Annotated in this window: 49 protein-coding genes and 1 tRNA gene (1 of these 50 running past the window's edge); 10 read left to right on the top strand and 40 right to left on the bottom strand. The window is 65.5% G+C overall.

The genetic code is table 11. From position 1 onward, the window contains the following. From AC07PQ_RS12400 to AC07PQ_RS12375, 6 genes are all read right to left on the bottom strand, one after another. Nucleotides 1–111, bottom strand: partial view of a hypothetical protein gene (locus AC07PQ_RS12400; protein WP_493185601.1) — the 5' end (the start) only. 372 nt of this gene lie to the left of the window's left edge; 111 of the gene's 483 nt are visible here — the first part of the coding sequence; it begins with the start codon at nt 109–111; its stop codon lies beyond the left edge, outside the window. A gap of 36 nt (nt 112–147) precedes the next feature. Further along, a complete protein-coding gene (locus AC07PQ_RS12395; protein ID WP_007930332.1) occupies nt 148–780 on the bottom strand; it encodes a hypothetical protein in 633 nt (210 codons plus the stop codon). Nucleotides 781–866: 86 nt separating this feature from the next. Beyond that, the gene (locus AC07PQ_RS12390; RefSeq protein ID WP_007930330.1) at nt 867–1,526 is read right to left on the bottom strand and encodes a hypothetical protein; all 660 of its coding nucleotides are present in this window, start codon (nt 1,524–1,526) and stop codon (nt 867–869) included. An 18-nt stretch (nt 1,527–1,544) separates the two neighbouring features. Further along, nucleotides 1,545–1,772: a RebB family R body protein gene (locus AC07PQ_RS12385; RefSeq protein WP_007930328.1), complete on the bottom strand. Its 228-nt coding sequence runs from the start codon at nt 1,770–1,772 to the stop codon at nt 1,545–1,547. Between the two features lie 119 nt (nt 1,773–1,891). Then, complete coding sequence (locus AC07PQ_RS12380; RefSeq protein WP_007930325.1) at nt 1,892–2,422, bottom strand: RNA polymerase sigma factor; 531 nt, start codon at nt 2,420–2,422, stop codon at nt 1,892–1,894. A gap of 89 nt (nt 2,423–2,511) precedes the next feature. Then, the gene (locus AC07PQ_RS12375; protein WP_007930323.1) at nt 2,512–3,225 is read right to left on the bottom strand and encodes a Crp/Fnr family transcriptional regulator; all 714 of its coding nucleotides are present in this window, start codon (nt 3,223–3,225) and stop codon (nt 2,512–2,514) included. A gap of 232 nt (nt 3,226–3,457) precedes the next feature. Here AC07PQ_RS12375 and AC07PQ_RS12370 point away from each other — a divergent pair. Then, nucleotides 3,458–3,534: transfer RNA gene (locus tag AC07PQ_RS12370), tRNA-Arg, on the top strand. A gap of 107 nt (nt 3,535–3,641) precedes the next feature. Here AC07PQ_RS12370 and AC07PQ_RS12365 read toward each other — a convergent pair. Beyond that, nucleotides 3,642–3,899, bottom strand: a complete 258-nt coding sequence (locus AC07PQ_RS12365) for a hypothetical protein (RefSeq protein ID WP_493185600.1) — start codon at nt 3,897–3,899, stop codon at nt 3,642–3,644. A gap of 462 nt (nt 3,900–4,361) precedes the next feature. Between AC07PQ_RS12365 and AC07PQ_RS12360 the strand changes: the two genes are divergently transcribed. Continuing rightward, complete coding sequence (locus AC07PQ_RS12360) at nt 4,362–4,913, top strand: hypothetical protein (RefSeq protein WP_007930318.1); 552 nt, start codon at nt 4,362–4,364, stop codon at nt 4,911–4,913. A gap of 12 nt (nt 4,914–4,925) precedes the next feature. Here the strand turns inward: AC07PQ_RS12360 and AC07PQ_RS12355 are convergent, their stop codons facing one another. From AC07PQ_RS12355 to AC07PQ_RS12280, 16 genes are all read right to left on the bottom strand, one after another. Further along, entirely contained in the window at nt 4,926–5,117 is a 192-nt protein-coding gene (locus AC07PQ_RS12355; RefSeq protein ID WP_007930316.1) for a hypothetical protein, read from the bottom strand. A gap of 82 nt (nt 5,118–5,199) precedes the next feature. Further along, a complete protein-coding gene (locus tag AC07PQ_RS12350) occupies nt 5,200–5,934 on the bottom strand; it encodes a hypothetical protein (RefSeq protein WP_493185599.1) in 735 nt (244 codons plus the stop codon). Next, a complete protein-coding gene (locus tag AC07PQ_RS12345; RefSeq protein WP_493185598.1) occupies nt 5,931–6,512 on the bottom strand; it encodes an RNA polymerase sigma factor in 582 nt (193 codons plus the stop codon). Before AC07PQ_RS12345 ends, AC07PQ_RS12350 begins: the two co-directional genes overlap by 4 nt. Nucleotides 6,513–6,549: 37 nt before the next feature. Continuing rightward, nucleotides 6,550–8,301: a vWA domain-containing protein gene (locus AC07PQ_RS12340; RefSeq protein ID WP_493185597.1), complete on the bottom strand. Its 1,752-nt coding sequence runs from the start codon at nt 8,299–8,301 to the stop codon at nt 6,550–6,552. Nucleotides 8,302–8,389: 88 nt separating this feature from the next. Beyond that, entirely contained in the window at nt 8,390–8,950 is a 561-nt protein-coding gene (locus AC07PQ_RS12335) for a YbhB/YbcL family Raf kinase inhibitor-like protein (protein WP_007930309.1), read from the bottom strand. 233 nt (nt 8,951–9,183) lie between these two features. Beyond that, a complete protein-coding gene (gene pgaD, locus AC07PQ_RS12330) occupies nt 9,184–9,660 on the bottom strand; it encodes a poly-beta-1,6-N-acetyl-D-glucosamine biosynthesis protein PgaD (RefSeq protein WP_007930308.1) in 477 nt (158 codons plus the stop codon). Next, entirely contained in the window at nt 9,660–11,009 is a 1,350-nt protein-coding gene (gene pgaC / locus AC07PQ_RS12325; RefSeq protein WP_007930306.1) for a poly-beta-1,6-N-acetyl-D-glucosamine synthase, read from the bottom strand. Before pgaC ends, pgaD begins: the two co-directional genes overlap by 1 nt. A gap of 3 nt (nt 11,010–11,012) precedes the next feature. After that, nucleotides 11,013–13,010, bottom strand: a complete 1,998-nt coding sequence (gene pgaB, locus AC07PQ_RS12320) for a poly-beta-1,6-N-acetyl-D-glucosamine N-deacetylase PgaB (RefSeq protein WP_493185596.1) — start codon at nt 13,008–13,010, stop codon at nt 11,013–11,015. A gap of 12 nt (nt 13,011–13,022) precedes the next feature. Further along, nucleotides 13,023–15,500, bottom strand: coding sequence for a poly-beta-1,6 N-acetyl-D-glucosamine export porin PgaA (gene pgaA / locus AC07PQ_RS12315; protein ID WP_493185595.1), 2,478 nt, complete (start codon nt 15,498–15,500; stop codon nt 13,023–13,025). 314 nt (nt 15,501–15,814) lie between these two features. Continuing rightward, nucleotides 15,815–17,323 carry a YdgA family protein gene (locus AC07PQ_RS12310; protein WP_493185594.1) on the bottom strand — a complete coding sequence of 503 codons (1,509 nt, stop codon included), beginning with the start codon at nt 17,321–17,323 and terminating at the stop codon, nt 15,815–15,817. A 327-nt stretch (nt 17,324–17,650) separates the two neighbouring features. Continuing rightward, the gene (locus AC07PQ_RS12305) at nt 17,651–18,295 is read right to left on the bottom strand and encodes an NADH:ubiquinone oxidoreductase subunit N (RefSeq protein WP_037004411.1); all 645 of its coding nucleotides are present in this window, start codon (nt 18,293–18,295) and stop codon (nt 17,651–17,653) included. Nucleotides 18,296–18,387: 92 nt separating this feature from the next. Further along, nucleotides 18,388–19,839, bottom strand: coding sequence for an efflux transporter outer membrane subunit (locus AC07PQ_RS12300; protein WP_493185593.1), 1,452 nt, complete (start codon nt 19,837–19,839; stop codon nt 18,388–18,390). Next, the gene (locus AC07PQ_RS12295) at nt 19,836–20,732 is read right to left on the bottom strand and encodes an efflux RND transporter periplasmic adaptor subunit (RefSeq protein WP_493185592.1); all 897 of its coding nucleotides are present in this window, start codon (nt 20,730–20,732) and stop codon (nt 19,836–19,838) included. Before AC07PQ_RS12295 ends, AC07PQ_RS12300 begins: the two co-directional genes overlap by 4 nt. Further along, nucleotides 20,729–20,938, bottom strand: coding sequence for a DUF1656 domain-containing protein (locus tag AC07PQ_RS12290; RefSeq protein WP_007932080.1), 210 nt, complete (start codon nt 20,936–20,938; stop codon nt 20,729–20,731). The genes AC07PQ_RS12295 and AC07PQ_RS12290 overlap by 4 nt, the downstream gene beginning before the upstream one ends. Next, nucleotides 20,935–23,019 carry an FUSC family protein gene (locus tag AC07PQ_RS12285; RefSeq protein ID WP_493185591.1) on the bottom strand — a complete coding sequence of 695 codons (2,085 nt, stop codon included), beginning with the start codon at nt 23,017–23,019 and terminating at the stop codon, nt 20,935–20,937. Before AC07PQ_RS12285 ends, AC07PQ_RS12290 begins: the two co-directional genes overlap by 4 nt. After that, on the bottom strand, nt 23,016–23,444 hold the full coding sequence (locus AC07PQ_RS12280) for a MarR family winged helix-turn-helix transcriptional regulator (protein WP_053259193.1): 429 nt from the start codon (nt 23,442–23,444) through the stop codon (nt 23,016–23,018). Before AC07PQ_RS12280 ends, AC07PQ_RS12285 begins: the two co-directional genes overlap by 4 nt. A gap of 199 nt (nt 23,445–23,643) precedes the next feature. Here AC07PQ_RS12280 and AC07PQ_RS12275 point away from each other — a divergent pair, with 199 nt between their 5' ends. Together AC07PQ_RS12275 and AC07PQ_RS12270 are read left to right on the top strand one after the other, a co-directional pair. After that, nucleotides 23,644–23,922 (top strand): antitoxin of toxin-antitoxin stability system, encoded by a 279-nt coding sequence (locus AC07PQ_RS12275; protein WP_493185590.1) that lies wholly within the window; start codon nt 23,644–23,646, stop codon nt 23,920–23,922. After that, a complete protein-coding gene (locus tag AC07PQ_RS12270; RefSeq protein ID WP_493185589.1) occupies nt 23,919–24,203 on the top strand; it encodes a type II toxin-antitoxin system RelE/ParE family toxin in 285 nt (94 codons plus the stop codon). The genes AC07PQ_RS12275 and AC07PQ_RS12270 overlap by 4 nt, the downstream gene beginning before the upstream one ends. A 4-nt stretch (nt 24,204–24,207) precedes the next feature. Here AC07PQ_RS12270 and AC07PQ_RS12265 read toward each other — a convergent pair whose 3' ends face one another. Both AC07PQ_RS12265 and AC07PQ_RS12260 read right to left on the bottom strand, forming a co-directional pair. After that, nucleotides 24,208–24,453, bottom strand: coding sequence for a DUF2789 domain-containing protein (locus tag AC07PQ_RS12265; protein ID WP_007932069.1), 246 nt, complete (start codon nt 24,451–24,453; stop codon nt 24,208–24,210). A 137-nt stretch (nt 24,454–24,590) separates the two neighbouring features. Beyond that, on the bottom strand, nt 24,591–25,052 hold the full coding sequence (locus AC07PQ_RS12260) for an aminoacyl-tRNA deacylase (protein ID WP_007932067.1): 462 nt from the start codon (nt 25,050–25,052) through the stop codon (nt 24,591–24,593). A 223-nt stretch (nt 25,053–25,275) separates the two neighbouring features. Between AC07PQ_RS12260 and AC07PQ_RS12255 the strand changes: the two genes are divergently transcribed. Both AC07PQ_RS12255 and AC07PQ_RS12250 read left to right on the top strand, forming a co-directional pair. Next, the gene (locus AC07PQ_RS12255; RefSeq protein ID WP_493185588.1) at nt 25,276–26,661 is read left to right on the top strand and encodes an NfeD family protein; all 1,386 of its coding nucleotides are present in this window, start codon (nt 25,276–25,278) and stop codon (nt 26,659–26,661) included. A 1-nt stretch (nt 26,662) separates the two neighbouring features. Continuing rightward, nucleotides 26,663–27,421 (top strand): slipin family protein, encoded by a 759-nt coding sequence (locus AC07PQ_RS12250; protein ID WP_007932057.1) that lies wholly within the window; start codon nt 26,663–26,665, stop codon nt 27,419–27,421. Here the strand turns inward: AC07PQ_RS12250 and AC07PQ_RS12245 are convergent. From AC07PQ_RS12245 to AC07PQ_RS12215, 7 genes are all read right to left on the bottom strand, one after another. Next, complete coding sequence (locus AC07PQ_RS12245) at nt 27,387–28,391, bottom strand: sulfotransferase family protein (protein WP_493185587.1); 1,005 nt, start codon at nt 28,389–28,391, stop codon at nt 27,387–27,389. The two genes, AC07PQ_RS12250 and AC07PQ_RS12245, sit on opposite strands and share 35 nt — an antisense overlap. Then, nucleotides 28,379–29,170 carry an aspartyl/asparaginyl beta-hydroxylase domain-containing protein gene (locus tag AC07PQ_RS12240; RefSeq protein WP_493185586.1) on the bottom strand — a complete coding sequence of 264 codons (792 nt, stop codon included), beginning with the start codon at nt 29,168–29,170 and terminating at the stop codon, nt 28,379–28,381. The genes AC07PQ_RS12245 and AC07PQ_RS12240 overlap by 13 nt, the downstream gene beginning before the upstream one ends. Further along, on the bottom strand, nt 29,167–29,769 hold the full coding sequence (gene cysC, locus AC07PQ_RS12235) for an adenylyl-sulfate kinase (protein WP_493185585.1): 603 nt from the start codon (nt 29,767–29,769) through the stop codon (nt 29,167–29,169). The genes AC07PQ_RS12240 and cysC overlap by 4 nt, the downstream gene beginning before the upstream one ends. Continuing rightward, nucleotides 29,753–31,267: a TolC family protein gene (locus AC07PQ_RS12230; RefSeq protein ID WP_053259186.1), complete on the bottom strand. Its 1,515-nt coding sequence runs from the start codon at nt 31,265–31,267 to the stop codon at nt 29,753–29,755. The genes cysC and AC07PQ_RS12230 overlap by 17 nt, the downstream gene beginning before the upstream one ends. Before the next feature lie 43 nt (nt 31,268–31,310). After that, nucleotides 31,311–38,909, bottom strand: a complete 7,599-nt coding sequence (locus AC07PQ_RS12225) for an Ig-like domain-containing protein (protein ID WP_493185584.1) — start codon at nt 38,907–38,909, stop codon at nt 31,311–31,313. A 50-nt stretch (nt 38,910–38,959) separates the two neighbouring features. Next, entirely contained in the window at nt 38,960–39,805 is an 846-nt protein-coding gene (locus AC07PQ_RS12220; RefSeq protein WP_493185583.1) for a sulfotransferase family protein, read from the bottom strand. Between the two features lie 229 nt (nt 39,806–40,034). Next, nucleotides 40,035–41,690: a glycosyltransferase family 39 protein gene (locus AC07PQ_RS12215; protein ID WP_493185582.1), complete on the bottom strand. Its 1,656-nt coding sequence runs from the start codon at nt 41,688–41,690 to the stop codon at nt 40,035–40,037. 221 nt (nt 41,691–41,911) lie between these two features. Here AC07PQ_RS12215 and AC07PQ_RS12210 point away from each other — a divergent pair, with 221 nt between their 5' ends. Next, entirely contained in the window at nt 41,912–42,499 is a 588-nt protein-coding gene (locus tag AC07PQ_RS12210) for a phage tail protein (protein ID WP_007928628.1), read from the top strand. 53 nt (nt 42,500–42,552) lie between these two features. Beyond that, nucleotides 42,553–42,864 (top strand): DUF6916 family protein, encoded by a 312-nt coding sequence (locus AC07PQ_RS12205; RefSeq protein WP_007928630.1) that lies wholly within the window; start codon nt 42,553–42,555, stop codon nt 42,862–42,864. A gap of 60 nt (nt 42,865–42,924) precedes the next feature. On the opposite strand, the gene AC07PQ_RS12200 is transcribed toward AC07PQ_RS12205, so the two are convergent. Genes AC07PQ_RS12200 through AC07PQ_RS12185 form a run of 4 tightly spaced genes read right to left on the bottom strand, consistent with a single transcriptional unit; the run spans nt 42,925 to nt 47,656 of the window. Continuing rightward, complete coding sequence (locus AC07PQ_RS12200; protein WP_007928631.1) at nt 42,925–43,428, bottom strand: GNAT family N-acetyltransferase; 504 nt, start codon at nt 43,426–43,428, stop codon at nt 42,925–42,927. A 27-nt stretch (nt 43,429–43,455) separates the two neighbouring features. Continuing rightward, a complete protein-coding gene (locus AC07PQ_RS12195) occupies nt 43,456–45,552 on the bottom strand; it encodes an efflux RND transporter periplasmic adaptor subunit (protein WP_493185581.1) in 2,097 nt (698 codons plus the stop codon). Next, on the bottom strand, nt 45,552–46,871 hold the full coding sequence (locus AC07PQ_RS12190; RefSeq protein ID WP_493185580.1) for an efflux RND transporter periplasmic adaptor subunit: 1,320 nt from the start codon (nt 46,869–46,871) through the stop codon (nt 45,552–45,554). Before AC07PQ_RS12190 ends, AC07PQ_RS12195 begins: the two co-directional genes overlap by 1 nt. Continuing rightward, a complete protein-coding gene (locus tag AC07PQ_RS12185) occupies nt 46,868–47,656 on the bottom strand; it encodes an efflux RND transporter periplasmic adaptor subunit (RefSeq protein WP_007928634.1) in 789 nt (262 codons plus the stop codon). The genes AC07PQ_RS12190 and AC07PQ_RS12185 overlap by 4 nt, the downstream gene beginning before the upstream one ends. Nucleotides 47,657–47,897: 241 nt before the next feature. On the opposite strand from AC07PQ_RS12185, the gene AC07PQ_RS12180 reads away from it, so the two are divergent. After that, a complete protein-coding gene (locus AC07PQ_RS12180; protein WP_493185579.1) occupies nt 47,898–50,069 on the top strand; it encodes a PA5441 family protein in 2,172 nt (723 codons plus the stop codon). Nucleotides 50,070–50,071: 2 nt separating this feature from the next. Continuing rightward, a complete protein-coding gene (locus AC07PQ_RS12175; RefSeq protein WP_493185578.1) occupies nt 50,072–50,791 on the top strand; it encodes a DUF3142 domain-containing protein in 720 nt (239 codons plus the stop codon). On the opposite strand, the gene AC07PQ_RS12170 is transcribed toward AC07PQ_RS12175, so the two are convergent. From AC07PQ_RS12170 to AC07PQ_RS12155, 4 genes are all read right to left on the bottom strand, one after another. Beyond that, complete coding sequence (locus AC07PQ_RS12170) at nt 50,754–52,223, bottom strand: efflux transporter outer membrane subunit (protein WP_493185577.1); 1,470 nt, start codon at nt 52,221–52,223, stop codon at nt 50,754–50,756. The genes AC07PQ_RS12175 and AC07PQ_RS12170 overlap by 38 nt on opposite strands. Further along, nucleotides 52,220–53,278, bottom strand: coding sequence for an HlyD family secretion protein (locus AC07PQ_RS12165; RefSeq protein ID WP_492571769.1), 1,059 nt, complete (start codon nt 53,276–53,278; stop codon nt 52,220–52,222). The genes AC07PQ_RS12170 and AC07PQ_RS12165 overlap by 4 nt, the downstream gene beginning before the upstream one ends. Before the next feature lie 25 nt (nt 53,279–53,303). Then, nucleotides 53,304–54,848: an MFS transporter gene (locus AC07PQ_RS12160; protein WP_493185576.1), complete on the bottom strand. Its 1,545-nt coding sequence runs from the start codon at nt 54,846–54,848 to the stop codon at nt 53,304–53,306. 222 nt (nt 54,849–55,070) lie between these two features. Beyond that, nucleotides 55,071–55,988 (bottom strand): LysR family transcriptional regulator, encoded by a 918-nt coding sequence (locus AC07PQ_RS12155; protein ID WP_007928652.1) that lies wholly within the window; start codon nt 55,986–55,988, stop codon nt 55,071–55,073. Nucleotides 55,989–56,499 lie beyond the last annotated feature (511 nt).

The raw sequence follows: 56,499 nt of genomic DNA, 5'->3' as shown, positions 1-56,499 counted from the left end.
GCTACGAACCAACGCCTCGAGAATATGCTTTTCTCCTGACGACAACTTCAGATCGAGCACCTCGGCCAACCGATAGATGCCGGCCATTGGAGACGGGTCTTCCTTGTCCATCTGGAGTTCCTTGGCAAGAGGCTGAAGGAGGGGCTGTTAAAACGTCACCTCTTCGCCCTGTTCCCAGAACCCGGTGCAACTGAAGCGCTGGTTGCTCTCGCAGAAGTCTGCCAACTGCCATGGATTGAGCGTCTTGGGATGGGCGAAAAACACCACCGGGGGCGGCGGTATGATGATGGCGCTGGTATACAGGTTGCCCACTTCGTACGCATTGGCGACAAACTCCGAACAGAACGAAGCCGCACCGATATCGACCGAAGCGTTGATCCTTGCCTCAAGTCCCGGGTCGTAGGAAGAGCTCTCGGATGTCGAACGCATCGCTTTCAAAAGGCTGTACTCGCCGTTGATCTCTCCGGTGCTCGCATCGACAAAAAACTGCTTGGCCACATACGCAGCCGCGTCAGCGAGGGATCGGTCCTTGCACGTGAACACCATGGCGTTGCGTTTATCTTCGACCAGGTTAGTGAGCGCCACCCCACCCCCGACACTTTCCACAACATGATTATTGTTGATGGCGAGCGCCACATGGACTATCGGCGCTCCCGGTTTGTCTTCAGACAGAAAGGCGGCTTTCAAGCGCTGCCCGAGCCCAATGAGCTTACGCGGAACACTTGTGGCCAGAGGGTCATCGTCTCTGGCTACGGTAAAAACAAGATCTCCAGGCTGCATGATGTCGCTCCTCAATAAAGAAAAGTTACTTGCACGTTGCTATTGCACAGTTCCAGAGGGGTTCTGGAACTCGATGCTCGGTAGAGTCAGGCCGTAGGCGCGGCGCGGTTGGCCAGGGTGCTGCTGTACTTGGCAATGCTCTGGTCGATCTTGTCGATGGCCATGCCCGCCGCTTCCGCTTCCATGGCGCCGGCGGCAGCGGCGACGGCGGCGGCGGCCCCCACCAGCAGATCGGTGGCCAGGGCGCCCAAGGCATCCTCGGCAGCTTTTTCGGGCTGGTTTTCGACGATATTTTTCGTCATCTGCTCGAGCAATACCGCCTGGGCCGCCAGCGCCAGCTTGCTGACCCCGTCGAAATAGCCCGCCGCCGACTGCGCCACCAGGCCGGCGGCCTGGCCGATCATCATGTCCGGGGCGATGGCGATCTGCGCCGGGGCATAGGCGAAGGTCTGGGCATTGGTGAACTGCACCGCCTCGACGATCTGGCTGTTCAGCGCATCGGTACTGCCGGTCGGCGGTGCCGCGACCTGGGCCAGCATATAGTCGTTCATGCGGTCCATCACCGTGCGCGAGGGCTTGGCCGGGGTGGGCGGTGGCGGGGGATGGTGTTCTACCTTGAGATCGGCAGCCGTTACATCAGCGGCCTTGGGATCGGCCGTATCGGGGTCGACCGCCGCAGGGTCAGTCGCCGTTATGGCGTCAGTCTCCGGTTCGGCGGCGGCAGGTTTTTTCTTGAACCAGAACATGAGGTATCTCCCCAGGCGTCAAGGCTTCTCGCCGATCTGCATGATCAGCGAGACAGCCTTGGAGATCACCGCGTTGGAGATCTGATTCAACGCCTGCTGGCTGTTGACCGCGTTCTGCAGGGACAGCCCCGCCGAATGGCTGGCCACCTGGTACAGCGAGGCAATGGCCTGGGCCGGCGCCTCGGCCACCACCTTAACGTTGGTTTGGGTTACCGCGTCGGTAATCTGGCTGTTGACCTCTGGCATACATCTCTCCTTGATGGAAGGCGCCAGCGCAGGCGCGCTGGCGGTGAACTCGTCGACGGTTTCAGGTGCTCATGACACAAGAACGCCATGCATCCGCGGCTGTGAACGCAAAAGCGCTGTCAACGCAGCGCCGCCCGCAGCAACTGCACGCGCTTGCGCGCCAGGGGCTGGGCGATCCCCAACTCAGCGGCGATCTGCGGATACGGCAGTTCTTCGACAAAACGCATTTCGAACAGCCGCCGTTGGGGCAACGGCAACTGCTCCACGCGGCGGCCCAACTGCATCAGCCGCTCGAACTGTTCGGTGTGCTCGAACACCGATACGCAGGGCGCGGCGAGCAGGGCCTGGTGATCGTGGGCAAGGTCGATCGAGCGGTCGAACAACTGCTCTTCGCGCTTGCTAGTGCGCAGGCTGTCAAGAAACACGTGGTCCAGCACCAGGAACAGAAAGCCCTGCGGCTCTCGTATGCGTTCGGGGGAACGCCTGAAGAACAGCAAGGCTTTGATCGCCGTATTGGATATCCACTCCTGGGCCAGGGCCAGGTTGCCCCTGGCTCGCCGATTGGCCCGGCGCATCAGCTCGGGGTACACCGCCTGCCAGCTCGCTTCGAACAACTGGTCGGCCACTGCCACTTCACGAAAAGATCCCATCGTCAGCACTCCCTGTGCATTCCTTGATGAGCCGACAGTCTGTGATCGCGCAGCAGGCGTTCGCTGTTACCTGGGGAACAGTTGGCAAATTAATTGAGCGGACAGGCCTTGCGCCGTAGATGCTCGACATCGTTGATCACCAGCTGGCCGCTCTGGCAACTGATCACCCCCGAGCGCCGCCACAGCTGCAACTGGACATTCAGCTTCGGCCGGCTGGTATTGAGCATGGAAGCCAGGATGCCCTGGTTGCGGGGAACCGACGCGCAGGTCGCGGGGGCCAGCTCGAAGTCATCGATATTGGCTAGCAGAAACCGCGCCAGACGCGACTCCAGGCGATGCAGGCAGACCAGCTCGAGCAACTCGAGGATCTTCATCAGGCGCGTCATCAGCAGCATCAGGACCCGCTGCCAGAACAGCGGCTCCTCGTACAACACCCTGAAATGCCGCGGCCCCAACAGCAGCACCCGGGTCGGGCCGCAGGCGAAGGCCGAGTTTTCCCGGGCGTGGCCCTCGATCAGCGCCGACTCGCCCACCACCTGGCCGACACCGGCGCTGCCGACAATCTGCTCGCGCCCGTCGGGGCCATGAATCACCGAATACACCTGGCCCTCGACAACCAGCGCGATGAAGTCCAGCGCCTCGCTCTTGAGGTAGAGCACCTCCCGGTCACTCAAGGTGCGCTCCACCGCATGGGTGGCGACATAACGAATCAGATTGTCCGGCAGCCCCCTGAACAGATCGGAGCGTGCCAGCAGGGTTTGACGCAACGAGAGATCGAGCATTACCACGCCTTTTGAATGCATGTGTTCGCCTTGACTGGCAGGAAATCGCTGTGCAGACACAGCGGGTTAGAGCGCTTGAAGCCATAGAGCAAAGCAAACAAAGGGACGTCCGAGGGGAGGACTTGTGAATGGAGCGAGGGGGCTTGCGGGTATCGCGAAGGACAAGATAAACAACGAGGCGACGACCAATCATCACGCGAAAAAAAACCGCATGGACGCCCCAAGCCGACATGGGTATGATGTCGCCCGCACTGCACTCGTAGCTCAGCTGGATAGAGTACTGCCCTCCGAAGGCAGGGGTCGTGGGTTCGAATCCCGCCGAGTGCGCCAGCTAGAAACGCAAAAGCCCCAGGTCGCATGGCCTGGGGCTTTTTCGTTTCTGGCATTTGAGTGGGTCAAAGAACCTTGGGCAGTTTGTCGATATCGGCGCGCCTAAACTAATCAACCCCTCGCCGCGCAACCTCCAATAAATCCACCCCCTCCCTGAGCAGCAGATAAGCCGCGTTGGTCAGCCGATAAAGATCAGCATCCTCGATGCCCTTGATCGTCACCGAAGTGAGGCTTTCCAGAAGATCTGTCCCGGCCTTGATCCGCTGATGAGCACAATCCAGCACATGCGCTACCGGCTCATCACTATCGATCAGCAGAACAGGACAATCAGGAAAATTGGTTTGCAGCGGTATGTACTTCGACATGACATGTCATCCCTAACTTGGTTAAGAAGACTGCCGATCTCGTCGCCAAACGAGTGGGTGGCAGCCGTACGCGGGTTGGCGAACCGGTAAGTTAGTAAACCCGGCAGACCCGAAGGTCTCCCGCGCACAGCCGCCATTGATCGCCATCACCCGTACAGAAATGCACGCGCAAAGAGTCGATGACACGACTGCGCCTAACTTTAAACGGATCGCCAAATCCGGTCGCTGATTTTTCAGCGACAGGGGGAACTATAGGGATGGAGGTTTGGGAGGAACAAGGCGGATTGGCTGCATTCGTTGTGAGGTATTTCGCTTCTTGCTGAAGCCTTTTCACTCCGAAAGCCCTTTAGGTGTCTCCAATCTTTTTTGCGATGATGCCTCCCCTGATGCCATTCACGCGCCCGGCCCACTGCCGAGCGCATACACAGCGTTTCTCGCCAGACTCATGGAAGACCCCACACGATGAATATCTCGAACCTTTCCGGCAACACCGCGCCCTCTCACCAGGCACGTTACTACTACGGGCCCAACTACAAGAAAATGACCCTGGCGGGCCTGGTCTTCGGTGGGTTTTCGCTGTTCGCGGTGTTCGGCACACCCAGCGAGAACAACAGCGTGATCCGGCTGATAGAGGCCCTGGGGCTCAATGGGCATCTGGTCATGCAACTGCTCGGCGTCCTGGGCGTGGCCATGACCGTCGCCGCCGCGGGGGCGCTGATCTTCCTACGCGGTGCCGGCAATCGTTATGTGGTGCTGACGGACAAGAAGCTGGTCGCCCCGGTCAGCAATTTCAGTTCGAAGATCCGCGAGATTCGCCTGATCAATATCTCGGACGTCGAACTGGTGGAAGTCTTCAACCAGCGCTTCATCCGCGTCCAGCACAGCGACGGCAAGATGGAACTGGTGGAGAACATGTTCAAGAACCAGGAACTGTTCTACGACTGCTACAAGGCGATTGCCCTGGCCATCGAGGCCAAGGGCCAGAACGTGAAACGCGCGCCCGCCCGCAAGTAACCGCGCCGGGTTTCAGTCTGGCGTCTGCCGCTGCGGCGCCGCTTCATCCTGATCCGCGGCAGGTTGGGCCTGTTGCGGGTCTTCATCTTCTTCACCGGCCTCGAGCAGAAAGTCCTTGCGACTCTCCTTGATGGCCTGGCGGATATCCGCGCCCTTGGTCGGGCAATTCAGCAGTGCAGCGATACGGTCGATGCGTGGCGCCATGGCCAGCCTCTCACTTTCAGGAAACTGGCTCGATAGTGCGCGTTTTCGTGGTGCCAGGCCATTACTTGCGCGCGTTTTGCCCTCAGGGTTGCTGCAAGGCCTCCAGGCGTTCGGCAATTTCCTCGTCGGGGAAGCGCTGCTTCAGGGCGATGATGTACTGGTCGGCGACCTTGTCCTGGCCGGTCTTGCGCAGCCGCAATACCTCGCGCAGGGCGTCGTCGAGGATCGACGCCGGCGCCTCGCGCTCAACCGGCTCCTTGCCCTGCTCCTTACCCGGGAATGACGCCAGGTGCCCCAGAGACTCATAAGGCTTGGCGGTGAAGGCTTGCGTGTCATGGATCAGCGGCAGGCCCACCCCGGGTGCCGCGGGAGCGGGTGCCGATAAGGCGCCAGCGGCCGCGTCCGGCGTCGCGGCCAGTTCGAAGCGGTTCGACTCCTCCATGGTTGATTCCGCAGGGGCAGCGTCGGCGGGCGCGGACTCGGCCTGGCGCCGTGCAAGCTGCGGGGCAGCGGCCTTTGCCACGGGTGCCGGCGCGGGAGCGAATGCCTGGCTCGGTGCCGGCTCTGGAGAGCGCTGCAACACGCCCAGCAGCAGGGTCACGCCGAACAGACCGGCGAACGCCACTTGCCAGCGCGGCTGGCGGCACAGATCGAACCAGCGTTGCCACAGGGACGGCCGGGGCGCCGGGGCTTCGCGGCGGGCCGTGGCCATGATCAGGGCGTCGAGGCTGGCCGGCGGCTCGCCATGGCTGTGCTGGCGAATGTGCTCGAGCATGCGCTCTTCTTCGGTAGGGGGAAGCTGTCGGGCGTCAGTCATGTCAGTACCTCCTCGGCCAGGAGCCGACGCAATTTTTTCAGCGCATAACGGAAACGGCTTTTCACCGTTTCCAGCGGCGTATCGGTAAGGCTGGCGATCTGCGGCAATTCCAGTTCGCCGTGGGCGCGCAGCAGGAACACCTCGCGCTGGTCGGCGGGCAGATCCTGCAAGGCGGCATCGATGCGTTGCCGTTCACGGCTCAGGCTCAGATGTTGTTCCGGGCCGCTGGCGTCATCGGCCAGATCGTGCAGCTGCTCGTCGTAGCTGTCGTGCAGCAGGTTGCGCATGCCGTGCTTGCGCCAGTGGTCGATCAAGCGGTTGCGGGCGATCTGGTACAGCCAGGTGCGAAAACTGGCCCGGCCCTGTGGCGCACTGGTGGTGCGGATCAGGCTGAGCCAGGTGTCCTGATAGACCTCGTCGGCCAGCTCGGCCTTGTCGCACAGACTCAGCAGGAACCGGTACAACCCCTGGCGATGCCGCTGGTAGAGGACCTCGAAGGCAGCGCTGTCGCCCGCGCGATAACGCGCCAGCAGCGTTTCGTCGCTGCTGGCGGGCTCTGGTCGATTCGCCGCAGGCATAGTCGTACTGAACTCCTTCTGGTGGCTCGTCATGACGTTACTCACGGCGGCTCAACGCCTCCCCGGAACGGCCCGGCTGATTCGCCGGAGCGGCAGTCTGCAGGCTCTGCGCCAGTTCCACCAGTTGCACGAACTCGCCGCGCAGGCCGAAACGGTCTTCGCCCTTGGCCCCGCGGGCCAGGGCAACGGTGTCCTTGAGGCCGAAGTCGCCGGTGTAACGAGCGTCCTTGAGCTGCTGGGCGAACGCCGCCACGGCTGCGGCAAATCTTAGATCATCGCTGGCCTGGACGAGTTTGCCGTGCTGTTGCGACGCCAGGATCGGCCGCTCGATCAGCCGGCTGCTGCCGCCTTGCGGCGCCTGGTAGCGCACCCGCAGCATGGCCAGCTCGTCGTCCTTGATGTTCGATTCCGACGACGCCTGGGCCTGGCCATAACGCAGCGGCTCCAGCCAGCCCTGCTCGCCCTTGGGCACGATTTCATACAGCGCGGTGACCGTATGCCCAGCGCCGATCTCGCCGGCATCGACCTTGTCGTTGTTGAAGTCCTCGCGTTTCAGCGCGCGGTTCTCATAACCCAGCAGGCGGTATTCGCTGACCTGGGCCGGGTTGAATTCCACCTGCAGCTTCACGTCCTTGGCTACCACCGCCAGGGTCGAGCCGAGCTGGTCCACCAGGACCTTGCGCGCCTCGCGCAGGTTGTCGATGTAGGCATAGTTGCCATCGCCGGCGTCAGCCAGTTGCTCCATCAGGTGCTCGTTGTAGTTGTCCACGCCAAAGCCGAGGGTGGTCAGCGACACGCCGCTTTTACGCTGCTCGACGGCCATCTGCTTGAGGCGGTCGAAGTCGCTGATGCCGACGTTGAAGTCGCCATCGGTGGCCAGCAGGATGCGGTTGATGCCGTTCTTGATGAAGCCTTGCCGGGCCATCTGGTACGCCTGCTGGATGCCCGAGGCGCCGGCGGTGGAGCCGCCCGCCGTCAGTTGCTCGATGGCGTTGCGGATCTTCGCCTTGTCGCGCCCGGAAGTGGGCTCCAGCACCACCCGCGATTCACCGGCATACACCACCAGCGACACCCGGTCCTGTTCGCGCAACTGGTCCACCAGCAGCTTGAGGGTGCTTTGCACCAGCGGCAGGCCCTCGCGGCGGTCCATGGAGCCGGACACATCCACCAGGAACACCAGGTTGGCCGGCGCCAGCTCGGCGACGGCGCGATCCGAAGCCTTGATGCCGATGCGCAGCAGGCGGGTGTGGGGGTTCCAGGGCGACGGCGCGATCTCGGTGGTCACGCCAAACGGCGAGCCGTCGCCGGGCAGGGCGTAATCGTAGGGGAAGTAATTGACCAGTTCTTCCAGGCGCACCGCACCTTGCGGCGGCAGGCTGCCCTGGTTGAGCAGGCGCCGGACATTGGCGTAGGCACCGGTATCGACATCGACGCTGAAGGTCGAGACCGGAGCTTGCGCCACGCTGTGGATCGGGTTGTCCGGCAGGTTCTGGTACTGCTCCCGCGGTTCGGCGCGATAGCCGGCGGGCAGCGATTCGCGCGTCATCATCGAGGCTTGCATGGGTGCCGGGGCGAGCGCCTTGGCGTTGTTGTATCCGGCCAGGATCACATCGGCGCGCGGGGCCTCGCTCGACGAGGGCGCGGCGACCTGCGGTGCCAGCGTTTCCTGGACGGGCAAGGCAGCGCCCCGGGTCTCAGGCGAGGACGGGCCGCAACCGGCCATGGTCAACAGCAACCCGGCGGCGCACCCCTGAACGGCGGGGCGAAGGAAATACGGAGGAAGGAACATGGGGGCTGACCTCGGGGAAATTGATCCATTCCCCCCTTCAGACGAAGCCCCTTGGCGATTCGGGTTAAGCCCCCGGAAAAAAATCTGCTTAGCGCAGATAGCGCCGCACCACGCTACTGTTGCGCAGCACGTGGCCGTTGATCTTTTCCAGCAGCTGGGCGCGGGTCAGGCCGGCCGGCAAGGCGTCGGGCGCCAGCTCCAGGGCGTAGATCTGGATGATGTAGTGATGCGCGCTGTCGCCCACCGGCGGGCAAGGACCGACGTAGCCGGTGGTGCCTTTGCTGTTGGTGCCGCCCAGCCCTTCCAGGGTGCCCTTGGCCCCCGCGCCCGCGGCGATCTGCCGGGTCGTGGGCTTGATCCCGTAATGCACCCAGTGGTCGATACCCTGGCCTTTGGCGCCGTCCGGGTCGTGCATCACGATGGCGTAGCTGCGGGTGCCTTCCGGGCCGGCGGTCCAGGCCAGGGCCGGCGACAGGTTATGCCCGCCGCAGCCCTTGGCATCGCTGGCGCTGGCCGGGGTAAACAGGCGGTTGTCCGAGACACCGGGCACATTCAGGGTGAAACGCTCCTGGGCCTGGGCCGGCAACTGCAGGCACAGCAGGACGGCGCCGGCGGCCAGCCAGGTATTGAGAGAGGCAAAACGGGACATACGCGAGCACCTTCTGCGAATGGGTTTATCGGAGCCTGGAAACAGGAGCCTGGAGACTATAGCTGCGCGGCGTAGCGTTGCGCTTGAGCAATATTGGCGCTGATTGAGCTTGAGCCGCAGCCGCTTGTAAACGAAAAAACCCCGGTTTTTTTTCAGCTCCGGGGCTTTTTTCGACGAGCACCGGGATTTTTACCCGGCCGCCCTGATCCCGCGACCTTCAACCAGCAGCCGAATCAGCGCTCCACGGAATCCGCCAGCAACGGCGGATGCGGCTGGCGCTCGGGGTTCAGGCGCAAGAAACCGGTGGTGACAAGGCTGATGCCGCCCTCCTCGTCGTTATGCACCGTCATGGTCCCGGGCTGGCGCATGCGCGCAAAATTGGCGGCGCTGAGCTTGAAGCTTTCGCTCAGGCGCTGGTCGTCCAGCGCCGGCGACGGCAGGCGGCGCCGGGCAAAACTTTTGCTCTTGCGCTGCTGATAACGCGCCCAGAGGATCAGCACGGCGGCGTTGAGCAGGGCCACCCACAGGTAGGTCTGCAAGGTGCCCAGCGCTTCCAGCACGCCGACCTCGATACGCGGGCCGTCGTGGGTGTCGATCAGCGGCCACAGGCCGCGTACCAGCAGGTACAGCAGGCCGATCCAAGCCAGCACGGTGAACGCCGCATCGACGATCACCAGCAATGGCCGTTGACGGGTTCTGATGATTTTCATCAGCGAGCCTCCTCTTCATCATCTGTCGGCTTGATGCCACGGTCGGGGCTGACCCAGCGCGCACGCTTGCGGTGTTGGCTGAACAGCACCTTGGGGAAACTGACAAGCGTGGTGAACAGGCTGACGAGCCAGAACACCAGGGGGTACCAGACCACCCAGAACATGGTCTTGCCCAAACCCTTTTCATACCGGCGATCGATCAGGATGCTGACCGCGAACTGCAGCAGGCAGACCATCGCCAGCACCAGCCCGGTGAAGGCCGGCGGCATCAGGCGGTCGACGGCGATGGCCTCGGGCATGACGATGAAATGGCCGACGCCCCAGAAGATCACCGACAGCAGGAAGGTGAAGGCCCAGCCGGTGGACAGGCAGTATTCGAACAGCAGCGGCCACAGGTAGCGGTGGCGCCATTGCCAGATCCCGCGGATGTTCTTGAACAGCACCTCGGCGCCACCCTGGGCCCAGCGCAGGCGCTGCTTCCACAGGCCGCGCAGGGTTTCCGGCATGAGGATCCAGCACAGCGCCCGCGGCTCGTAGAAAATGCTCCAGTGATCGAGCTGCAGCTTCCAGCTGATGTCGATGTCTTCGGTGATCATGTCCGGGCTCCAGTAGCCGACCCGGTGCAGGGCCGAGCGGCGGAAGGCGACAATCACCCCGGAGACCGTGAAGATCCGCCCGAACACCCGCTGGGTACGCTTGATCAGACCGATGATCGAGGAGAACTCGCCCACCTGGACCCGGCCCACCAAAGTCGAGCGGGTGCGAATCCGCGGATTGCCGGTCACCGCGCCCAGGCGCGAATTCTCCAGCAGCGGCGCCACCAGATAGGCCGCGGTGTTCGGCGCCAGCAGCGCATCGCCGTCGATGCACACCAGGTACTCGCTGCGCGCCGCCACGGCGCCCATGCGCAAGGCCACGGCCTTGCCCTGGTTTTGTGCCAGGTGCACCACTCGCAGCCGCGGATCTTCCAGCGCCAGGGCGTCCAGCACTTGGGCGGTGTTGTCCTTGGAGCCGTCGTTGATCGCGATGACCTCGATATTCGGATAGTGCTGGGCCAGCGCCGCGTGGATGGTGTCGGCCGCGTTGTCGCCCTCGTTGTAGCAAGGGATCAGGATGCTGATCAGCGGCTCGCCCTTCAGCGGCGGCGGCAGGGTGTCGTCCTTCCAGGGCCAGTGGCGTTCCCAGTGCAGCCAGAAGTACAGGCCGCCGGCGATCCACAGGCCGGACATGAACAGCGGGTAGAAGAACACGAAGTCCATCAGGAACTGGCCGGTCACCAGGAAGATCAGGCCCAGCGGCACACCGAGGACAATCGCCAGAACGAGCAGGGCTAGCAGTCGATCCAACATGATTTAAGGGTTCCACTTGGTGGAGAGCGCGGGACGGATGGTCTTCAGGTCCGGCGAGTTCTCGAGAAAGTTATCCGGGTAGTAGCCGAAGCTGGTCGCGCCCTGGCGCTTGAGCCGGCCCATCCAGTCGGCCATCTGCGCGGCGTCGATATCGCTCGCCGGTTTTTGCGCCCAGTCCCGGGCCTGCAGTTCGAAGACGGTACGGTTGAGCGCGCCGGGGCGTGCCTTGACCGTGGCCACCAGTTGCTCCAGCCAGGCGCCGGAAGCCTTGCGCGGCTGGCCCTCCATCAACGGCATGGCCATCGGCGCGGTCCAGTCGTAATGGGCGAGGAAGTCGTCGAGGTTCTGGGCGAACCAGGCTTCGCTCTGCGGGTTGAGCATCGGCTCGGCGAACAGGTTGCGCGCGGTCAGTACCTGCGGCCCGCGGATCGCCTTGACCTTGGCGGTCAGCTCATGGGTGAAGTCGATCAGGTAGCGGCTCTTGAAGCGGGTCCAGCGCTGCAGGGTCGCCGGATCGCCGCGCAAGGCGGCGATCGAACCGGGCAGGCCGTTGGCAGCGTAGGTGCGCAGGGCTGCGGGGCTGGCGTCTTCGAAATCGGAGAGCACCGCGTCGTCGTGGTAGAGGATGCCGTCCACCGAGGTCAGGCGCGCCACGTCTTCGTAGATCTCACCGATGATGCGCCGCACCTTCGGATCGAACGGCGACAGGCGCCGGTACTGGTCGGGGTCGACCGCGACCTGGCCGGTTTCCGGGTCCCAGCGGGTCACGCGCGGCAGGCTCGGGTCGAGGGCGAAACTCAGCACTGGCATCCAGGCGAACACCTTGACGTTGGCCCGGGTGCGCAGTTGCCAGGCGACCCGGTCGAAGATATCGGCGCGCACCGGCAGGTGGCGGTTGGCGAAGTACAGCGAGTGCACCAGGCCATCGCCCTTGGGGTCGGCGAAGGCTTGCAGGAACACGGTGTTGACGCCCAGGTCGGCCATGCGCTGGACCAGCTTGCCGAGGTTGATTTCCTGCTGCTGCGGGTCCGGGTCGTAGACGTTGTCCAGGTCGACATGGGCCACGCGCATCGGGTTGCTGGCCTCGACGCCGACGATGCTGTTGGAGAAGTGGATGCCGTCCGGGTCCGAGGACACCAGGAAGCGCGGGCTGCTCATCAGGTTGTCGAGGGCATCGAGGCCGTCGTCGAGGGTCAGGGCCATGTCGTAGCCCTCCTCGCCCACCACCCGCAGCGCGGTGCCGTCGGCGGCGCCATAAGGCCAGACCCAGACCCGTGGGCTGTAGCCGGTGGCGGCGCGGATTTTTTTCGAGATGGCGGCCACGTCGCTGCGCAGGCGCGCCTCGAATTCGGCTTCGCTTTCATAGCGCCCGGTGCTGGCGTCATAGCGCCGGGTGGCGGCGGCCGGTTGCAGGTTGCCCTGGGGGTTGGCCAGCACGCCCTTGTGGTTGGCATCGGTGTGGGCGGCGATTTCCACCAGGCCGGAACGGGATATCTCGCGGACCTGCTCCCAGGTCAGGAAGTCCGAGCGCTTGCGCGGGGTGCCGGCAAAATCCACCGGCTGGTTCAGCGGGGTATCGACCCACGCCCCCACCGGCGCCAGCAGGGCATGCCAGTTGTAGCTGCGCAGCACCGGCAGCACGCGGGTGTAGAAGCTCGCGTAACCGTCGTCGAAGCTCAGCAGCACGGCCTTGGCCGGCAGCTCGGGGCCGCCTTTGCGCGCCGCCATGATCTGGTCCACGGTGACCGGCTGGTAGCCGTTCTCGCGCAGCCAGGCCAGCTGTTCGATCAGGCGTTCGGTGCGCACGGCCACCACCGCCTGGTCGGGGTCGCGGTCTTCGACGTCGTGGTAGGCAATGCCCAGCACGTGGTTTTTCGGCCACGGGGTTTCGCTGGCGGGCACCGGGCGCTGCGCCGGCGCCAGGAAATCCGCGGCGGGCTGGGCGCAGGCGCTGAGAATCAGGGCTCCCAGCAGGAGGATGCAACGGGTCATCGGAGGCATCTTCGGACTCTTCTAGAAGCGATAGGTAAGGTCGAGAAGCAGGCGCAGGTCGGTTTCCCGGTCGCCGTCGTAAGGCCGGTTGAGCACGCTCAGGGCGGCCCCGGCTTCGAACACGTCGTTCCAGGTCACGCGCTGGCCATAGCTGAGCAGGCCGATCGCCCCGGTGGAGTAATCGCGCTGGCTGTAGGTACCGGCGCCCACCTGGAACTGCTGGCTCCAGGAGGTTTCGTAGCGGTGATAGAGCACATGGTTGACGTTCACCGTCGGCAGGACCGTGAAGTCCGACTTGGGGTTGAAGTAGGGCGTGTCTTCCTTGCTGTTGCGGCTGGCGCCGACTTCCAGGCCCAGGTCGACCTGCACGTGGGGCGTGGCATAGACGCCCTCGCGACCGGTGAGCACAGCTTCGAAACGGTTGTTGCCATCGCTGAAATGCGAGGGGCTCAGGGCCAGCCGCCATTCCCGGCTCTCGTTGGCCCGCCAGCGCAGGAACGCGCTGCCGCCATTGGCGTAGATGTTGCTGTTGAGCGCCCGCAGCGGCGTGTTGGCCGACAGGTATTCCAGGCTGGCGCCGTACTGCCAGTGATCGTCGATGTCGCGGGCCAGGGACAGCCGCGCGCCCTGCTTGTCGTCGAAGCCGTAGGAGTGGTTGGAGACTTCCGCTTCCAGGGTCATGTCGCGGGTCCGGCGCTCCACGCCGATACGCTGCCAGCGATGGTGCCCGGTGCCTTCCTGGAAGTCGCCGGTGGCATAGCCGAGGCCGCCGAACAGGCGCCAGTCTTCATTGATCGGCGGGCTGTAGAGCACCGTCTCGATGCCAAAGTCCTTGCTCCCGGAAACCGCGCCGGCGCCGCTGTTGCCGCCGCCGTAGCTCTTGCCGCCATAGGTTTCGACCCGCAGCTCGGCCATGTCGTGCACTTGGCGCTGGCGGGCCAGGCGCTGCACCTGACGGTTGTCGGGATAACGCTGCACCACATCGTCGGTCAGGGCATCGAGCTGACGCCATTCCTGCAGGTCCTGGGCCGTGTGGCCCTGGGCAACCTCGAGGCCGACATCGCGCGGCGCCATGCTCTCGGTTTCCTTGAGCAGGCCCTCGGCGCGGCGCGGCCAGTCCCGGGACTGGTACAGGTTGGCCTGGGCCACGCGCAGGCCGATATTGCCCGGCGCCTGGTCCACCAGGCTGGCCAGGCGCTGCTCGCTGCCCGGCAGGTCGGCGCTGTAGGTGCCGGACTGCGCGGCGAGCTGCTGGGCGTCCATCCATTCATCGTTGGGGTTGCCCACCGGCAAGCCCTTGAGCTCGACCCGCGGTTTCTGGTTCCTGGCCAGGTCGTCGGCGACCTGTTGCGCCTCCTGCGGGCGGTCGCTTTCCAGCAAGGCGTAGTACAGCGCGGTGCTGTCTTCGACGCGGTCGCTGACATCGGCATCCGGCGCCGCCAGCACCTGGCGATAGAGGTCGCTGGCGATCTCCGGCTGGCGCTGGTCCAGGTAGGCGGCCGCCACCCAACGCCGGGCGTAGGTGGGGATGGCCACGTCTTCGGCGGTCAGCGTGCGGTACTGGTCAATTACCTGGGCGGTGCGTGCCCGGGCCTTGAGCGCGCCCATGCGGTCGATGCGCCAGCGGGTCACGTCGTCCTTGGCCGCCGGGTCCGGGGTCCAGGTGGCGAGCAACTGGTCGTAATCGGCCAGGGCACGGTCGGCGATGACATAACGCTCTTTCTCGCTGCGGGTGGCCAGCTCGGCCAGGCGCACACGCTCGGCGGCCAGGTCGCCTTGCAGACGGCGCTCGATCAGCGGATCGATCAGCCCCGGGCGCTGGCGGGCCAGGCGCAGGGCCGGTTCCGGCAGGCGGGCCCGTTGCAGGGCGAACACGTATTCGCGGGCGACTTCCGGCCGGGTGCCGGCGCGGATAAACGCCTGGTCGAACTCGAACAGCGCGTCATACGGCGAACCGGCGCGGGTCAGGGCGTAGCCCAGGGCCAGGCGGCGGGTGGCATCGTCAGGCTTGGCCGCCACCAGTTCGCGGGCACGGCGCACGGCTTCCTCAGGCTTGCCGGCGTCGGCCTGGGTCAGGGCCAGGCCCAGTTGCAGGTCGGGGTTGCGTGGGTCGCGTTCGAGGGCCAGGCGGTACACCTGGATCGCCGCGTCCCAGCGCTGCAGATTGCGGTAGGCACGGGCGGTGGCGGTCAGCGCCTGGATCGGCAGCACCCGGCCACGGGCCTGGGTTTCATAGACATTCACCACCTCGCTGTCGAGGCCGGCCCAGCTGGCGATCTGCAGGTGGTCGCTGACCAGCCCGGCGTTCAGGCGGTCGGCCGGCACCTGGCGCAAATGGCTCAGGGCTGGCGCATAACTGCCGGCGCGGGCGTCGAGAATCAGGCGGTCGTACGCCGGGTCGGCGAGGGCCAGGGTCGGCCACAGCAATTGGCTGCATAACGCCAGGCGCAGCAGCGGCCGCAAACCATAAAGGCGAACAGGATGAACAATGGGCGGCATTTTCTTCAGCATCCTTACATGGCTAGCCGGGGTCTTGTGTCCCCCCGCCTGATACGTGCCAGGAAGCCGAATCAGATGACTCGGCCAGATTGGGGCGGAGTCTTCCATGCAAGGCTGATGCGGATGCGCAAATGCAATATTTCTTCAGATTCGTTTCTGCGCGAATCCGCGAACGACGTGGCCTGTAGCCATGTTCAAGGAGGCTCTGGGGGGGAATTTTCCCGCCAGCTACAGGCAAAAAAACGCCCGGCGACTCCGTGGTACGGAGGCCGGGCGTTTCTGGCTGAAAACCCCGTGGAGGGGTTTTGCGCGGCTTACTGGATGGTGACCGGACCCAGTTTGCTCATGACAAAACCGACGAACTGCTCAGGCGTCATTTTCTGGCCGTTGAAGTCCACTTCGTTGTTGGCATAACGCAGCTTGGAGACGATGTCGTTGCCTTCCAGCTTGGCCAGCTGGGTGCCCAGCGCCATGCCGCTGACCATGTCGGCGGCCATGCTGCCCTGGTCGGCGATCGCCTTGGCGTCGGTCACGCCGTCCAGCTGCGCCTGCACCGATGCCATGTCGGCGATCATCGGCTTGGACAGCAGCAGGTTCAGGTCCAGCTGGGTGAGCAGTTGCTTGCTCAGTTCGGCCGGCGGCAGTTCCATGGATTGCGGCTTGTTCAGGTCCACCACCAGGCTCAGGCGGCTTTCGCCATTGGTGGTCTTGAACGAGAGGTTTTCCAGGGCGATATGCGGCTGGGCGGCCAGCAACTTGTCCAGGTCAGCCTTGACCTGGGCCTGCTCGGCCTCGCTCAGGTTCAGCTCGGGCGCTGGCTCCCCGGCGGCTTCGGCCGCGGCGACGGCGTCTTCGTAGGGTTGCAGCTTGTTCTGGTAGACCTGCATCAGCGACATGCCGGAGGCGATGTCGAGGTTCTTCATGCTCCAGGTCATTTGCGCCGAACCGACGGCTTTGCCGTTGAGGGCGACTTCGCCGATCTTGTAGTCGGCACGGCCGGCCAGGTGGGCGCCCTTCTCGTCGGTGGCGCTCTTGATCTGCGAATTCTTGAAGCTGAGCACCGACTGTTTCTCGCCGAACGTGGCCTTGGTGCTGGTCAGCTCCAGGGTGTTGTCGCCGACGTAGAAGCCATAGTTGCTCTTGGTCAGGTTGCTGGCCAGGGTCAGGCCGTTGAGCTCGACCTGCACCGGCGTCTGGTCTTCGGCGACGCTGTTGAGCTTGAGGCTGTCCATGTAGCCTTCGGCCTTGACCTTCTGCGCTTGGGCGCTGGTCGAGAGGTCCAGCTTCAGGCCGGAGAACTTGAGGGTCGACTTGTCGTCCAGGGCCGTCTCCAGCGGCAGCAACTCCAGGTTGCCGGTGGCGGAACGGTCGTAACCCAGGTTGACCACGCCCTTGAGCGGGGAAACATCCTTGGTGGCGGCGAACCATTTCTCGGTCAGGGTGTTCTTTTCCAGCTCGTAGTGACTGGTGGCCATGACCGGCAGCCATTTCAGGGTCATCAGGCGCGAGAACGGCAGCGGGCCGTGTTCGATGCGGTCGACGAACACCAGCTCGACGCCCTCGGCGCTGTCGCCGAACATCTCGCCCTGGCCCTTGAGGCGGTAGCGCGCGGTGCTGCTGAACAGGTTGCGCTCCAGCGATACCAGCTCCAGGCTGGCGGTACCGTTGGAACCGACCATGGCGGCCTGGAGTTCCTTGTTGGCGTCGGCGATAGAGGTTTGCAGCACCCCTTCCAGCTTGGTCCCGGTATACCAGGCGCCGCCGGCACTGATAGCGCCCACCGCGACGACGATTCCTAACAGTACGCCTGCTGATTTATTCATTATTTGACCCGATCGATCCGATGTTGAATGTGTGGTCGTCTTCCCTGAACCCGGCACGGGTTGTGGCTCGACTGTGCGTAAAACTGCCGAAGATTAGCACCGGCCAGGCCAGGCGGCCCAACCTTTCCATGTGAAAAGTAGTGAACAGGGGAAGCTGAAGACACAGCCTGTAGCCGCTGGCGCAGCCTGCGATCGGCGGCGCAGCCGTCGCTGGGCCAGACGGTGCGTTTCTTCAGGCAGATCGCGGACTCAGGGTTTGCGGTTGCTCTGCAACCGATCGCAGCCTCGCGGGCTCGGCAGCGGCTACATGGCTACATGGCTATATGGCTACGTGGCGTGTTCGGAGTATTCGACCTCCAGTGCGTCGAGCTGGTGATCGAAGCTTTTCAGGCGCGCGGTCCAGGTGTAGACCAGCACTTCGAAATCGCGGTTGATCACCGCGCCGCCCGGGGTTTCCGAACGCGGGTCGCAGAAATCCAGTTGATAGCGTTCGCGGGCCATGGCGGCGGCGACATCGGACAGTTCGCGGGCATTGTTCAGCCAGTGGCGACCGTCGGCGGCCTGCTTATCCAGTAATACGCACTGTTTTTTCAGGGCTTCGAGGCTTTTTTCCAGGGGGGTGCCGGTCAACTCGCCCATGACTTCCTGGAAGGTCCGCCCCGGCTGCCAGTAACTGCCCCAGAAGTAACGGTCGAACACCGTCTCGACCCGGCGCAGGGCGACTTTGGTGTCCCAGATCGCGACCAGGGTCTTGCCCTGCTCGAGCTGCCTTTTCTTGATTTTCTGGGTCTGGAACGACGTCCAGGCCACGAAGACAATGGCGCTCACCGCAATCAGCGCGCTGGCGCTGTCGAGAAAAATCATGGCCTTGTCGATCTGGTGCGCCAGCATGACACCGTAGAAATAAGTCGCAGAAAGCAGCACCAGTGCGACGATGGCGCACCAGAAGCCGAGAGCATAAGGGTTTTTCATTATTGGAATCCCCATGACCATCACGTGCCTGACCGCTGGCCGAGCACTGGACGCAAGGTGCTCAGCCAACTGTTCAAAGCATAGCAACGGCCTCAGGGTTTGGCGGGGTTCGAGGCTTGCGTTCGTCCGCTTTCCCAGCCACCGCCCAGGGCCAGGAACAGGTCGATCTGACTCATCGCCACCTGGGTGTTGGCCGCGGCCAGCTGGGCCCGTACGTCGGTATAGGTGCGGGTCGCCTGCAGGTCGGCGAGGAACGACTCGCGGCCGGCCTGGAAGAAGCGATGGGTCTGGTCGGCGGCCTGGCGCGCCGACTGCTCGGCCTCGGCCAGGGCGTCGCGACGTTGCAACTGGGCACTGTATTGGGCCAGGCCGGTCTGGGTTTCGCGGATGGCGTTGAGCACCACCCCGTCGAAATGCGCCAGGGCGCCCTGGCTGGCGGCTTCGGCCTGGTGAATGCGTTCGCGGGCGCCGTTGGCCGGTACCGTCCAGCTGATCAGCGGGCCGAAGCCCCAGCGGTTGGTGGAGGGTTTGCCGAGGTTGTCGACGATGCCCACGGTGCCGACGGTCGCGCCAATGCTGATGTCCGGGTACAGCGCGCCGGTGGCGACGCCGATATCGGCGGTGGCCGCGGCCAGGCGACGTTCGGCCTGGCGCACGTCGGGGCGACGCTTGAGCAGGGTCGCGCCGTCACCCACCGGCAACAATTGCGCAATGTGCGGCAGCTCGGCGCAGCTGTCGGTGCCGGCCGGCAACTGGTTCAGCGGCTTGGCCAGGAGCATCGACAAGCGGAACAGGCCGGCCTGGCGCGCCGCTTCATAGCGCGGCAGTTCGGCGCGCAGGGACTTGAACTGGGTCTGGGAACGGGTGACCTGGGTTTCGTCGCCACGCCCGGCGTCGCGCAGGCGCTGGATCAGCGCGGTGCTCTGGGCCTGCAGGTCCAGGGAGTGCTCGGCGATCTCGCGCTCTTCGTTGGCCGCGCAAACCTGGGTGTAAGCCCGCACCACGTCGGCCACCAGGGTGATGCGCGCGGTATCGGCCGCCGCCTGGGTGGCATCGGCGTTGGCCTGGGCCGCCTCGATGCCGCGCTGCAGGGTGCCGAACAGGTCGAACTGATAAGAGGTGCTGACGGACAGGTTGCCGACGTTGGCCACCGGCACTTTCTCCGGCAGCAGGAAGGCTTCGCCGGACTCCTGCAGACGCTCGACCCCGGCCTTGACCCCGCCGCTCCAGCCGCCGGCCGCCTGGGCCTCGTCGACCTGGGCGCGGGCCCGTGCCAGATTGGCTGCCGCGACCCGCAGGTCGGTGTTGGAGGCCATGGCCTGTTGTACCAGCTGGTCCAGGCGCGGGTCCTGGTACAAGCGCCACCAGTCCGCCGGGACCGGAGCCGAGACCACCTTGTCGCTCGATCCGGCCAGTTCGCCCTGCAAATCGCCGCGATGCAGCGCCGCGTCGTCCGGCAGGTGATAGTCCGGGCCGACCATTTGGCAGGCTGACAGCAGCAAAAAGCCGAGCCCGACCGTTGCCACACGCAGGGCGCTGTTCATTGCCCCGGCTCCGACCGGATTGGCGCCTGATCGTCGATGATCGACACGGTGGCGGTGCGCCCGGCGATCATGCGGAAGTCTTCCGGCACCTCGTCGAAGGCAATGCGCACCGGAATCCGCTGGGCCAGGCGCACCCAGCTGAAGGCCGGGTTGACGTTGGGCAGCAGGTTGGAGCCGCTGCTGCGGTCGCGGTCCTCGATGCCGGCGACGATGCTTTCGACATGCCCGCGCAGCCGCGCGCGATCGCCGACCACGCGGATATCGACGCCCTGGCCGATATGAATGCCGTCAAGCTTGGTTTCCTCGAAATAACCGTCGATGTGGAAGGAGTTGCTGTCCACCACCGACAACACCGGGCGCCCGGCAGTGACGAATTCCTGGGTGCGCGGCGCGCGGTCGTTGACGTAGCCGTCCACCGGGCTGCGGATCACCGAACGGTCGAGGTTCAGCTGGGCGCTGTCCACCGCCACCTGGGCCTCGGCCAGGGCCGACTGGGCACGGGCCACGCGGGACTGGCTTTCTTCGAGCTGCTCGCGCGGCACCAGGTTGCCCAGGCCGAGGTTACGCCTGGCCTCGCGCTGGGCCTGGGCCAGGGTTTCCTGGCGGTCGGCCAGGGACGCCTTGGCCTGGCGCAGGGCCAGGCTGAAACGGTCCTGGTCGATGCTGAACAACACCTGGCCGCGCTTGACCAGCTGGTTGTCACGCACCTGCACCTGCTGGATCAGCCCGGAGACGTCCGGGGCGATCTGCACGATGTCGGCGCGGATATGCCCGTCCCGGGTCCAGGGCGCGAACATGTAGTACACCACCATGCGCCAGACCACCACGACCGCGAAGCTCACCACCAGCAACGTCAGGACCACACGGCCAATGGTCAATAAAGGTTTTTTCATGTCATCAGGTATCGACTGAGTGAGTCCACGGCGCCGAGCAGCAAAGCGTACAGACCAACGTTGAACAAAGCCCGGTGCCAGACCAGGCGATAAAAATGCAGGCGCGTCAGCAGCCCGTGGACCACCAGGTACAAGCCATAGGTAAGGCCCATCAGCACCAGCAGCGTGGGCAGGAATACCCCGCTGATATCCAGGTCACCGATCATAAAGGCGCTCCATCGATGCCATGGGGCAGCGGTTCTTCAAGCTCGCCACCGCCGACGAATTCCACACCGGGCAGCAGGGCCAGGCGCAGGCCGCTGAGGGCGTGCAGCAGGTGCAAACGGGTTTCGCGGTCGTCCTGGCTGTGGGCATCCAGGGTGCGGCGGGCGCGGTCCAGGGTCATCAGCAGGCCGCTCGGTGCCGGCAGGCGTTCGCCGGCCTTGAGGCAAGCCTTGAAGTAGGCGCCGACCTCGGCCACCACCTGACGCAACAGCACCTGCGCGTTGCCCTGGGCCCGCGGCGCATAGGCCAGCAGGTCCAGCAGGTTCAGGCCGACGCGCACTTCGCGCAGGGCCCCGCCGGTGTCCTGGCCGGTCATGGCCAGCCGCGGCAGGTGCTGCATCAGGCGGTCGAGCATCTGCACCCCCAGATGGCGGTGTTCGGCCAGGTTGGCGGGCTCGGTCATGCCGACGATGTCCTGCCAGCTGAAGCGGGTCATGCGCTTGGCCGCCAGTTCCGAGCCGAACGGCCGGGCGACCAGGGTCCAGACAAAGGCGAACAGCAAGCCCATGGGCCCGGCCAGGTTGGAGTTGGCGAAGCTCAGGAAATCGGCGTCGTAGGCGCCCTGGATGCTGATGAAGGACGAGGTGTTGACGATGGTCAGCAGCATGCCCAGGTAAAAACGCGGTTGCACCGTGAGGGTACCGACGCAGATGAACGGCACGGCGAAGGCCAGCACCAGCATCGGGAAATCGTGCAGGTTGGGCAGGATCAGGAACAGGTAGAGGCTGGCGAACAGCACCGACATCGCGGTCCAGAAGAAGAACCGGTAGATCTGCGGCGCCGGGTCGTCCATCGAGGCGAAGAAGCTGCAGGCCACCGCCGCGAGGATCACCGCGCTGCCGCCGTCGGTCCAGCCCAGGAGGATCCACAGCACCGAGGCGACGATGATCGCCAGGACAGTGGAGGCCACCGAATACAGCATCAGCCCGCGGTCGAGGAACGGCGTCAGGCGGCCCAGGCGCCAGTGGCGATAGACCGCGCGCCAGATGTCCTGGCTTTCGCATTGAATGGCGTGTTGCAGGCTGCGGCAGTCCTGCCACAAATCGATCCATTCGCCGAGGCGGTACAGGGCGTTTGAAAACAGCAGCTGGCGTCGGTCGTCGAGGGCTTCGGCGTCGGGTTGCAGCGCTTCAAGCTGGCCGCGCAGGGCCTGCCAGCGCTCGACCGAGGTGCCCTGGGCGGTGCTTTCCAGCCATTGCCCGGCCTGGTCCAGCAGCGGCGCGAACTGCTCCACCAGCTCCGGGGTACGTCGCTCCAGGGCGTACAGCGCATCGTCCAGGGCGTCCACCACAGGCAGCAGGTGGATCATGCGCCCGCGCAGCTCCTTGGTATTGCGCACGGTCTGCGGGCGCGCGCCCTCATGGGGCAACTGGCCGATCATCAGCTCCAGGCTGTTGAAGGTGGCGACCATGGACGCACGCAAGGCGCTGACTTCTTCGGGCTGCACGTTGCGGCTGAGAAAGCGCTGGCTATAGGTGGCGGCATCGGCGAACCATTTGCCCGCCGAATCGACGAACACCGGCGCCAGCCGCCGTGGCCAGAACATACTGCCGATCACGGCCGCGCAGACGATGCCGAGGAAGATCTCCTCGGTGCGGGCCTGCGCCACGTCCCACACCCCCAGCGGGTTATCCACCACCGGCAGGGCGATCAGCGGCAGGCTGTAGCCGGCCAGCATCAGCGCGTAGCTGTTGGCGGTGCGCAGGTGCAGGGAGAGGAACAGCAGGATCCCGGTCCACAGGGCGATGATCACCACCAACAGGTAGGGGCTCTGCACGAACATCGGCACGAACAGCACCGCCGCCGAGGCGCCGAGCAAGGTGCCGATCGCACGGTACAGCGCCTTGGAACTGGTGGGCCCGACGAACGGGCTGGAGACGATGTACACCGTGGCCATCGCCCAGTACGGACGCGGCATCTGCATGAGCATGGCGATGTACAGCGCGATCATCGACGCGGCAAAGGTGCGCACGCCGTAGAACCAGTCGCGCGCCGGCGGCACGCCGGTAAAGAATCCGCTCAAGAAGGCACCGCCGGTGGCTGGGCAGCCGACTCGAAGGCGCGGATCACCTTCAGCGCCGCCTCAAGGTCCGCGGGTGTAATGCCTTCCAGCACCTCGCGACGCAGGCGCACCAGCTCGGCTTCCACCGACTGCACCAGCTCGCGGCCGGTGTCGGTCAGGCTCAGGCATTTGGCCCGGCGATCGTGGGGGTCCTCGGTACGGCAGGCGTAGCCGGCGCTGCACAGCTGGTCCAGCAGGCGCACCAGGGACGGGCTTTCCATCCCCGCCGCCTGCGCCACCGTCACCTGGCGCACGCCCTCGCCCAGGCGCCCGATCATCAGCAGGGGCACGGCGCAGGCTTCGGAGATTCCATAGTTGACCAGCGTGCTCTGGCAGATCCGCCGCCAATGTCGGGCGGCGACCACCATGCCACTGCTGATATTCATCTGGAGTGATTCGAGAGAGTCGGGCAAAAGAAGGTTCGCACACTGTTAGTTTGCTAACTATCAATGGTGCATGAGGGGGTTAAATCCAGTCAAGTTTTGAAACAATTTAGCGACCGATCGTCGCCGCGAGAAAACCTGGACCGGCTTAGGTACTGAAGATATATATACTTGGTATATACGTTTTTGCAGGAACTGTCCCATGTCCAAACACGCCGTTTTCACGATGAAACTCGAAGCCGACTTGCGCGATCAGTTTATGGCCGAGGCCGAAGCCAGCCATCGCCCCGCATCGCAGATCGTCCGAGAAATGATGCGTCAGTACGTGCAGGAACAACGGGAAGCCCGGGAGTACGAGGCCTTTCTGCAACAGAAGGTCGATACCGCACGCGCATCCATGACCGCTGGGAAAGGCATTGCCAACGATGATCTGGAAGCCACCTTCGCGGCCCGCAGGGCACAGGTAGCGCCCCAGCAATGAAAGTGATCTGGACGCCGCAAGCCGCACAGGACCGTGCAGACATATGGGATTACCTGCATGACCTGAATCCGCAGGCGGCGCTGGACATGGACATACGCTTCAGCCAATCGGCTACGCAACTGGTGCAACATCCTCAAGCCGGGCGCCCCGGATTGATCGCCGGCACCCGCGAACTGATCCCTCATCAAAGCTACCGTCTGGTCTATCAACTCCATCAGAATGCGGTGTGGATCCTGGCGCTGGTGCATACCGCGCGCCAGTGGCCTCTAACCGAAGCCTGATGCCTCAAGCCCCCCGCCCTTTCCTCAACAACACATCCAGCTGATCCACCACTTCCGCCCAGTCGGCGTCGTCGAGGATCTCGTTGCGCAGGAAATCCGCCTGGCTGCTGGTCCAGAAGAAGGCATCCGCCAGGTGCAGTTCTGGCTTGAGCGGCGAATGGGTGGCGATGAAACGGTCGATGCCCTCGGGGTCGTCGGGCAGGCCGAGTTGTTTGAACAGGGCGGGCAGGCTGTGGGATGGGGATTCCATGGGGACTCCTGAACGGGTTGGGTGTTGGTTGAACCACTGCTGCGCAGTCGATCGCGAGCCAACTCGCTCCTACAGAAAACAAGCATTTTTGTAGGAGCGAGCTTGCTCGCGAAAGGTGGGTACATCCGCCGACGGCGCTAGTAACTGACCTCGCACACCTCGGCATGAGGCACCATTTTCAGGTACTGGTCCATGCTCAGATGCACCAGATTGTTGTGGTTGCCGGCTTCCAGGTAGATGTCTTTCTGCCGGGTCAGCATCGGATCGATCACCACGTCCAGCCCATAGGATTCGCCCAGGGCCGGTACCGCGCCGCGTTCGCAATCGTTGAACAGATGCGCCAGGGTGCTTTCCCGGGTGATCTGCCATTCGTTGCTGCCGCGCACCTTGCTCAGGTCCAGGTGGCGGCTGGCCGGCAGCACGGCCATCAGGTAGTGGCCGTGACTGTCGTCGAGGATCACCGACTTGGCCACGCGCTCGGCGGGAACTCCCGCCACCCGAGCGGTCTCCAGGCTGCTCGACGAATGTGGATGAGCCACCACGTCAAAATCGCAATGCGCCTGTTCCAGGCTGCGTTGCACGGTTCTTGCCATACGCATGATGCACCTCGGTGTCCTGAACGGCTTTGCAGGACTATGGGTTAACGACTGTCACTCCCTTCACAAAGTCTAGGCCGCGCCGCCCTCGCCCACCGACGAACTTCCGAACGGCACGCGAGCAAGAGGCTGCTCAAAATTTGCTCAATCCCACGCTCTACTAGACTCAAGGACAAGGCCAGCGAACGGCTGGCAACCGAGGCACATGACTCTCCAGGAGGGTCGGATGAACGAGCGTGGGTGGCGGGCGACACTGAAAGGGCTGCTGCTGGGTGTGCTGATCGGCCTGCCGACCGGGCACGCCCAGGCCGTGAAGCCAGTGGTGGTGCTCACCGTCAACGATGTGATCAGCCCCGCCAGCGCCGACTACGTGGTGCGCGGCCTGGACAAGGCCGCCGACGAGCACGCCCAACTGGTGGTGCTGGGCATCGACACCCCGGGCGGCCTCGACACCTCGATGCGCTCGATCATCAAGGCGATCCTCGCCAGCCCGGTGCCGGTGGCCAGTTTCGTCGCCCCCAGTGGCGCCCGCGCCGCCAGCGCCGGCACCTACATCCTGTATGCCAGCCACATCGCCGCCATGGCCCCGGGCACCAACCTCGGGGCCGCCACCCCGGTGCGGGTCGGCATGCCGGGGCAGCCCGACCCGGGCGGCAACCCGCCCGCCGCGCCACGCTCGGACAAGAACCCGGAACCGGACACCGACACCCTCAGCCACAAACAGATCAACGACGCCGCGGCCTATATCCGTGGCCTGGCGCAATTACGCGGACGCAATGCCGAATGGGCGGAACAGGCCGTGCGCGAGGCCGTCAGCCTGCCGGCCCAGGAAGCCTTGAAGCTGAAGGTGGTCGACTATGTCGCCGATGACCTGAACGGCCTGCTCAGGCAACTCGACGGCAAGTTCCTCATCGCCGCCGGCCAGGCGGTGCAGCTGCATACCCTGGGGGCGGCGGTGATCCATCACGACCCGGACTGGCGCACGCAGCTGCTGTCGGTCATCACCCACCCCAGCGTGGCGCTGATCCTGATGATGATCGGCATCTACGGGCTGTTCTTCGAGTTCGTCAACCCGGGCACCGCGGTGCCCGGCGTACTCGGCGGCATCTGCCTGCTGCTCGGTTTGTACGCCTTGCAACTGCTGCCGGTGAACTACGCCGGCGTGGCCCTGATCCTGCTGGGCATCGCCTTCATGGTCGCCGAAGCCTTTCTACCGACCTTCGGCGTCATCGGTTTCGGCGGCATCGTCTCCTTTGTCGTCGGCGCGGTGATCCTGATGGACACCGATGTCCCGGGCTATGGCATTCCCCTGCCGCTCATCGTCGGCCTGGCGGTGGTCAGCGCGCTGCTCCTGGCGACGCTGGCGAGCATGGCGCTGCGCGCGCGACAGCGCCAGCAGGTGGCCGGCGACGCGGGGCTGGTGGGCAGTGTCACGGCGATCACCGCGGTGCAAGCGGGCAACCCTTACAACGGCTGGGTGCTGTTGCAGGGCGAACACTGGCAGGTCCTGAGCGCAACGCCGCTGCAAACCGGACAACAGGTACGGGTGGTGGCGCGCAAGGGGCTGCTTCTGGAAGTGACGACGGCCGAGGCCGCGCCGCGAGGAGGATGAAATGGGTCTGGAATTGGGTTTTGGCGCGCTGCTGGCGCTGCTGTTGGCGCTGGCGGTCTCGACGTTTCGCATCCTGCGCGAATACGAGCGCGGGGTGGTGTTCCAGCTCGGGCGCTTCTGGAGGGTCAAGGGGCCGGGGCTGGTCCTGCTGATTCCGGTCGTCCAGCAGATGGTCCGCGTCGACCTGCGCACCGTGGTACTCGACGTGCCGCCGCAGGATGTGATCACCCGCGACAACGTCTCGGTCAAGGTCAACGCCGTGCTGTATTTCCGCGTGCTGGACTCGCAGAAGGCGATCATCCAGGTCGAGGATTTCCTCATGGCCACCAGCCAACTGGCCCAGACCACCCTGCGCGCGGTGCTGGGCAAGCATGAGCTGGACGAACTGCTGGCCGAGCGCGAACGCCTGAACGCCGATATCCAGCAGGTGCTGGACGCCCAGACCGATGCCTGGGGCATCAAGGTGGCGAACGTCGAGATCAAGCATGTCGACCTCAACGAATCGATGATCCGCGCCATCGCCAAGCAGGCCGAAGCCGAGCGGGAACGCCGGGCCAAGGTGATCCACGCCGAAGGCGAATTGCAGGCCTCGGAGAAACTCATGCAGGCCGCCGAAATGCTCGGCCGCCAGCCCGGCGCCATGCAACTGCGCTACATGCAGACCCTGGGCGCGATCGCCGGCGACAAGAGCTCGACCATCGTTTTCCCGCTACCCATCGAATTCCTCAAGGGCATGGCGGACTTGTCGCCGAAGAGCTGAGACGCGTTTGCGGGACTGCGCTGGCCGCCCTGCTGCGCCACTGTTCCAGCGCCGCGTAAGGCGCCTGCGCCCATTGCTCCAGCTGCTCCCGCAACCGCGCTGAAGCCTGTCGCTGCTTACCCTGGCGATCATCGACAAAGGCCTGCGTCGGCTGCTTGGCATGCTGGCCGATACGGGCGAAGGCCGCCCTGCGTTGCTCGGCGCCCAGGCCGAGAAAATCGCCCAGGTGGCCGTCCATGGCGGCGGGCAGTTCGCTGTAGTTCAGTGCCAGGCCATGGTGTTCGCGGCAGTGTTCCAGCCCCAGCTGCAACAAGCGCCCCAGACGCCGGGCGACCCAGCTTTCCCGGTCCTGGAAAGGCTCGCCGTCGTCCAGCGCGCTGGGCCCGATCAGGCCCGGCGTCATGTGCATGCCGGCCCGGCGCAGATGCGACACGGCGATTTCCAGCGGGTCGCGATACACAAACAGCCACGGCGTATCGGCGAAGCACTGGCGCAACAACGGCAGCTCGCCGATGTTCCAGGCATCGAGCTTGATCACCAGCCGCTGCTCAGTACCACGACGTACCTGCCCATAGGCCGACAGCAGGCCCACAAGCGCGGCAGCCCGCTCCTGTGGCGCCAGCGAGCCGCGCAGCAGGGCATCCAGCGGCGGCGGTTCGGACACCACGATATGGTCGTCCAGGCAGGCCAGCATCTGGCTGAGCAGGGTCGAGCCGCAGCGCGAGGCATGAAAGATAAAGGCGCTGGGAGCCAGGCCCGGGCTGCGTTGGCGCCATTCGGTCAGGGCAGACAAAGGCGTCTGGCGGCGGAACGCCTGATTGAACGGCAGGCGCAGGGCCTCTTCGACCGCCTCGCGGAAAAACGGCTGCGACAGCGGCCTGTCGCCGAACCAGCACCAGTCGACCCGCCACTCGTCACCCGGCTGCCAGAGGCGGATCGGCAACCAGCCGCGCAGGTTCAGGCCATCCATTGTTCATTCCACAGACGCCGCCCCTGGCGCATGGCCGAACGCAGGTCTTCACGGGTGAACACCAGGCCACGCTCGGCCGCCAGGGCCAGGGTGCGCTCGATAAAGGCTTCGCTGTCGGTCGGCGCCTGCAAGGCCTGGCACAGCGTGGTGTCCTCTTCAAGCAGCCGGCAAAACCGCGCGAAGTCCAGGGCCGCGCGGCCCAGGCCAGGCGCCGGGGTGGTCGGCAGGCCCTCGGCAATCGCCTGCTCCAGCCAAGGGTCGGGGCGACAGTCGAGTACCAGATGAATACGTGCCTGAGTGTCGTAGTTATCCACCCGATGCGGGCGCGACAGGTCGAGAAACCAGCACTCTCCCGCCAGCATCGGCATGCGCTGCCCGTCGAGCAGGAAATCCACCCGCGGCGGGCTGAGCAGGGGGATATGCAGGCGCAGGTCGGCGTCCGGGCCGCCCAGGTCGTAGTCGCGGTGTTCATGAATGCGCGCCCCCGGCCCCAACCGCAGCAGGCGCGCCGAGACGATCCGCAAGGGCAGGTGCCGCAATGCCTGTTGCCAGTCCGGGTCCTGCCGCCAGGGCTCGCGCTGCACCGGCAGGCCCTTGCCCGGCGCCAGCTCGGAGGGCGCGTCAAGCGCCGAGATCAAGGCCACGCCGCTCCAGTCGCCTTCGTAATAACCGCCGTTGAAGTGGCCCTGCCAGGCGCTCGCGTCGATTCGCGCCAGGGCGCGCAACAGCCGCGGCAGGTCCACGCTGACGGGCAGGCGGGCGAACGCCGGACGGCTCATGAGGCCGGCAGCACCTGGCGCTCGCCCAGCCAGCCGAGCAATTGCCCCAGGCAGTCTTCGACCGATTGAGCGCCGGTATCCAGTTCCAGCGCCGCCCGTGGCGGCTCGTAGGGCGCCGAGATACCGGTGAACCCCGGCAACTCGCCGCTACGGGCGCGGGCGTAATGGCCCTTGGGATCGCGCTGCTCGCAGACCGCCAGCGAGGCGCTGCACCAGACTTCCAGGTAGTCCTCGCCCAGGCGCCGGGCGAACAGCTCACGCTGCTCGATCAGCGGGGCGATCATCGCCAGGATTACGATCTGCCCGTTGTCCACCAGCAGGGCCGCCAGCTCGCTGGCGCGGCGAATGTTTTCCCGGCGGTCGGCCTCGGCGAACCCCAGGTCGCGGTTCAGGCCGCCGCGCAAGGCATCGCCGTCCAGCACCAGGCTCTGCCGACCGTGCTGGAACAGCCCGGCCTGCAGCGCCTGGGCCAGGGTCGACTTGCCCGCCGCCGGCAGGCCGGTCAACAGGATCGCCACACCGCGATGGCCATTGCGCGCCTCGCGCTGGGCCCGGCTGACGCTGGCCTGGGGGGCCTGCAGGTTATTGTCTTTGGGCATGGGCCACCGGCGTGCTGATGTTGCCCGCCGCCCAGTCGGCCTCACGGCTGGCCAGCGCCGTGGCGATGGACTGCACCTGGGTCGATTGCACCTCGTCGGGCAGCGGGTCGAGGCCGGCGCTGGCGAAGATCTGCCCGTAGGCGTTGCGCAGGTCGGCATAGGCCAGGTCGCGCCGCAGGTCCGCCTGCAAGGTGTTCAGCTCGCCCTGGATCAGGTCCAGTTCGCCGATGCCGTTGGCCTGGTAGCGGTTGCGCAGCTGGCCGACGATCTGCCCGTCAATATCCGCCAGCTCCTGGCTGGTCTTGAACTGGCGCAAGGCGTCGCGGTAGTTGGCGTTGGCCACGTAGACCTGGGCCAGCACGGCAATCGACATGGCCTGGCGACGGGCCGCGGCGACGTCTTCACCGGCCTTGGCGGTGTCGATGGCCGCCGGCGCGGAGAGCACATTGAACAGGTTCCAGGTGACCTTCACCCCATAGTCGGCCCACTTGTCGTTGACCAGGAACGAGTTGCTGTCGTAATGCCCGCCGGCGGAGAACTCCAGGCCCGGCAGCAGGCGCAGCATGGCCTTGCGGGTTTCCGCGGCGCTGATGCGGCTCTGGTAATCCTGCTCGCGCAGTTCCGGGCGGCTGGTCAGGGCCTCGTGCTCGAGGCGGGCCATATCGACCTTGAGTTCCGGCACCGGGTAATCGTCGCTGGTCGCCAGGGTCAGGTGGGTGGTCATCGGCAGGTTGATCAGGGTCGCCAGCTCGGTCTTGGCCAGGGACAACGCCCGGCGCTGCTCCTCCAGCTGGCGCGTGGCCTCGATCAGCGAGCGCTGGTAGGCCAGGGCCTGCACCGGGTCGCCGATACGTTGCTGGCTCATGCTCTGGCTGTTGCTGCGGGCCTGCTCGACCCGACCCATGAGGCTGTCGATCTGCTTGAGCAGGCGTTCGGCCGCCACCGCCCGCCAATAGGCCGAGCGCACATCCTGGACGATGGTGTTGATCACCTTGCGCCGACGCTCCTGGACGATCAGTCGCTGGTCGCCCTGCTGCTTGGCGTTGATGTAGCTGACGCCGAAGTCCAGGACGTTCCAGACCATGGTCAGGTCGGCCACCCTGCGGTCCCGGTCCTGGGAGGTCGAAGGTTCCAGGGACTGGGTGCCGGTCTCGACGCTCTGGCTGCTGGAGGCGCTGACGTTGTTGCGCCCCACATAGCCGGCGGAGAGGGCCATGCGCGGCAGCATGTCGAAACTGGCGAGGTCCAGCTGGCGCTTGGCCAGGGCCTCTTCCATGATTTTCAAGCGGCCTTCGAGGTTGTACTTCACCGCCCGGGCCATGGCCTGGTGCAGGGTCAGCGGGCCGCTCAGCGGTTCCTGGTCCTTGTACATGCTCTGCAGGTCGCTCCTGGCGCGCTGCTCACTGGCACTGCGTTCGATCGGTTTACTGCTGACGGCACAACCGCTGACCATCAGCGCCAACAAGCTGACCCCGAACAACTTCTGACTTTTATTCATCCTTGTCTCGCCCCTGGGTGCCGCATCGTATTTATGTAGTGTTTCAGGCCTGCATTGCGCTGATGCCGGCCTGTTCGAACGCCTTGGCCAGATCGCGGATCGGCCGTTGTTCTGTGTCTTGCATCACTTGCAATTGCTGGGTCAGCGACGGTGCCCCGAACACCCCGCGCCCGCCCTGGGAAAGATCGCCGGCCTTGGGCTTGTCGCCGAAAGACTTCAGCGAACCGCCATCCTCGGCGGAGTCCTGGTCGAACAGCAGCGACAGCGTGCTTTGGCTGAACACCCCGCCATCGCCGCCACCGAAGCCGAGGAAGCCATGGCCATTGCCATCGCCCCCGGCATCGCTGCTGCCGAACACCTGGGCAATGAAGCTCGGCGCCAGGGCCCCGCGATTGATGAAAATATCCCCCAGCGGCCGGATGCCATCGCCCAGCACCCGCTGCTCGAACAACGGCGCGAAGGCCAGTGGCGAGCCCAGGTCGCCAACGGGTGGCGTGGTGACCGTGGGTTGCAGCTGCACATAAGGCGGCAGCGGCGGAACCACCGGGTCGCTCGAACGGAATTCCGGATCGCCCACCGGCAACTGCGTGGGTGGGTTGGCCGCCGGCACGGTGTTGATCGCGTAGTTGTTGGAGTCGGTGCTGCCAGTGCCGGTATTGCCGAAGGAGTCGCTCACCCCGCTGTTGTTCAGGGTGATCAGGTTGCTGGTGTCGCTGATATTGGCGGTTGGCGTCAGGGTCGCGGTCCAGGTCCGGCCGCCGTCGCTGCTGCCCAGGGCGCTCAGGGTGCCGTTGGCCACCGTCAGGTCCGAGTTGGTGAAGCCGCTCACCGCTTCGCTGAAGGTGATGGTCACGCTGCTGGTCTGGCCCACGCCGAGGCTGCTGTTGGCGACCACGATGGTCGCGGTCGGCCGCTGGGTATCGATCAGGTAATTGTTCGAATCCGTGCTGCCCAGCCCGGTATTGCCCGAGGCGTCGCTGACCCCGCTGTTGTTCAGGGTGATCAGGTTGCTCGTATCGCTGAGGTTGGTGTTCGGGGTGAAGGTCGCGGTCCAGGTGATGCCGCCATCGCTGCTGCTCAGCATGCTCAAGGTACCGTTGGCCACCGTCAGGTTGCTGTTGTCGAAGCCGCTCACCGCCTTGCTGAAGGTGATGGTCACCAGGGACGTGTCGCCCACGGCCAGCATCGGGTTGGCGACCACCACGGTAGCGGTGGGGCGCACGGTGTCGATGACGTAGTTGGCCGAGTCGGTGGTGCCGCTGCCGGTGTTGCCGACGGCGTCTATCACTCCGGCATTGTTCAGGGTGATCTGATTGCTGCTGTCACTGATGTTGATGGCCGGGGTAAAGGTGGCGGTCCAGGTCACCCCGCCATCGCTGCTGCTCAGGGCCCCCAGGGTACCGTTGGCCACTGTCAGGTCCGAGTTGGTGAAGCCGCTGATCGCCTCGCTGAAGGTGATGGTGACCGTGGTGGTTTCACCCGCTTTCAGGGCCGTGTCGGCCAGCACGATGGTGGCGGTCGGCCGCCCGGTGTCGATGATGAAATTGTTCGAGTCGGTGCTGCCGCTGCCGGCGTTGCCCGCCGCGTCACTGACCCCGCTGTTGTTGAGGCTGATCAGGTTGGTCGCATCGCTGACGTTGACGTTCGGGGTGAAGGTCGCGGTCCAGGTGATGCCGCCGTCGCTGCTGCTGACCGCGCTCAGGGTGCCGTTGCTCACCGTCAGGTCACTGTTGTCGAAACCGCTGACCGCCTCGCTGAAGGTGATGGTCACCAGGCTGGTTTCGCCAATCGGCAGGATCGGGTTGGCCACCACTATGGTCGCCGTTGGGCGAGCCGTGTCGATGACATAGTTGTTCGAATCGGTGGTGCCGCTGCCCGTATTACCCGAGACATTGATCACGCCACTGTTGTTCAGGGTGATGACGTTGCTGGTATCGCCGACACCCACAGTCGGCGTGAAGGTAGCGGTCCAGGTGATGCCGCCATCGCTGCTGCTCACCGCGCTCAGGGTACCGTTGGCCACCGTCAGGTCGCTGTTGTCAAAACCACTGACCGCCTCACTGAAGGTGATGGTCACCAGCGAGGTTTCGCCAGCCTTCAGGGCCGTGTCGGCGATCACGAGGGTGGCCGTCGGCACTACGGTTTCGATGCTGTAGTTGGCTGAGCTGGTGGTCCCGGTACCGCTGTTGCCGGCCACGTCGGTGAAACCGGTGTTGTTCAGGGTGATCAGGTTGCTCAGGTCGGTGATGCCCGCCGTCGGGGTGAAGGTGGCGGTCCAGGTGATACCGCCGTTGCTGCTGCTCACTGCGCTCAGGGTACCGTTGGCCACTGTCAGGTCGCTGTTGTCGAAACCGCTCACTGCTTCACTGAAGGTGATGGTCACCACCGAGGTTTCGCCGGCCTTGAGGGTCGAGTCGGAGAGGACGATGGTGGCGGTCGGACGCAGGCTGTCGATGGCGTAGTTGTTGGAGTCGGTGGTGCCGCTGCCGGCGTTGCCCGCCCCATCCGCAATACCGGTGTTATCCAGGGTAATCAGGTTGCTGCTGTCGCTGATACTGGCAGTCGGGGTGAGGGTCGCCGTGTAGGTGATGTTGTCGCTGGTGCTCAAGCCGCTCAGCGTACCGTTGGCCACGGTCAGGTCAGCCAGGGTGAAGCCGGTCACCGCCTCGCTGAAGGTGATGGTCACGGTACTGGTCTGGCCCACGCCCAGGGCGCTGTCGGCGACCACTATGGTCGCCGTCGGACGCACGGTGTCGATCGCATAGTTGTTGGAATCGGTGGTGCCGCTGCCGGCGTTGCCCGAGGCGTTGGTCACTCCGCTGTTATCCAGGGTGATGACGTTGCTGGTGTCAGTGATGCTCGACGTCGGGGTGAAGGTGGCGGTCCAGGTGATGCCGCCATCGCTGCTGCTGACCGCGCTCAAAGTGCCGTTGGCGACGGTCAGGTCGGCGTTGCTGAAGCCGCTCACTGCCTCGCTGAAGGTGATGGTCACCAGCGAGGTTTCACCGATCTTCAGGGCGTTGTCCGCCACCACGATGGTCGCGGTCGGCAGGACGGTGTCGATGCTGTAGTTGTTGGAGTTGGTGGTGCCGCTACCGCTGTTGCCGGCCAGGTCGCTGACCCCGGTGTTGTTCAGGGTGATCAGGTTGCTGGCATCGGCGATGCCGACGGTCGGGGTGAAGGTCGCGGTCCAGGTGATACCGCCATCGCTGCTGCTCACGGCCGTCAGGGTGCCGTTGGCGATGCTCAAGTCGGCGTTGGTGAAGCCGCTCACCGCTTCGCTGAAGGTAATGGTCACCAACGAGGTTTCACCGGCGCTGAGAGTACTGTCGGCGACCACGATGGTCGCGGTCGGGCGCACTGTATCGATGGCGTAGTTATTGGAATCGGTGGTGCCGCTGCCGGCGTTGCCGGCCAGGTCGGCGATGCCGGTGTTATCCAGGGTGATCAGGTTGCTGGTGTCGCTGATGCTGGCGCTCGGAGTGAAGGTCGCGGTCCAGGTGATGCCGCCATCGCTACTGCTCACCGCGCTCAAAGTGCCGTTGGCAATGCTCAGGTCGGCGTTGGTGAAGCCGCTGACCGCTTCGCTGAAGGTGATGGTCACCAACGAAGTTTCACCAATTCTCAGCGCGGTATCGGCGACCACGATGGTCGCGGTCGGGCGCACCGTGTCGATCGCGTAGTTGTTGGAGTCGGTGGTGCCGCTGCCAGCGTTGCCGGAGGCGTTGGTGACGCCGGTGTTGTCCAGGGTGATCAGGTTGGTGGCATCGGTGATGCTGGTGCTCGGAGTGAAGGTGGCGGTCCAGGTGATGCCGCCATCGCTGCTGCTCACCGCGCTCAGGGTGCCGTTGGCGACGGTCAGGTCGGCGTTGGTGAAGCCGGTCACCGCCTCGCTGAAGGTGATGGTCACCAGCGAGGTTTCACCGATCTTCAGGGCGTTGTCCGCCACCACTATGGTCGCGGTCGGCAGGACGGTGTCGATGCTGTAGTTGTTGGAGTTGGTGGTGCCGCTGCCGCTGTTGCCGGCCAGGTCGGCAATGCCGGTGTTGTTCAGGGTGATCAGGTTGCTGGCATCGTTGATACCAACGGTCGGGGTGAAGGTGGCGGTCCAGGTGATGCCGCCATCGCTGCTGCTCACCGCGCTCAAGGTGCCGTTGGCGATGCTCAGGTCGGCGTTGGTGAAGCCGCTCACCGCTTCGCTGAAGGTGATGGTCACCAGCGAGGTTTCACCGGCGCTAAGGGCGCTGTCGGCGACCACGATGGTCGCGGTCGGGCGCACCGTATCGATCGCATAGTTGTTGGAATCGGTGGTGCCGCTGCCGGCGTTGCCGGACAGGTCGGCGATGCCGGTGTTATCCAGGGTGATCAGATTGGTCGTATCGGTGATGCTGGCGCTCGGAGTGAAGGTCGCGGTCCAGGTGATGCCGCCATCGCTGCTGCTCACCGCGCTCAAAGTGCCGTTGGCAATACTCAGGTCGGCGTTGGTGAAGCCGCTCACCGCTTCGCTGAAGGTGATGGTCACCAGCGAGGTTTCGCCGATTCTCAGTGCGGTATCGGCAACGACGATGGTCGCGGTCGGCCGCACCGTGTCGATCGCGTAGTTGTTGGAGTTGGTGCTGCCCTGGCCCAGGTTGCCCACGCTGTTCTGGACGCCGGTGTTGTCCAGGGTGATCAGGTTGGTGGCATCGGTGATGCTGGCGCTCGGGGTGAAGGTGGCGGTCCAGGTAATGCCGCCATCGCTGCTGCTCACCGCGCTCAGGGTGCCGTTGGCGACGGTCAGGTCGGCGTTGGTGAAACCCGTCACCGCCTCGGAGAAGGTGATGGTCACCAGCGAGGTCTCACCGATCCTCAGGGCATTGTCGGCCACCACTATGGTCGCCGTCGGGTGCGCGGTGTTGATCACGTAGTTGCCCGAGTCCGTGGTGCCGCTACCGGTGTTGCCGGCCAGGTCGGCGATGCCGGTGTTGTTCAGGGTGATCAGGTTGCTGCTATCGCTGATGCCATCGGTCGGGGTAAAGGTGGCGGTCCAGGTGATGCCGCCATCACTGCTGCTCACCGCGCTCAAGGTGCCGTTAGCGATGCTCAGGTCGGCATTGGTGAAGCCGCTCACCGCTTCGCTGAAGGTGATGGTCACCAGGGAAGTTTCGCCCGCCGTGAGGGTGCTGTCGGCGACCACGATGGTCGCGGTCGGGCGCACCGTATCGATCGCATAGTTGTTGGAATCGGTGGTGCCGCTGCCGGCGTTGCCGGCCAGGTCGGCGATGCCGGTGTTGTCCAGGGTGATCAGGTTGGTCGTATCGGTGATGCTGGCGCTTGGGGTGAAAGTGCCGGTCCAGGTGATGCCGCCGTCGCTGCTGCTCACCGCGCTCAGGGTGCCGTTGGCGATGCTCAGGTCGGCGTTGGTGAAGCCGCTGACCGCCTCGCTGAAGGTGATGGTCACCAGCGAGGTTTCGCCGACCCTCAAGGCGTTGTCCGCGACCACTATGGTCGCGGTCGGCCGTACGGTATCGATCGCATAGTTATTGGAGTCGGTGGTGCCGACCCCGGCGGTGCCCAGGCCATTGATGACCCCGGTGTTATCCAGGGTGATGACGTTGCTGGTATCGGTGATGCTCGAAGTCGGGGTGAAGGTGGCGGTCCAGGTAATGCCGCCGTCGCTGCTGCTCACCGCGGTCAGGGTGCCGTTGGCGATGGTCAGGTCGGCGTTGGTGAAGCCGGTCACCGCCTCGCTGAAGGTGATGGTCACCAGTGAGGTCTCGCCAATTTTCAGCGCGGTGTCCGCGACCACTATGGTCGCGGTGGGCGGTGGTGCATAGGCGGTATTGAGGATGCCGCCGTCGTTGTAGATGGTCGCCACCGATGTCGGCGAAGTACCGGTGCTGCCACCGCCCAGCGCTACGCCACCGGCGCCGCTGGCCGCCGCGTTGCCGCTCAGGGCGGCGAAGTTGGCGGCGGTGATCAGGAAGGTGCCCTTGTTCCAGACCGCGCCGACGCCGCGGCCGCCAATCCCGCCATTGCTGGCGTTGCTGCCTTGGCCGCCACCACCGCCACCGCCGCCGCCCGCGCCGATGTTGTTGCTGATGGTCGAGGTGCCGATCACCGTGAGGGTGCCGCTGGAGGCGTTGTAGATCCCGCCGGCGGCATTGCCGCCCGCGCCGCCGACCTTGTCCCAACCCGCGCCGCCGCCACCGCCGCCGATGGAAATCGTACCGTTGGTGGCCGAGGCGCCGTTGCCGCCGTTGCTGTAATAAGACACGCCCACGCCGCCGGCGCCGCCGGTGCTGGTACCGCCGCGACCGCCCATGTGGGTGGCGTCGTAGCCGCCGCCATAACCGCCCACGCCACCGCTGCCAGCCTGGCCGCCCAGTGTGCCGGTGCCGGGGCCGGCGGAACCGCCGTGGCCGCCGCCCTGGCCGCCCAGCCCGCCGCCGCCGCCACCGCCACCGCCGTAGAACGCGCCGGTGACACCGCCCCCGCCACCGCCACCCGAGGCCGCGTTGGAGGTCACGGTGACGTTGTTGAGGGTGAGGTTGCCGGCGTTGAAAATCCCCCCGGCCATGGCGCCGGTCGCGCCATACCCGCCATTGCCGCCGTTGCCCGAGACCAGGCCCCGGGTGATCACCAGGCCATCGAGGGTCACGGTACTGCCCGCGGTCACTTCGATGACGCGAGTGCGGTACTGGCCGTCGAGGATCACGTCCGCCGCGCCGTCGTTGTTCAGGTCGCCGTCGATGGTCACGTTCTTGTTGACCAGCAGTTCGGAGGTCAGCTGCACCGTCATGCCGCTGCTGAAGGTGACGATGTCGCCGTTCTGCGCCGACGCCAGCGCCGCCCGCAACGAACCCACGCCGGTGTTGGCGTTGTTGGTGGCGGTCCAGGTCGCCAGCCCCCACTGATAATCCTGCATGGCCTGGGTGGACAGCACGTTGGCGCTTTCGATGGTGCCGGTGGCGATCTCCAGTTCCCAGTCGCCCCCCAGGCCGGTGCGGTCGCTGGAGGCGGCCACGTCGCGACCGGTGAGTTGCGCCAGCGAGTCGACGAAACTCAGGCCGCGTTCACCCTCGGCGGTGTAGCAGCCGTAGATCAGGATATCGCCGCCGGCGTTCATGTCCTGGCCGATGTCCGCCAGCACCGCGCTGCGCGCCTGGACGTTGTCAGCCGAGAGGTAGCTGTTGCCCAGCCACAGGTCGCCGGCATTGCCGTGGGCGATGATCTGCACCGAACTGACGCCCTGGTGCTGGTCCAGGTAATCGGCGATCTGCTGCAGGCCATCCTGGTTCGCCCCCAGTTGCACCACCTGGGTGCCGGGTGCCAGGCCCTGGAGCAGACTGTCGGCGTCCTTGACCCGCGAATCGACGAACACCACCGTCAGCCCCGGTACCGCGGTCGGGGTCGCGGCAGGCGCGGCATCGGCCTGGCCATGGGTGTCCTGGCTGACGCTCGGCTGATCGGCGGCGGTCGGCGTCTTGGCCACGTCCGTGGTGGTGTGGCTGTCCGGCTGGGCGACATCGGCCACCGTCGCCGCCACCGCACCGTCGAACAGCATGCGCGGCTCCAGCGGCATGATCATCGGAGAGGCCAGGGCATTCGCCCGCCCGGTGGCCCGCTGATTGACCCGCGACTTGCCTTTGCTCCACCACATGATGCTCACCCGGACTCGAACGTGCTGAAAGGTGCAAATGAAAACCGCGGTCAACGGACCGCGGCGTCGGATTTCATGCGAATGACATTGGCGGCGCTGGATGCCCCGTCTTTCCAGAAGGACAGCTCCGCATACTTCTCGAACAGGTCCGGCGGCAGGATGGTGCGCCGCGACTGCAGCGCCACCCGCGCCTTGACCTTGTGCAGGCCCGCGACCCCCAGCGCCTGGTCGAACTCGGGCGCGTCGTAGGCCAGGCGGTCGAAATCGTGTTCGAACCAGGGTTCGTCGATAAAGTCGTAGATCAGCCGCATCACCCGCCCCGGGGCCTGGCTCAACAGGTCGTAGTCGACGATCAGCAGCGAATCGGCGTTTTCGCCGTAATAGGCTTCTTTCAAGGCGGTCCAGGCATACCCCACCAGCCGGTTGTGCTGGGCCAGGGTTTCGCAGCGGCTGTAGACCGAGTTGCGCTCGACCGCATCGCCGAACAGCTTGGTGTTTTCGAAAGGGTTGGCCCGGTACAGCCGTTCCAGGCTGTCCATGACCCAGGCGACATTGCGCACACAGGCGATGGTCTTGGCCTTGGGAAACAGGTCCTTCAAGGCCGGCAGGCGCGCGCACCATTGGCGATTGGTGTCGAAGACAACAGGTTTATCGGCCTTGTCGGCGTAGTAGGAGTCGAACAGCCCGCGCAGCAGGCGGCGGCGCATGTCGATGTCGATGACCGCGCCGAATTCGCTGCCGGCGCTGCATTGTTCGAGGATGCCGCTGAACAGCGCACCCACCGGGCTGGTCATGCCGGCGTGAAAGCGCGGGTTCTGCAGCAGGATGGCCGACAGCAGGGTCGACCCTGAGCGCGGTAAACCGGAAATAAAATGGAACTGCGGCAATCCCTTCACCCTAGCTATAAGTCCATTTGTAGGGAAAAGCGTAGTGCAAGGTCAGAAAACCAACTAGTGGTGCTTTGATATCAATTCGAAGCAAAAACCATAAAAAACGTGTGTTTTAAAAACACTCGCCGCTCTGGGACTGGACGTGAACCGATTAAGCCACTGCTGGCCCTGAATTCTGCCTTTCGTCATCGACCGGTTCACAGGCCGATTTTTTGCGCAAAACCGCCCAAGACCGCTATCCAGCAGGCTTCCCAGCCTGGGTGCACAGTGCTTGTACCGACGCCTGCCCCTGCGCCACGCCGCATATCACCAGCAACCGCGCCGTGACTCCGCCGGCGGTGAACTCGCCGGTTTTTCGCCATTGCGCCGGCAGCGGGGCGAATTCGTCGGGTTGGTCGGCCGTGCCGATCAGCCAGACGCGACCACTGCCCACCGGCAACGCCGACAGCCGGTCGAGGTAAAGCCTGTCAGCCTGCTGCTCGACCAGGGTGCCGAAACCATAGGCGTTGGGCCGAGTGGAGACGCCGGCGGGCGTGGGCGGGGTGTAGAGCAGCGGCTGGGCGTCGGTACGGTTGTAGTAGACGTAGCTCAGGTACCACAGCAGGTCGCTGGTGACGATCCGGTCGCCGGCCACGTAGCGCTGGTTCACGTAGTCCACCAGCACGCTGATCTGATCGTTGCTATCCACCGTGGCGTTGTTGTTCAGGCCGACCCCCTCGGCCCCGGCGAACAGCAGCAGGACCGCCAGCGCCAGCGCGCGGGCATGCACCTGGGCATGCTCCAGCAGCCGGTCGATCGCCATCGCGAAAAGCAGCGGCAGGCCCAGGGCATAGGCCGTCAGGTAGCGCTCGATGAACACCGGCGTAACGAATGACACCGCAAACACCAGCAACAGCGGCAGCACGCTGTAGATCGCCAGCAGCCAGCTCCAGCGCCAGGGCGTGCGGTCGCGCCAGGCGAGCATTGCGACAACGCTCAGCACCAGCAGCGGCAGGCCCGCGAACAGCAGCGGGGAACGGCTTTCGCCATCGTCCTGGGTCAGCAATTGCCAGACCATCGAGGGCAATGAAAAAAACTCCACCGACGGTTCCCAGCCCACATCGCCGCTGGCTTTCAGCTGGTCGATATGCTGCAGCAGGTCCACCAGCCCCGGCAGCCAGGGGGCGAACAGTATGACAATGGCGAGGTTGGCCAGCCACCAGCCCGGCTGGTTGATCGCCCGGCTCGCAGGCGTCGCTTGCAGGCGCAGCAGCAACAGGTACGCCCAGTGGGCAAGCACGCAGAGCGCGGTGAAATAGTGGGTGTAGAACGCCGCGCTCATCAGCAGCGTGTAATACACCAGGTAGCGCTGGCGCCGGGGCTGCCTGAGCCAGTACACCAGGGCCAGGGTGGCGCCGAGTAGCCACACCCCCAGCAAGGCATACATGCGCACTTCCTGGCTGTAGCGCACGGCGGTGGGCAGCAGGGCCAGCAGGAACCCGGCGAGGATCGCCGCACGGCGGCTGGCGATCTGCGCCACCAGCCACACCCCCAGGCCGACACAGACGATCCCCGGCCAGGCGCTGAAACTGCGAATGGCAAAGATGCCGTCGCCAAACAGCGCGATCCAGCCGCGCAGCAGCATGAAGTACAGCGGTGGATGCACATCGTGGGCGGCATGCACCCAGAGTTCGCTCAGGCCGTAGCGGCTGAGCAACAGGCTGGAGCCTTCATCGCCCCAGATGGCCGCAGCGGTCAGGTCGTAGAAACGGGTGGCCGCCGCCAGCAGCAAAATCGGCAGCAGCCAGTACGCCCGCAGCACCGCGACCAGGTGCTGTGCGTCGCTCGCCAGCCGATTGGCGATGCCCGGCCCGGCCGTATCCAGCAATTGCGGCTCTCTGCGAAACGCCATGAATGTCCCCTGCACCAACGTTTTACCACCACAGCATCGCTGTTTATCCGGCCAGACATAAGGCACCCCATCACCCCAGGCGACTGGCGGAACAGCGTCTACGCTAACCATTGCTGTCAACGAGCCCGCTTGGCGTTCTGACCGTATCGGTCAAGCTGTCAGGCCAGACACCAGGGATCGGCTCAAGGAGTTCCACTGATTAACCTGAAGGATAAAAAACTATGGAAGTGTTCATGGGCACCATTCAAGCTTTTTCCTTTAACTTCCCTCCCAACGGCTGGGCCTCGTGTTACGGCCAGACCCTGGGAATCTCGCAGTACCAGGCGCTGTTTTCGCTGCTGGGCACCTACTACGGCGGCAACGGCACCACCAACTTCCAGTTGCCGAACCTGCAAGGGCGGCTGCCCATCGGCCAGGGTAACGGGCTGGGCCTGACGCCACGGGTGATCGGCGAGGTTTCCGGTACCGAAAACGTCACCCCGACCCTCAACAACCTGCCGTCCCACACCCACACCCTCGCCAGCGTAAACGCCGCCACCACGCTGCAATTGGCCAACCCCGCCAGCAGCCCGGTCAGCGTGCCGACGGCCACCAACTCGTTCATCGGCACCTCCGGCGGCGGGCCGGGCACCGCGACCATCTATTCCGACGGGCTGGGTGCCACGCCGGTGCCCCTCCAAGGGGTCAGCACCACGATCTCCGGCACCATCTCGCCCGCCGGCAACGGCCTGCCGCTGGAAGTCATGAACCCGTTCCTGGTGATCAACTTCAGCGTGGCCTTGAACGGTCTGTTCCCATCGCGCAATTGAAGTTCGCGCCGGGGGACATTCCCCCGGCCCTTTTTCCGGCCAGGAGTGGCGCCATGCTGCATCTGCTGCAAAGTGAGCATTTCCAGCCTTTGCTGGGGCAAACCTGCAATCTGTTGCTACCGGACGGCAGCGTGTTGCCGGTCCATATCGAGTCCATCAAGGACACTCCCCAGTCCCGCATGCCGAACAGCCCGCGCATGCCCTTCTGCGTCGAGCTCAACAGCCTGGCGCCGACAGCGTTCGTCGACGGCCTGTGCGACCTGGAACTGCCCGGCGTCGGCCACCTGCAGGGCATGTTCGTGTCACGGGTGCCGGCCCTGGGCCGCGATCCGACGCTGGGCTATTTCTATATCGCCTTCAACTGAACCGAGCGTGCCTGGCGGCAGCGCCCCGGGCACCGGCTCGAACCCGCGGGGTTGCGCCGCTCAGCCGCGCGGACCGGGGTACCACACCAGCCGCTCGGCCGCCGGATTGGCTTCCTCGACCTGAAACCCCAGCGCCAGGTAATGCCGGCGCGCATGGGGGTTGCTGGCCCAGACCACCGTAGCCACCGGGCAGCGCACCTGCTCGGCGGCTTTCTGCACGCCTTGCAGCACCGTGCGCCCATAACCGCGACCGCGGGCGGCGGGAATGAACGCCAGGTACAGCACACGGATTTCATTGGCGCCGAAATCGGTGGTCAGGGCACCGATGGCGCTGCCGAGCTTTTCGATCACGTAGTGCATGGCGCCAGGGAAGTTCTCCCCCGCTCCCTGCTCCTGGACCTGGAACTGCTGGGCGATCACCTGCTCGATCTGCTCCTGTTCGCCATCGATCCATTGCAGATCGCTGCGCGCCGAACGGTAAAGGCTTTGCAGGAACGGTCCGTCGGTGGGCCGCGACGGACGTACCACCAAGCCATCGGACATGGCCGAATCCTTATGCAACATATGCGTTCTCCCTGAAAATTCCTTGTTTCAGAACCCGCTTTCCCTCACGCCCAGCGCCGCCAGGCGCCGCCAGGCCGTACCGAGCAGCGACTCGCCACGCCCCTGCAACACCACCACGCCGCGCAGCGGCTGGCTCGGGGTGACGCTGGCATCGAGCACCTTGAGCCGCGCGCCGTACTGCGCCTGGACCGGTTCGGCGCGGCGGTTTTCATCGCGGCGCACGGCAATCGGCCCATGGTGATCGGAGGTCAGCGCCTCCTGATCGATATACGCCACGCCGTTGGTATCGACTTCGGTTAATTGCACCTCGAGCGCCGGGTGCATCGGGTCGTCGGCGATAAAGCGCCCCGTGGCGCCCGACGCGACCCGCCACAGGTCGGCCTCGGCGAGAAACCCACGCAAGCGCGCGCCCGGCTCGACCACCCGGGCCAGCGGCTCCTTGGGCGAAACCCAGCGGCCCACCTGCAGTTGCGGCAGCAAGTCGCGCAGCTGGCCAGCCTCGGGCGCGCGCAGCAGCAGGCGCTCGCGTTGCGCCGACAGGCCGCGGTATTCGGCCACGGCCTCGGCCAGCTGCTGCTCGACGATCCCGGCATCGGCGGCGGTCTCGCTGCGCCCGGCGCGGCGGCGCATCTGCAATTGCTGGATCTCGATTTCCCGCCGCGCGATGGCCTGGCGCGAGGCCAGGTCCGGGGATTCGAGCTCAACCAAAACCTGGTCCTTGCTCACCGCCTGGCCGTCGCTGACATTGACCTGCCGGACCCGCGCCGCCACCGGCGCATGCAAGGCGCTGGCGCGTCCGGCTTCGAGCATCGCCGGCACCTCCACCGAGCCGCGCCAGGGCACCGCCACCAGCAACAGCGCCGCCAACAACCCCAGGCCGCTGAGCAATACCCGTGGCGCGTGGGCCTGTTCGCGGTGCGTCCACCATTCACGCCATTCCCGTACGATGGGCAAAAAGATGAACCAGACCAGTTCCACCAGCATCAGGAAGATGCCCAGCAGCTTGAAAAACAGGTGGTACACCGCCAGCGCAATCCCGAAAAACAGCACCGCGCGCCACAGCCACGAGCCATAACCCCACCACAGCAGACGCCGCTGCATGGCCGGCGACCAGGGCTCCGGCGCCGGCTCCCGGTAGCCGAACAAGGCCTCGCGCAGACGCCAGCGACAGAGGGCGAAGGCCCGCCCTTGCAGGTTGTCCACCTCCCAGAAATCGCTGAGCAGAAAATAGCCGTCGAAGCGCATGAAGGGGTTCAGGTTGATCACCAGGGTGGTGATCCAGGTGGCGCTGGCGAGCATGAAGGCCGCGGTGCGCGCCGGACCGTCCGGCAGCAGCGACCAGGCCAGCAGGGCGATGCTGGCCAGCAGCAGCTCGGCCAGCACGCCGCCGGCACCGATCAGCAAGCGCGCGCGACGGTCATTGACCCGCCAGGCATCGCTGACGTCGGTGTAGAACATCGGCAGCAGCACCATGAACGCCACCCCCATGCTCTGCACCCGGCAACCGGCGCGCTTGGCCATGAAGGCGTGGCCGAACTCATGGCACAGCTTGGCGAAGAACAGCGCCACGCCGAACGCCAGGGCGCCACCGAGGCTGAACAGGTGGGGAAAGGTCGCCAGGAAGCGCTGCCAGTCCCGCGACACCAAAAACACTCCCAGCCCCAGGGTCAGCGGCAAGCCGTAGCGCAGCAGCCCCGGGCCGAACCGCGCCAGCCACGGCCAGGCGCGATTGAGAAAGGCGTCCGGGCGCCACAGCGGAATACGAAAGAACAGGTATTGGTGCAGCAGCACCTGCCACAGGCTCTGGTGCTGCGCGGCGGCCTTGAGCTCATAGCTGGCGCGCTGCTGCGGATCGAGGGCGGTGATCAGGTCATGGCTGCGCAAGAAGCCCAGCAACTCTTCCAGTTCCGCGCCGCCCAGGGGCAGCCCCGGCTCGCGGTTGGCGGCGCGCAACACCTGCCCGGCGTCCCCCAGGGACCAGTGCCTGAGCAAGCGCATCGCCGCTGCGCCGAGCTTGAAATAGCGGCCGCGCACCGGGTCGGCCAGGGTCCAGCGCGGTGAACCGTCCAGCGCCGGCGCCGCCGGCGACAGCTGCAAGTCCGCGCGCAGGCCCGGCAGGTTCATTACAGGCCCACGCTCTGCCGCAGACCGGCCAGCGGGCGGCGCAGCAGGTACAGCGCCAGCGGCGCGCGCTCACCGAAGAGCTTGGCCGTGCCGCGCAGGCCGATCCGCGGCGGCGGGTCGCGAAAACGTGCATCGAGGCGGTAGGCCAATTGCCCGCCCGGCGTCGGCTGCGCCTCGTAGGCCGCCCGTTCGAGGCTGGCCAGATGGCGCTGCAACGGGTCGCTGTCGAGAAACAGCGCCACCTGCGCGCCGGGCTCCAGGGCAATGGCATCGCCCACGGCCAGTTCGATGCGCAACTCGGCCTGGTTGGGGTCGGCGATTTCCATCAGGCGCTCGCCGGTCTGCACCGGTTTGCCGGTCCAGCGCTCGGCGTCGGCGAACACCGCGATGCCATCGCGTTCGGCCCGTACTTCGCTGCGCTTGAGCAATTCGCGGGCGTAATCGCGTTCGGCGCGTTTCTGTTCGACCCGGGCCGCCAGCAGGTCGATCTTCGAGCTGGATTCGGCATCGGCGAAGGCCCGCTGGGAATTGGCCTTCAGTTCCGCCTCGGCCACGCCCAAGGCGCGGGCGGCGACATCGGCCTGGGCATTGAGGGTGGTGTTTTCGAAACGCAGCAGCAGGTCGCCGGTCTTCACCGTCTGGTTAGGCTTGACCAGAAACTCGGCGATCACCCCGTCCAGCGGCGCCGCCACCACACGCCCGCCCAGCGGCACCACTTCGGCCGGCGCCAGCACCGACTGCCGCACCGGAATCAGCAAGCCCAGCAACACCACCGCCAACAGCGCCAGCCGGCGTTTGCGGTTCCAGCGCAGGCGCCACGGCTTGCGCGGTTGCAGCGCCAGCCAGGCGTGGCTGTAGGTGTCGCCCAGTTGCGCCAGCAATACTTGTTCGGAAGGGTTCCACGGGTTGTCGCGGGCCAGCCACAGGCCACCAAAGAGTGCGCCCTGACGATCGATCAGCGGTAACCAGAACACTTGCGCCGCCGACAGGCTCTGCCAGTCGGCCCGTACCGGGGCGCTCAGTTGCTCGGCCGCGACCACCCGCGCCTGCTGCGCGAGTTCGAGCTTGAACAGTTGGGCCACCGCCTGTTCGACGAAAGCCACGAAGGGCGCATTCGGATCGAGCGCGCTGACACCAGTCACCGCGCGGACCTTGCCGGCGATCACCAGCGCCGCGTGGCGATAGCCGAACAGTGCCTGGCTGTCGTTGACCAGGCTGTAGGCCAATTGCTCGACCGTGCGCGCGGCGCGGGTCTGGCGCTCCAGGTCGAGGAACCGGGCGAAAACCTGCTCGGCGGCGCCCGCTACCGGCGCGTTCATTTGAGCTCCGCGAACCGCGCCGTGCCGCTCATGCCCGCCAACAGGCCCTCGGCGTTGGGTACGGCCGCCACCAGCAGCAGCGTCTGGCTGCCTTCGTCGATCCGCGCGCCGAGGCGCTTGACCGTGGCGGCCAGCGGCTTGCCGGTTTCATCGGGGACGAAGCTGAAGGTCTGCCCGGCCTTGAGCTTGCCCATCCAGCTCGACGGCACCAGCAGGTGGATTTCCAGGGAACGGTTGTCGACGATTTCCAGCAAGGGCGAGCCGGCCGTCACGCTTTCGTAGCGCTGTACCTTGCGCGCCACCACCTGCCCGTCGAACGGCGCGATCACGCTGCAACGCTTGACCTGCACCTGGTAGACCTGGGATTGCGCCTGGGTCTCGGAGACCTTGGCCGCGGCTCGCGCCACTTCGAAGCGGCCGACCGAGTTGAGCGAAGCCAGCTGGCGGTTGTGCGCCAGCTCTTCGTTGGCGCCACGGCTGGCGGCCTGGGCGGCATTGAGCTGGGCCTGGTAGGCCGAGCAATCGAAGCGCGCCAGCACCTCGCCTTTCTTGAAGGACTCGCCTTCGCTGTAGGGCAACTCGACGATGCGCCCGGACAGTTCGCCGGCCAGTACCGCCTGATCCTTGGCCCGCAGCACGCCGCGCGCTTCGCTGCCGCTGGCCACGGCGGCGCCGGCAGCGCTGTCACTGAGCAGCGGGTCGTCTGGCGCAGGTGTCTGCGCCTGTGCAAGGCACGCCAGACAGGTCAATCCGAATCCCAATCCCAATCCATGAAATCGCCGCATAACCGTAACTCCCTGACGGATGGGCGGAGTCTAAGACAGCAAGCGCAAGCGTCAAGCAAGTGGCCACTATCTTTATCGATCCCGACAACGGCATCGAGCACCCGCCTGACAGCATAGATGCCTTGTCCGGCGCGGCGTGTATCGGGTCGTGTGGGTATTTTAGATGCCAGCGAATGCCTTCTGTATGATTTGCACCACACTTGGACCTTCGGCTCCCATAGTTTCGGATTAAGGACAATTCATGCGTATCGGTCTTTTGTCGTCTTTGACACTGGCGCTCGGCGCCCTCCTCTGCAATCAGGCCCAGGCCAGCTCCGACGATTCCTGTTACCCGCACTGGACCCTGCTCAAAAAAAACCTCGAAAGCTGTAGCAGCCTGCCGTTTCTCAACCCGGGCAACGACAGCCGGGTGAACCTGCGCCTGTTACTGGCCGACACTGGTGCCTTGCCCCTGGCGCCGAAAGCGCTGGACGCCGACGACCTGGCCGAAGGGTATGGGCCGGTGCCGTTTTCGGTGTCTCGCCTGAACCCGGCGCCCGACCCCGAAGCGGCGGATGCACCGGCAGCCAGCGCCGACACTGACCTCAACGGCCGCCTGGAAGCCTTGCAGGTGGTGCGCGAAGCTCCTCAGGCGGCCGGCGATGCGTTTCTGTCCGGCGAAGGCAGCCGCTGCCGCAGCAACTCGGACGCCAGCGCCCAGGTGTTTGTCGACCAACTGATCGCCGCCGACCTGCCGGCCAGCGAACGCCAGGCACTGGCGCAGAGCCGGGTCAAGCTGCTCGCCGCCTGCAACTGGGACAGCCCGCAACTGGCCAGCCTGCTGCCGACCGATCTGCAGACACCGCTGGGCAAGGGTTTCGCCACTTATCTACAGGCCGCCGGCAACTTCTACAGCGGCCGCTTCAGCGAGGCCGACGCGGCGTTCGCCACGCTCAAGGACAGCCCGAATGCCTGGCTGAAAGAGACCGCGCTGTACATGAACGCCCGCACGGCCCTCAACAGCGCCCAGCAAAACGCCTTCGACGAATACGGCATGCCGGCGCTCGAGCATGTGGATAAGTCCACCCTGCAACAGGCCGAAGCCGGCTTCGACGCCTACCTGCAAACTTATCCACAGGGTGCCTACGTCGCGTCGGCCAAGGGCCTGCTGCGCCGGGTGCACTGGCTGGACGGCAACCCCGACAAACTCGCCGCCGACTACGCTTGGCAAATGACCCAGGCCAAGGACGAGCAACGCAACCTGTCGCTGGACGATCTGGTGGAAGAAGTCGACACCAAGCTGCTGATGGTCAACCGCAACCCGGTCAGCACGCCCCTGCTGCTGGCGGTCAACGACCTGATGTGGATGCGCGAGCAAGCCGAAGGCCGGCTGACCCGCGCCGCCTTGCAGCAACAGAAGGCGGTCTTCGCCGGGCAACCGGCGCTGTATGACTACCTGCAAGCGGCCTTCGCCCTGTACGTCGACAACGACCCCGACGCCGCGCTGAAACTTCTGCCCGCCGAGCCTGCGGCCAACCTCGACTACCTCGCCTTCAGCCAGCAGACCCTGCGCGGCCTGGCCCTGGAAGCGAAGAACGACGCCTCTGGCGCACAAGCCCTGTGGCTGCAACTGCTGCCCCTGGCCAAGCAACCGCTGCAACGGGAACAGCTGGAGCTGGCCCTGGCCATGAACTACGAGCGCAACCAGCAACTGGCCAAGGTGTTCGCCGCCGACTCGCCGATCCAAAGCCCGCAGGTGCGCTTCACCCTGCTGCGCAACGTGGCCGATGCCACGCTGCTGCGCCAGCAGATCAGCCAGGCCGCCGACCCGGTGGAACGGAATACCGCGCAGTTCGTGCTGCTCTACAAGGACCTGCTGCGCGGCCAGTACGCGGCCTTTGCCAGCGACCTTGCGCAGCTTCCCGCCAGCGCCCCTGAAGACAAGCTTGGCTACAGCCTGGGTTACGTCTACAGCAACGGCCAGTCGCTCAAGCTGTTCCAGTGGAACGGCAAAGAGGCCGAGTCCGGCTACGTCTGCCCGAGCATCGCAGAAACCGCGACGGCATTGGAGAAGGATGGGAAAAGCCCGCAAGGCCTGAACTGCCTCGGTGAGTTCATCCTGCGCAACGGCCTGGACGGCATGCCGCTGGACAGCCAACCCGACAAGCAGTCCCTGGGCGGCACGCCGTCGGCTTTCAAGGGCGAACCGTTCTCCCGCCTCGAGGGCTACAAACAGGTGATCGCCAACAGCAAGGCGCCACGCGACGACCGCGCCTACGCCCTGTACCGCGCGATCAATTGCTTTGCGTCCTCGGGCAACAACCGCTGTGGCGGCAAAGACGTGGAGCCCGCGGTACGCAAGGCCTGGTTCCGCCAGCTCAAAGGCACCTTCGCCGACACCCAGTGGGGCAAGTCGCAGCAGTACTACTGGTAAGCATGAGCCGCTTCTGGCGATGCCTGCTGCCGGTCTGGCTGTTGCTGGCCGGCGGTGCCCAGGCGGCGGTCGACGCCCGCGATCACGATGCCTTCTGGCTGTGGAGCGGCGTCGCTCCGCAGCCGGTGCTGAACCAGGCCAAGACCCTGTACATCCTGCAAGGGCAGATCAGCCGTTCGCGTCGCGACCCGAGCGGCAACGTGCACTTCATCGCCCAGGGCATGGCCATTCCGCGCCTGCGCCAGGGCGAGGTCTGGGTGGTCTATCGCGCCCATACCCTGCACTGGCCGGAACCGGTCTACCGCCAGTTGCTGGGCCAGGTGCAGCGCTGGCAGCAGGCCGGCAACCCGGTGGTCGGCATCCAGATCGATTTCGACGCCCGCACCCGCTACCTCGACGAGTACGCCAGCTTCCTGCGCGACCTGCGCCAGCGCCTGCCTGCGCAGTACCGCCTGAGCATCACCGGCCTGATGGACTGGAGCAGCAACGCCAACCCCGAGGCCATCGCCGGGCTCAAGGGCGTCGTCGACGAAGTGGTGGTGCAGACCTACCAGGGCCGCCACAGCATCCCCAACTACGCCGCCTACCTGCCCCGCCTCGACCGCATGGGCCTGCCGTTCAAGGTGGGGTTGATCCAGGGCGGCGAATGGCAGGAGCCGGGCTATCTGCGAGACAGCCCGTGGTTCAGGGGGTATGTGGTGTTTTTGCAGAACCCGCGCTAGCCAACGGATACACCGACTCCCAGCCGCCGCCCAGGGCCTTGTACAGGCCGACCATGGCCAGTGAAACGCCGGTCGAGCTTTCCACCAGTTGTTCCTGGGTGGCGAGCAAGGCGCCCTGGACGGTGAGGACGTTGACGAAGTCCACCACGCCTTCGACGTATTGCTGTTGCGCGGTGCGCAGGGCGATCTGGTTCTGCCGCACGGCTTCGGCGAGGCTGTCGCGGCGCAGCTGGCTGCTGTTGTAGCGGGTCAGCTGGTCGTCGATTTCATGCCAGGCGCGCAGCACGGTCTGCTGGTAGGCGACGGCCGCTTCCTGCTGCTGGGCTTCGCGCAGATGCAGCATGCCGCGCAGGCGGCCGCCGTCGAACAGCGGCAGGCTGAACTGCGGGCCGATGCCGAACTGGCGCGAGCCCCAGGAGCCGAAGTCCGACAGCTGCATGGCCTGGGAGCCGAAGTTGCCCGACAGGGTGATGCGCGGATAAAAGTCGCCCTGGGCCACGCCGATGCTGGCGGTGGCGGCATGCAGGCGGGCTTCGGCCTGGCGGATGTCCGGACGGCGTTCGGCCAGTTGCGACGGCAGGCCGATGGCGACCTGGCGCGGGGTTTGCGGCACCGGCGCATCCGCCGCCAGCTGCGCATGCAGGGCCTGGGGCGGCTCGCCCATCAGCAGGCTCAGGGCGTTGATCAGTTGCGCCTGGCGCTGCTGCAAGGCCGGCAGTTGCGACTCGATGGTCGCCACCTGCGCGGCGGCTTCGGCCACGTCCAGGTCGGTGGCCACGCCGTCGGCCAGGCGCAGCTGCGAGAGCTTGAGGCTGTGGCGGGCGACGTCGAGGTTCTGCTCGGTCACCGCGCGGGTGCTCTGCACACCGCGCAGCTGGATGTAGTCCTGGGCGGTCTCGGCCAGCACCACCAGCAGCACCCCGCGCCGATCATTTTCCGCGACTTCCAGGGTCGCGTCGGCGGCCTCGGTTTCGCGCCGCACGCGGCCCCAGAAATCCAGCTCCCAGGACGCCGAGAAGCCGGCGTCCCACAGGTTGAAGGCAGACTTGCCCTCGTGACCCGACGGATCGTTCAGGCCTTCGCCGCTGTTGCGTTTACGCGCATAGCCGCCGCTGGCGCTGCTGGTCGGATAACGCTCGGCGGTGATCACCTGGCGCGCCGCGCGGCTCTGTTGCAGGCGGCTGGTGGCCAGTTGCAGGTCGAGGTTGTCGGTCAGCACGCGCCGGCTCAGGGCCGACAGCTGCGGATCGTTGAAGACCTCCCACCAGCGCTCGTCCAGGGGGCTGCTCACCACCTGGCTCGGCGCAACCTTTTGCGGGGTGGCCCAGGCCTCGACCCGCGGCCCTTCGGGACGCTGGAAATCCGGGCCGACACTGCAGGCGGCCAAGGACAACAGGCTCAGGGCGAATACCGGCTGGAGCAGACGACTCATCGCTTCACCACCTCACGCGCGGAGCTGGCCTTACCCAGGGTATCGACGCTCGCTTCCACCGACATCCCGACCCGCAGACGCTCGGCCATCGGCTGGCCGGGCTCCAGCAGGATCTTCACCGGAATGCGCTGCACCACCTTGGTGAAGTTGCCGGTGGCGTTGTCCGGCTTGACCGCGGCGAAGGTCACCCCGGTGGCCGGCGCCAGGCTCTCGACCCGGCCGTGCAGGGTTTCGCCGTCCAGGCTGTCGACCCGCACCTGCACCGGTTGCCCGGGGTGCATGTGGGCCAGCTGGGTTTCCTGGAAGTTGGCCACCACATAGGCCTGCTCCAGCGGCACCACGGCGAGGATCTTGCTGCCCGGCGTGACGTAGGCGCCGACCCGCACCGCGCGTTCGCCGACCATGCCGTCCACCGGCGCGACGATACGCGTGTAGGACAGCTCGTAGCTGGCCATTTCCAGGGACGCCTGGGCGCGCTTCAGCCCGCCCTCGGCGGCGTCGCGCTGGGCGGTGAGGATCTCCACCTGCTTGCGTTCCGCCGCCAGCGCCGCGGTGGCCGTGGCCAGCCGCGCGCTGGCCTGGTCGATGCGGGTCCTGGCCTGCTGGGCATTCTGCACCGTGCCGGCGCCGACCCCGGCCAGGTGGTTGTAGCGGTTCAGTTCATGTTCGGCGAAGGCCATTTCCGCCCGCGCGGCCACCACCGAGGCCTGGGCCTGGGCGATCACCGAGCTTTGCCGGTCGAGGGTGGCGCGGGCGTTCTGCAACTGCGCCTTGGCCACCAGGGTTTCGGCGTCCGCCGCCTGGGCCGCGGCGCGCAGGTCGCGATCGTCGATCAGCGCCAGCAACTGGCCGGCCTTGACCCGCTGGTTGTCTTCCACCAGCACTTCCTTGATGAAACCCGCCACGCGCGGGGCCACCAGGGTGTAGTCGGCGTTGACAAAGGCATCGTTGGTGGTCTGCTCGGTGGCCTTGCCGGTGACCAGGTACACCAGCACACCCAGGACCGCGACCGCCGCCACGCTGACGGCGATTTTGTGTTTGATGTGGATCGTCATAAAAACCTTCTGTCTCAGTGAACGTTCAAGTCGGCGCGCGTGGCGGATAGATCCGCGTCGGCAGCCAGAAAATCAGCAGGATCAAGGCCGCCGCCACGCCAGCCATGACGTAGTAAAGGTCGGCGGAGGTCAGCACCACGGCCTGTCGGTGCAGGCGCTGGGCGAGGTTGCTGGCGTCGACGGCGCTCAGCGGCGAGTTGCCGAGGCTGTCCACCAGCATGGTCGAGTGAAAGTGCAGGCGGTGAGTGGTCAGGGCATCCAGCACGCCGGTGGCGATCACCGCCGCCAGGCCTTTCACGGTGTTGAACCAGGAGGACGCGAACGGCCCCTCGATCGGCTGGATACTGCCGGTGGAAAGCATCAGCAACGGCAGCACCGCCATCGGCTGGCCGAAGATCTGCAACAGTTGCAGCACGTAGAAATCGTCGCGAATCCACGCCGAGGTCAGCTGCGCGTCGCCCAGGCACGACAGCACCAGCATCGTCAGGCCGATGCCCAGCACCCAGCGGCAATCGACCCAGCGCAGGTTGCACAGGGCCGCCACCAGGGGCAATGCGAGTAGCTGCGGCAGGGCCATCACCAGCATCACCGGGGCGGTCTGCAACGGCCGGTAGCCCTGGACCTGGGCCAGGAAACTGGACGGAATGATGATCACCGCGGTCAGCACCACCAGTACTCCGGCCAGGGTCAGCAAAGCGAACGACAGGTTGCGGATGCCGAGCATCTGCAACTTGAAGAACGGAATCGGCTGCGACCATTCGTTGATCAGAAACAGCACCAGCAACAACGCCCCCCCGCCCAGCAGCAGGCAGATCAGCGGCGAGCCGAACCAGTCCAGGCGATTGCCCTGGAGGATGCCGATCACCAGCATGCAGATCGCCGGGAACCCCAGCAGCAGGCCGCGCCAGTTGAAGGCCTTGAGGCGCTCCAGGCGCAGCGGGTCCTGGGGCAGGCCGTAGGCCACCGCGAGCATCGCCAGCAAGCACGGCGCCACCACCTGCCAGAACGCCCATTGCCAGCCGACGTATTCGGTCCACAGGGCGGCCAGCGGCGTGCCCAGGCTCGGGCCGAAGGTAGCGGTCAGGGCGTAGCCGGCCAGGCCGTAGAGCTTGACGTTGGCCGGCAGGAACCGCAGCGCCACGGTCATCAGCATCGGCGGCAACGCGCCGCCGGCCAGGCCCTGCACGGTGCGCAGCAGCAATAGGCTGTGGTAGTTCGGGGCGAATGGACAGAGCACGCCCAGCAGGGTGAACAGGGCGATGGCGCAAAGGGTGAAACGGCGCAGCGAGAAGGTCACCGAGCACCAGGGGGCGAAGGCCATGGCCGCCACCGAGGTGGCGGTGTAACTGGCCACCAGCCAGGTGCCTTCGTCATAGCCGATGGCCAGGGCGCCACGGATGTCGGCCAGGGCGATCTTGGTCACCATTTCGTTGAGGCCCGACACCAGCACCGCCAGCAATACGCCGAGCAGGCCGATGATGATTCGCGGGCCGAAGACCGCGGGGCTGGCAGCTGCCGGTTTGCTGGCCACTTCAACGGGTGCCGGCACAGCCACGGCGAGGGAACTCATGAAGGGAACGACTCCGATAGAAATACCGAAGCAGTGTAAAAAGCCCGACAGCTGACGAAAACTGACTTATCGACAGCTTATAAGTGCACCGCACGCAATGATTGCGCCCCCCCGAAACCTGTAGGAGCGAAGCTTGCTCGCGATAGGGCCAGACCTGGCACCGCGATAAATGGCCGCTTCGCGGATCGCGGGCAAGCCTCGCTCCTACAGAGACATGGTTTTTCAGGGCTGGGCGGAGTGCCAGGTTTCGTTGCAGGAGGCGCGCAGGGTTTCGCGGAACCATTTGTGCGCCGGGTCCTTGTCGTAGCGCGGGTGCCAGGCCTGGGTCAGCACCAGGGTCGGCAGCGGAATCGGCAAGGCGAAGGAACGCAGGTGCAGGCCCAGGCGCGACACGCTGAGCAGGGTTTCCTTGGGCACCGGCAGGATCAGGTCCGAGTCCGGCAGCATGAACATCGCGGCATGGAAGCTCGGGGCAATCAGCGGCACCCGGCGCTGCAGGCCCAGGTCGCCGAGCGCCACATCGATCGGCCCGCGGGCGATGCCACGCCGGGACATGCTGATGTGCGGGAAGGCGGCAAAACGCTCGGCGGTGATCTCCTCGTCGAGCAACGGATGATGCTCGCGCACCAAGCCGACAAAGGTGGTGGAGAACAGGTTCTGCACCTTCACTTCCGGGGTCAGCGGCCGGGTGTTGCTGATGCGCAGGTCGATCCGCCCTTCGCGCAGGGCCTCGTCGTCGCCATCGCCCTCCGGGACGAAACGCAGTTCGCAATGGGGCGCCTGGCGCTCCAGGGTGTCGATCAGGCGGCCGCCATAGACGCCGACGAAAAAGTCGTTGGCGCGCACGTTGAAGCGCCGGCGCAGAGTGCCGAGGTCGACCTGGTCGCCGGAACGGAACACCAGCGCCGCCTGCTCCACCAGGTCACGTACCTGGCCGCGCAGCTCCTGGGCCTTGGGCGTGGGCACCAGGCCGCGGCCGGCGCGCACCAGGATCGGATCGCCCAGCGCCTCGCGAATCCGCGTGAGGGTCCGGCTCATGGCCGCCGGGCTGAGGTTCATGCGCCGCGCCGCGCCGACCACGCTGCCCTCGTCGAGCAGGGCGTCGAGGGCGACCAGAAGGTTCATGTCCGGGAGTTGCATGCTGAGCACTCGTGGCTGATCGGGAATGAGTCAGGCGCAATGCTAGCAGGGTCATTTCAATCATGGACACCACTCTTCTGTAGCCGCTGCCGCAGGCTGCGATCGAGGACAAAGTCCTCGCCAGACCTGCGCATGCGGTATGCCAGACAAAATGTGCTGTCAGGTTTTGCGCCGGCTGCGCCGTCGATCGCAGCCTCGCAGGCTCGGCAGCGGCTACAGGATCGTGGAGGGCAGTTCAACCATGGACACCACGCTGTGTAGCCGCTGCCGCAGGCTGCGATCGAGGACGAAGTCCTCGCCAGACCTGCGCATGCGGTGTGCCAGACAAAATGTGCTGTCAGGTTTTGCGCCGGCTGCGCCGTCGAGCGCAGCCTCGCGGGCTCGGCAGCGGCTACAGGATCGTGGAGGGCAGTTCAACCGTGGACACCGCTCTCTGTAGCCGCTGCCGCAGGCTGCGATCGAGGACGAAGTCCTCGCCAGACCTGCGCATGCGGTGTGCCAGACAAAATGT

The sequence above is a fragment of the Pseudomonas sp. GW821-FHT09E12 genome (genome assembly GCF_059416085.1).
Note: the sequence above shows the minus strand (reverse complement) of the source record. Positions and strands in the feature narration are given on the sequence as shown.

Coding starts and splice junctions, on each gene's coding strand:
- AC07PQ_RS12395 (WP_007930332.1), bottom strand. CDS start 780: ATGCAGCCTGGAGATCTTGTTTTTACCGTAGCCAGAGACGATGACCCT.
- AC07PQ_RS12265 (WP_007932069.1), bottom strand. CDS start 24,453: ATGGAATCCCCATCCCACAGCCTGCCCGCCCTGTTCAAACAACTCGGC.
- AC07PQ_RS12165 (WP_492571769.1), bottom strand. CDS start 53,278: ATGACGATCCACATCAAACACAAAATCGCCGTCAGCGTGGCGGCGGTC.
- pgaB (WP_493185596.1), bottom strand. CDS start 13,010: ATGCCTCCGATGACCCGTTGCATCCTCCTGCTGGGAGCCCTGATTCTC.
- AC07PQ_RS12190 (WP_493185580.1), bottom strand. CDS start 46,871: ATGAACGCGCCGGTAGCGGGCGCCGCCGAGCAGGTTTTCGCCCGGTTC.
- AC07PQ_RS12185 (WP_007928634.1), bottom strand. CDS start 47,656: ATGCGGCGATTTCATGGATTGGGATTGGGATTCGGATTGACCTGTCTG.
- AC07PQ_RS12290 (WP_007932080.1), bottom strand. CDS start 20,938: ATGATCGGTGACCTGGATATCAGCGGGGTATTCCTGCCCACGCTGCTG.
- AC07PQ_RS12280 (WP_053259193.1), bottom strand. CDS start 23,444: ATGAATATCAGCAGTGGCATGGTGGTCGCCGCCCGACATTGGCGGCGG.
- AC07PQ_RS12255 (WP_493185588.1), top strand. CDS start 25,276: ATGAACGAGCGTGGGTGGCGGGCGACACTGAAAGGGCTGCTGCTGGGT.
- AC07PQ_RS12210 (WP_007928628.1), top strand. CDS start 41,912: ATGGAAGTGTTCATGGGCACCATTCAAGCTTTTTCCTTTAACTTCCCT.
- AC07PQ_RS12200 (WP_007928631.1), bottom strand. CDS start 43,428: ATGTTGCATAAGGATTCGGCCATGTCCGATGGCTTGGTGGTACGTCCG.
- AC07PQ_RS12380 (WP_007930325.1), bottom strand. CDS start 2,422: ATGGGATCTTTTCGTGAAGTGGCAGTGGCCGACCAGTTGTTCGAAGCG.
- AC07PQ_RS12160 (WP_493185576.1), bottom strand. CDS start 54,848: ATGAGTTCCCTCGCCGTGGCTGTGCCGGCACCCGTTGAAGTGGCCAGC.
- AC07PQ_RS12375 (WP_007930323.1), bottom strand. CDS start 3,225: ATGCATTCAAAAGGCGTGGTAATGCTCGATCTCTCGTTGCGTCAAACC.
- pgaC (WP_007930306.1), bottom strand. CDS start 11,009: ATGTTGGATCGACTGCTAGCCCTGCTCGTTCTGGCGATTGTCCTCGGT.
- pgaD (WP_007930308.1), bottom strand. CDS start 9,660: ATGAAAATCATCAGAACCCGTCAACGGCCATTGCTGGTGATCGTCGAT.
- AC07PQ_RS12355 (WP_007930316.1), bottom strand. CDS start 5,117: ATGGCGCCACGCATCGACCGTATCGCTGCACTGCTGAATTGCCCGACC.
- AC07PQ_RS12170 (WP_493185577.1), bottom strand. CDS start 52,223: ATGAGTCGTCTGCTCCAGCCGGTATTCGCCCTGAGCCTGTTGTCCTTG.
- AC07PQ_RS12155 (WP_007928652.1), bottom strand. CDS start 55,988: ATGCAACTCCCGGACATGAACCTTCTGGTCGCCCTCGACGCCCTGCTC.
- AC07PQ_RS12215 (WP_493185582.1), bottom strand. CDS start 41,690: ATGGCGTTTCGCAGAGAGCCGCAATTGCTGGATACGGCCGGGCCGGGC.
- AC07PQ_RS12195 (WP_493185581.1), bottom strand. CDS start 45,552: ATGAACCTGCCGGGCCTGCGCGCGGACTTGCAGCTGTCGCCGGCGGCG.
- AC07PQ_RS12270 (WP_493185589.1), top strand. CDS start 23,919: ATGAAAGTGATCTGGACGCCGCAAGCCGCACAGGACCGTGCAGACATA.
- cysC (WP_493185585.1), bottom strand. CDS start 29,769: ATGCCCAAAGACAATAACCTGCAGGCCCCCCAGGCCAGCGTCAGCCGG.
- AC07PQ_RS12180 (WP_493185579.1), top strand. CDS start 47,898: ATGCGTATCGGTCTTTTGTCGTCTTTGACACTGGCGCTCGGCGCCCTC.
- pgaA (WP_493185595.1), bottom strand. CDS start 15,500: ATGCCGCCCATTGTTCATCCTGTTCGCCTTTATGGTTTGCGGCCGCTG.
- AC07PQ_RS12240 (WP_493185586.1), bottom strand. CDS start 29,170: ATGAGCCGTCCGGCGTTCGCCCGCCTGCCCGTCAGCGTGGACCTGCCG.
- AC07PQ_RS12365 (WP_493185600.1), bottom strand. CDS start 3,899: ATGTCGAAGTACATACCGCTGCAAACCAATTTTCCTGATTGTCCTGTT.
- AC07PQ_RS12295 (WP_493185592.1), bottom strand. CDS start 20,732: ATGAAAAAACCTTTATTGACCATTGGCCGTGTGGTCCTGACGTTGCTG.
- AC07PQ_RS12350 (WP_493185599.1), bottom strand. CDS start 5,934: ATGACTGACGCCCGACAGCTTCCCCCTACCGAAGAAGAGCGCATGCTC.
- AC07PQ_RS12230 (WP_053259186.1), bottom strand. CDS start 31,267: ATGAATAAAAGTCAGAAGTTGTTCGGGGTCAGCTTGTTGGCGCTGATG.
- AC07PQ_RS12275 (WP_493185590.1), top strand. CDS start 23,644: ATGTCCAAACACGCCGTTTTCACGATGAAACTCGAAGCCGACTTGCGC.
- AC07PQ_RS12175 (WP_493185578.1), top strand. CDS start 50,072: ATGAGCCGCTTCTGGCGATGCCTGCTGCCGGTCTGGCTGTTGCTGGCC.
- AC07PQ_RS12340 (WP_493185597.1), bottom strand. CDS start 8,301: ATGTTCCTTCCTCCGTATTTCCTTCGCCCCGCCGTTCAGGGGTGCGCC.
- AC07PQ_RS12245 (WP_493185587.1), bottom strand. CDS start 28,391: ATGGATGGCCTGAACCTGCGCGGCTGGTTGCCGATCCGCCTCTGGCAG.
- AC07PQ_RS12260 (WP_007932067.1), bottom strand. CDS start 25,052: ATGCGTATGGCAAGAACCGTGCAACGCAGCCTGGAACAGGCGCATTGC.
- AC07PQ_RS12205 (WP_007928630.1), top strand. CDS start 42,553: ATGCTGCATCTGCTGCAAAGTGAGCATTTCCAGCCTTTGCTGGGGCAA.
- AC07PQ_RS12305 (WP_037004411.1), bottom strand. CDS start 18,295: ATGAAAAACCCTTATGCTCTCGGCTTCTGGTGCGCCATCGTCGCACTG.
- AC07PQ_RS12335 (WP_007930309.1), bottom strand. CDS start 8,950: ATGTCCCGTTTTGCCTCTCTCAATACCTGGCTGGCCGCCGGCGCCGTC.
- AC07PQ_RS12250 (WP_007932057.1), top strand. CDS start 26,663: ATGGGTCTGGAATTGGGTTTTGGCGCGCTGCTGGCGCTGCTGTTGGCG.
- AC07PQ_RS12360 (WP_007930318.1), top strand. CDS start 4,362: ATGAATATCTCGAACCTTTCCGGCAACACCGCGCCCTCTCACCAGGCA.
- AC07PQ_RS12385 (WP_007930328.1), bottom strand. CDS start 1,772: ATGCCAGAGGTCAACAGCCAGATTACCGACGCGGTAACCCAAACCAAC.
- AC07PQ_RS12390 (WP_007930330.1), bottom strand. CDS start 1,526: ATGTTCTGGTTCAAGAAAAAACCTGCCGCCGCCGAACCGGAGACTGAC.
- AC07PQ_RS12345 (WP_493185598.1), bottom strand. CDS start 6,512: ATGCCTGCGGCGAATCGACCAGAGCCCGCCAGCAGCGACGAAACGCTG.
- AC07PQ_RS12225 (WP_493185584.1), bottom strand. CDS start 38,909: ATGTGGTGGAGCAAAGGCAAGTCGCGGGTCAATCAGCGGGCCACCGGG.
- AC07PQ_RS12300 (WP_493185593.1), bottom strand. CDS start 19,839: ATGAACAGCGCCCTGCGTGTGGCAACGGTCGGGCTCGGCTTTTTGCTG.
- AC07PQ_RS12310 (WP_493185594.1), bottom strand. CDS start 17,323: ATGAATAAATCAGCAGGCGTACTGTTAGGAATCGTCGTCGCGGTGGGC.